The organism is Streptomyces sp. NPDC032126 (genome assembly GCF_055580085.1).
In genome coordinates this window covers 168,438-225,465 of the sequence record NZ_JBVIMA010000005.1, presented here as the reverse complement: position 1 = coordinate 225,465, position 57,028 = coordinate 168,438, and the positions used below count along the sequence as shown (strand labels likewise).

Annotated in this window: 47 protein-coding genes, 1 pseudogene and 1 riboswitch (2 of these 49 only partly in view); of the genes and pseudogenes, 21 read left to right on the top strand and 27 right to left on the bottom strand. The window is 73.1% G+C overall.

What is annotated here, in order from left to right; genetic code table 11:
- On the top strand, positions 1–580 hold the 3' portion of the coding sequence (locus tag ACZ5NW_RS20495) for a class I SAM-dependent methyltransferase (protein ID WP_468745277.1). 227 nt of this gene lie to the left of the window's left edge; only the last 580 of its 807 coding nucleotides appear in the window; its start codon lies off the left edge, out of view; it ends in the stop codon at positions 578–580.
- Here ACZ5NW_RS20495 and rfbC read toward each other — a convergent pair.
- Both rfbC and ACZ5NW_RS20485 read right to left on the bottom strand, forming a co-directional pair.
- Complete coding sequence (gene rfbC, locus ACZ5NW_RS20490) at positions 561–1,163, bottom strand: dTDP-4-dehydrorhamnose 3,5-epimerase (protein ID WP_468745276.1); 603 nt, start codon at positions 1,161–1,163, stop codon at positions 561–563. The two genes, ACZ5NW_RS20495 and rfbC, sit on opposite strands and share 20 nt — an antisense overlap.
- A 4-nt stretch (positions 1,164–1,167) precedes the next feature.
- A complete protein-coding gene (locus tag ACZ5NW_RS20485) occupies positions 1,168–3,120 on the bottom strand; it encodes a glycosyltransferase family 2 protein (protein WP_468745275.1) in 1,953 nt (650 codons plus the stop codon).
- 153 nt (positions 3,121–3,273) lie between these two features.
- Here ACZ5NW_RS20485 and ACZ5NW_RS20480 point away from each other — a divergent pair, with 153 nt between their 5' ends.
- Entirely contained in the window at positions 3,274–3,774 is a 501-nt protein-coding gene (locus ACZ5NW_RS20480) for a metallophosphoesterase family protein (RefSeq protein ID WP_468745274.1), read from the top strand.
- 39 nt (positions 3,775–3,813) lie between these two features.
- Here ACZ5NW_RS20480 and ACZ5NW_RS20475 read toward each other — a convergent pair whose 3' ends face one another.
- A complete protein-coding gene (locus ACZ5NW_RS20475; RefSeq protein WP_468745273.1) occupies positions 3,814–4,911 on the bottom strand; it encodes an XdhC family protein in 1,098 nt (365 codons plus the stop codon).
- 189 nt (positions 4,912–5,100) lie between these two features.
- Here ACZ5NW_RS20475 and ACZ5NW_RS20470 point away from each other — a divergent pair, with 189 nt between their 5' ends.
- Both ACZ5NW_RS20470 and ACZ5NW_RS20465 read left to right on the top strand, forming a co-directional pair.
- Positions 5,101–6,957, top strand: coding sequence for a cellulase family glycosylhydrolase (locus tag ACZ5NW_RS20470; RefSeq protein ID WP_468745272.1), 1,857 nt, complete (start codon positions 5,101–5,103; stop codon positions 6,955–6,957).
- Between the two features lie 53 nt (positions 6,958–7,010).
- A complete protein-coding gene (locus ACZ5NW_RS20465; protein WP_468745635.1) occupies positions 7,011–7,394 on the top strand; it encodes a hypothetical protein in 384 nt (127 codons plus the stop codon).
- Here the strand turns inward: ACZ5NW_RS20465 and ACZ5NW_RS20460 are convergent.
- Entirely contained in the window at positions 7,380–8,630 is a 1,251-nt protein-coding gene (locus ACZ5NW_RS20460) for a YncE family protein (RefSeq protein WP_468745271.1), read from the bottom strand. The two genes, ACZ5NW_RS20465 and ACZ5NW_RS20460, sit on opposite strands and share 15 nt — an antisense overlap.
- A gap of 165 nt (positions 8,631–8,795) precedes the next feature.
- Between ACZ5NW_RS20460 and ACZ5NW_RS20455 the strand changes: the two genes are divergently transcribed.
- The gene (locus ACZ5NW_RS20455) at positions 8,796–9,455 is read left to right on the top strand and encodes a TetR/AcrR family transcriptional regulator (protein ID WP_468745270.1); all 660 of its coding nucleotides are present in this window, start codon (positions 8,796–8,798) and stop codon (positions 9,453–9,455) included.
- Between the two features lie 83 nt (positions 9,456–9,538).
- Here ACZ5NW_RS20455 and ACZ5NW_RS20450 read toward each other — a convergent pair whose 3' ends face one another.
- The 3 genes from ACZ5NW_RS20450 to ACZ5NW_RS20440 all read right to left on the bottom strand — a co-directional run bounded on the left by ACZ5NW_RS20450 (position 9,539) and on the right by ACZ5NW_RS20440 (position 12,265).
- Positions 9,539–10,756 carry a glycosyltransferase gene (locus ACZ5NW_RS20450; protein ID WP_468745634.1) on the bottom strand — a complete coding sequence of 406 codons (1,218 nt, stop codon included), beginning with the start codon at positions 10,754–10,756 and terminating at the stop codon, positions 9,539–9,541.
- A gap of 123 nt (positions 10,757–10,879) precedes the next feature.
- Positions 10,880–11,728 carry a bifunctional 5,10-methylenetetrahydrofolate dehydrogenase/5,10-methenyltetrahydrofolate cyclohydrolase gene (locus ACZ5NW_RS20445; protein WP_468745269.1) on the bottom strand — a complete coding sequence of 283 codons (849 nt, stop codon included), beginning with the start codon at positions 11,726–11,728 and terminating at the stop codon, positions 10,880–10,882.
- A gap of 23 nt (positions 11,729–11,751) precedes the next feature.
- Positions 11,752–11,837, bottom strand: a riboswitch (ZMP/ZTP riboswitch).
- 68 nt (positions 11,838–11,905) lie between these two features.
- A complete protein-coding gene (locus ACZ5NW_RS20440; protein WP_468745268.1) occupies positions 11,906–12,265 on the bottom strand; it encodes a nuclear transport factor 2 family protein in 360 nt (119 codons plus the stop codon).
- Between the two features lie 172 nt (positions 12,266–12,437).
- Between ACZ5NW_RS20440 and ACZ5NW_RS20435 the strand changes: the two genes are divergently transcribed.
- A complete protein-coding gene (locus tag ACZ5NW_RS20435) occupies positions 12,438–12,737 on the top strand; it encodes a hypothetical protein (protein ID WP_468745267.1) in 300 nt (99 codons plus the stop codon).
- Between the two features lie 120 nt (positions 12,738–12,857).
- On the opposite strand, the gene ACZ5NW_RS20430 is transcribed toward ACZ5NW_RS20435, so the two are convergent.
- From ACZ5NW_RS20430 to ACZ5NW_RS20385, 10 genes and pseudogenes are all read right to left on the bottom strand, one after another.
- On the bottom strand, positions 12,858–14,033 hold the full coding sequence (locus ACZ5NW_RS20430) for a type III PLP-dependent enzyme (protein ID WP_468745266.1): 1,176 nt from the start codon (positions 14,031–14,033) through the stop codon (positions 12,858–12,860).
- Positions 14,030–15,754 (bottom strand): IucA/IucC family protein, encoded by a 1,725-nt coding sequence (locus ACZ5NW_RS20425; protein ID WP_468745265.1) that lies wholly within the window; start codon positions 15,752–15,754, stop codon positions 14,030–14,032. Before ACZ5NW_RS20425 ends, ACZ5NW_RS20430 begins: the two co-directional genes overlap by 4 nt.
- Positions 15,754–16,947, bottom strand: a complete 1,194-nt coding sequence (locus tag ACZ5NW_RS20420) for an MFS transporter (protein ID WP_468745264.1) — start codon at positions 16,945–16,947, stop codon at positions 15,754–15,756. Before ACZ5NW_RS20420 ends, ACZ5NW_RS20425 begins: the two co-directional genes overlap by 1 nt.
- Positions 16,944–18,596: an IucA/IucC family protein gene (locus tag ACZ5NW_RS20415; protein ID WP_468745263.1), complete on the bottom strand. Its 1,653-nt coding sequence runs from the start codon at positions 18,594–18,596 to the stop codon at positions 16,944–16,946. Before ACZ5NW_RS20415 ends, ACZ5NW_RS20420 begins: the two co-directional genes overlap by 4 nt.
- Positions 18,593–19,765 (bottom strand): ATP-grasp domain-containing protein, encoded by a 1,173-nt coding sequence (locus ACZ5NW_RS20410; protein ID WP_468745262.1) that lies wholly within the window; start codon positions 19,763–19,765, stop codon positions 18,593–18,595. Before ACZ5NW_RS20410 ends, ACZ5NW_RS20415 begins: the two co-directional genes overlap by 4 nt.
- Positions 19,766–19,878: 113 nt before the next feature.
- Positions 19,879–20,889, bottom strand: coding sequence for an ABC transporter substrate-binding protein (locus ACZ5NW_RS20405; protein ID WP_468745261.1), 1,011 nt, complete (start codon positions 20,887–20,889; stop codon positions 19,879–19,881).
- A gap of 45 nt (positions 20,890–20,934) precedes the next feature.
- Positions 20,935–21,750, bottom strand: a complete 816-nt coding sequence (locus ACZ5NW_RS20400; protein ID WP_468745260.1) for an ABC transporter ATP-binding protein — start codon at positions 21,748–21,750, stop codon at positions 20,935–20,937.
- 38 nt (positions 21,751–21,788) lie between these two features.
- Positions 21,789–22,838 carry a FecCD family ABC transporter permease gene (locus tag ACZ5NW_RS20395; RefSeq protein WP_468745259.1) on the bottom strand — a complete coding sequence of 350 codons (1,050 nt, stop codon included), beginning with the start codon at positions 22,836–22,838 and terminating at the stop codon, positions 21,789–21,791.
- Positions 22,835–23,827: a FecCD family ABC transporter permease gene (locus tag ACZ5NW_RS20390; protein WP_468745633.1), complete on the bottom strand. Its 993-nt coding sequence runs from the start codon at positions 23,825–23,827 to the stop codon at positions 22,835–22,837. The genes ACZ5NW_RS20395 and ACZ5NW_RS20390 overlap by 4 nt, the downstream gene beginning before the upstream one ends.
- A 126-nt stretch (positions 23,828–23,953) precedes the next feature.
- A pseudogene (locus ACZ5NW_RS20385) lies at positions 23,954–25,671 on the bottom strand (ABC transporter ATP-binding protein).
- 198 nt (positions 25,672–25,869) lie between these two features.
- Between ACZ5NW_RS20385 and ACZ5NW_RS20380 the strand changes: the two are divergent.
- The 7 genes from ACZ5NW_RS20380 (at position 25,870) to ACZ5NW_RS20350 (ending at position 34,825) form a co-directional block, all read left to right on the top strand.
- On the top strand, positions 25,870–26,193 hold the full coding sequence (locus ACZ5NW_RS20380; RefSeq protein WP_468745258.1) for a trypco2 family protein: 324 nt from the start codon (positions 25,870–25,872) through the stop codon (positions 26,191–26,193).
- Between the two features lie 24 nt (positions 26,194–26,217).
- Positions 26,218–30,780, top strand: a complete 4,563-nt coding sequence (locus tag ACZ5NW_RS20375; protein ID WP_468745257.1) for a trypsin-like peptidase domain-containing protein — start codon at positions 26,218–26,220, stop codon at positions 30,778–30,780.
- A gap of 150 nt (positions 30,781–30,930) precedes the next feature.
- Complete coding sequence (locus ACZ5NW_RS20370; RefSeq protein ID WP_468745256.1) at positions 30,931–32,016, top strand: S-(hydroxymethyl)mycothiol dehydrogenase; 1,086 nt, start codon at positions 30,931–30,933, stop codon at positions 32,014–32,016.
- The gene (locus ACZ5NW_RS20365) at positions 32,016–32,645 is read left to right on the top strand and encodes an MBL fold metallo-hydrolase (protein WP_468745255.1); all 630 of its coding nucleotides are present in this window, start codon (positions 32,016–32,018) and stop codon (positions 32,643–32,645) included. Before ACZ5NW_RS20370 ends, ACZ5NW_RS20365 begins: the two co-directional genes overlap by 1 nt.
- Positions 32,646–32,735: 90 nt before the next feature.
- Positions 32,736–33,650 carry an SDR family oxidoreductase gene (locus ACZ5NW_RS20360; RefSeq protein WP_468745254.1) on the top strand — a complete coding sequence of 305 codons (915 nt, stop codon included), beginning with the start codon at positions 32,736–32,738 and terminating at the stop codon, positions 33,648–33,650.
- A 150-nt stretch (positions 33,651–33,800) separates the two neighbouring features.
- Positions 33,801–34,496 carry a L,D-transpeptidase family protein gene (locus tag ACZ5NW_RS20355; protein ID WP_468745632.1) on the top strand — a complete coding sequence of 232 codons (696 nt, stop codon included), beginning with the start codon at positions 33,801–33,803 and terminating at the stop codon, positions 34,494–34,496.
- A 161-nt stretch (positions 34,497–34,657) separates the two neighbouring features.
- On the top strand, positions 34,658–34,825 hold the full coding sequence (locus tag ACZ5NW_RS20350) for a hypothetical protein (RefSeq protein WP_468745253.1): 168 nt from the start codon (positions 34,658–34,660) through the stop codon (positions 34,823–34,825).
- A 49-nt stretch (positions 34,826–34,874) separates the two neighbouring features.
- Here the strand turns inward: ACZ5NW_RS20350 and ACZ5NW_RS20345 are convergent, their stop codons facing one another.
- Positions 34,875–36,263 carry a S1 family peptidase gene (locus ACZ5NW_RS20345; protein ID WP_468745252.1) on the bottom strand — a complete coding sequence of 463 codons (1,389 nt, stop codon included), beginning with the start codon at positions 36,261–36,263 and terminating at the stop codon, positions 34,875–34,877.
- A 184-nt stretch (positions 36,264–36,447) separates the two neighbouring features.
- Between ACZ5NW_RS20345 and ACZ5NW_RS20340 the strand changes: the two genes are divergently transcribed.
- Entirely contained in the window at positions 36,448–36,828 is a 381-nt protein-coding gene (locus ACZ5NW_RS20340) for a PPOX class F420-dependent oxidoreductase (RefSeq protein ID WP_468745251.1), read from the top strand.
- 104 nt (positions 36,829–36,932) lie between these two features.
- On the opposite strand, the gene ACZ5NW_RS20335 is transcribed toward ACZ5NW_RS20340, so the two are convergent.
- The 3 genes from ACZ5NW_RS20335 to ACZ5NW_RS20325 all read right to left on the bottom strand — a co-directional run bounded on the left by ACZ5NW_RS20335 (position 36,933) and on the right by ACZ5NW_RS20325 (position 41,136).
- Complete coding sequence (locus ACZ5NW_RS20335) at positions 36,933–39,713, bottom strand: alpha/beta hydrolase family protein (RefSeq protein WP_468745250.1); 2,781 nt, start codon at positions 39,711–39,713, stop codon at positions 36,933–36,935.
- Positions 39,714–39,898: 185 nt separating this feature from the next.
- On the bottom strand, positions 39,899–40,309 hold the full coding sequence (locus ACZ5NW_RS20330; RefSeq protein WP_468745249.1) for a Zn-ribbon domain-containing OB-fold protein: 411 nt from the start codon (positions 40,307–40,309) through the stop codon (positions 39,899–39,901).
- A 137-nt stretch (positions 40,310–40,446) separates the two neighbouring features.
- A complete protein-coding gene (locus tag ACZ5NW_RS20325) occupies positions 40,447–41,136 on the bottom strand; it encodes a TetR family transcriptional regulator (RefSeq protein WP_468745631.1) in 690 nt (229 codons plus the stop codon).
- 190 nt (positions 41,137–41,326) lie between these two features.
- On the opposite strand from ACZ5NW_RS20325, the gene ACZ5NW_RS20320 reads away from it, so the two are divergent.
- From ACZ5NW_RS20320 to ACZ5NW_RS20310, 3 genes are read left to right on the top strand one after another with little or no spacing between them, the layout of a single operon-like run.
- A complete protein-coding gene (locus ACZ5NW_RS20320; protein WP_468745248.1) occupies positions 41,327–42,154 on the top strand; it encodes an ATP-grasp domain-containing protein in 828 nt (275 codons plus the stop codon).
- Between the two features lie 47 nt (positions 42,155–42,201).
- Positions 42,202–43,134, top strand: coding sequence for a peptidoglycan-binding domain-containing protein (locus tag ACZ5NW_RS20315; RefSeq protein ID WP_468745247.1), 933 nt, complete (start codon positions 42,202–42,204; stop codon positions 43,132–43,134).
- Positions 43,131–43,343 (top strand): hypothetical protein, encoded by a 213-nt coding sequence (locus ACZ5NW_RS20310; RefSeq protein ID WP_468745246.1) that lies wholly within the window; start codon positions 43,131–43,133, stop codon positions 43,341–43,343. Before ACZ5NW_RS20315 ends, ACZ5NW_RS20310 begins: the two co-directional genes overlap by 4 nt.
- Before the next feature lie 14 nt (positions 43,344–43,357).
- Here ACZ5NW_RS20310 and ACZ5NW_RS20305 read toward each other — a convergent pair whose 3' ends face one another.
- The 6 genes from ACZ5NW_RS20305 to ACZ5NW_RS20280 form a co-directional block, all read right to left on the bottom strand.
- Positions 43,358–45,688, bottom strand: coding sequence for a SpoIIE family protein phosphatase (locus ACZ5NW_RS20305; RefSeq protein WP_468745630.1), 2,331 nt, complete (start codon positions 45,686–45,688; stop codon positions 43,358–43,360).
- Between the two features lie 115 nt (positions 45,689–45,803).
- Positions 45,804–46,184: a hypothetical protein gene (locus tag ACZ5NW_RS20300; RefSeq protein WP_468745245.1), complete on the bottom strand. Its 381-nt coding sequence runs from the start codon at positions 46,182–46,184 to the stop codon at positions 45,804–45,806.
- Between the two features lie 312 nt (positions 46,185–46,496).
- Positions 46,497–47,420, bottom strand: a complete 924-nt coding sequence (locus tag ACZ5NW_RS20295) for a MurR/RpiR family transcriptional regulator (protein WP_468745244.1) — start codon at positions 47,418–47,420, stop codon at positions 46,497–46,499.
- A 101-nt stretch (positions 47,421–47,521) separates the two neighbouring features.
- A complete protein-coding gene (locus ACZ5NW_RS20290; RefSeq protein WP_468745243.1) occupies positions 47,522–49,174 on the bottom strand; it encodes an ArnT family glycosyltransferase in 1,653 nt (550 codons plus the stop codon).
- A gap of 92 nt (positions 49,175–49,266) precedes the next feature.
- The gene (locus ACZ5NW_RS20285) at positions 49,267–51,183 is read right to left on the bottom strand and encodes a phosphatase PAP2 family protein (RefSeq protein WP_468745242.1); all 1,917 of its coding nucleotides are present in this window, start codon (positions 51,181–51,183) and stop codon (positions 49,267–49,269) included.
- Positions 51,184–51,320: 137 nt separating this feature from the next.
- Positions 51,321–52,229 carry an N-acetylglucosamine kinase gene (locus tag ACZ5NW_RS20280; RefSeq protein WP_468745241.1) on the bottom strand — a complete coding sequence of 303 codons (909 nt, stop codon included), beginning with the start codon at positions 52,227–52,229 and terminating at the stop codon, positions 51,321–51,323.
- A 316-nt stretch (positions 52,230–52,545) separates the two neighbouring features.
- Here ACZ5NW_RS20280 and ACZ5NW_RS20275 point away from each other — a divergent pair, with 316 nt between their 5' ends.
- From ACZ5NW_RS20275 to ACZ5NW_RS20260, 4 genes are all read left to right on the top strand, one after another.
- Positions 52,546–53,679, top strand: coding sequence for an ROK family protein (locus ACZ5NW_RS20275; protein WP_468745240.1), 1,134 nt, complete (start codon positions 52,546–52,548; stop codon positions 53,677–53,679).
- Positions 53,680–53,953: 274 nt separating this feature from the next.
- A complete protein-coding gene (locus ACZ5NW_RS20270; RefSeq protein ID WP_468745239.1) occupies positions 53,954–55,285 on the top strand; it encodes an ABC transporter substrate-binding protein in 1,332 nt (443 codons plus the stop codon).
- A 43-nt stretch (positions 55,286–55,328) separates the two neighbouring features.
- Positions 55,329–56,306 (top strand): carbohydrate ABC transporter permease, encoded by a 978-nt coding sequence (locus tag ACZ5NW_RS20265; RefSeq protein WP_468745238.1) that lies wholly within the window; start codon positions 55,329–55,331, stop codon positions 56,304–56,306.
- Between the two features lie 19 nt (positions 56,307–56,325).
- Positions 56,326–57,028, top strand: the 5' portion of a protein-coding gene (locus ACZ5NW_RS20260) for a carbohydrate ABC transporter permease (protein ID WP_468745237.1). Its footprint extends 176 nt past the window's final position; the window shows 703 of its 879 coding nt (coding positions 1–703); the start codon lies at positions 56,326–56,328; its stop codon lies beyond the right edge, outside the window.

Here is a 57,028-nt window from a genome sequence, read left to right as displayed (position 1 = left end):
CGGCCGCCACCCGCTGCGCAATCTGCGCCGGGGCCGCCACCCCCTGGGCCACTGGCGGCGCACCACCCTCGACCTGTCCTTCATCGACGGCCTGCACCTCTTCGAGTACGCGCTGCGCGACTTCATGAACGTCGAGCGCCACTCCGACTGGGCGAGCGTGATCGTCCTCGACGACGTGCTGCCCCGCAACGCCGACGAGGCGGCCCGCGACCGGCACACCACCGCCTGGGCCGGCGACGTCTACAAGGTCGCCGAGATCCTCGCCGTCCACCGCCCCGACCTGGTCACCGTCCTCGTCGACACCCGGCCCACCGGCCAGCTCGTGGTCTTCGGCGCCGACCCGCGCAACACGGTCCTGCGCGACCGCTACGACGCGATCGTCGCCGAGTACGACGTGCCCGACCCGCAGAAGGTGCCCGAGGCCGTGCTCGACCGCGTCCACGCCGTCGACCCGCGGACCCTGCTCGGCGCGGGCTTCTGGCGCCCGCTCCGGCACGCCCGGGACCTGGGCCTCGCCCGGTCCCGTGGCTGGGAGCCGCTGCGCGCCGCACTGCGCCGGGTCAGCCCCGAGGGGCGCTGAGCTCCCGGTAGCGGGCCCGGCACACGTCGTACGACGGCAGCAGCCCCGCCTCCCTGGCCCGGGCGAGCGTCGGTGCCCCGGCGTCCCGGTCCGACAGCACCGGGGGCACGTCCTCGGGCCAGCGGATGCCCAGCTCCGGATCGAGCGGATGCACCCCGTGCTCCCGCTCGGGCGCGTACCCGGCCGAGCACAGGTAGACCACGGTGGCGTCGTCGGTCAGCGCCAGGAAGGCGTGCCCGAGCCCTTCGGCGAGGAACAGCGCGCGCCGCGCCACGTCGTCCAGCCGTACCGCCTCCCACCGCCCGAAGCCCGGCGAGCCCACCCGCAGATCGACCGCCACGTCCAGCACGGCACCCCGCACACACGTCACGTACTTGGCCTGCCCGGGCGGTACGTCGGCGTAGTGCACCCCGCGCAGCACCCCCCGCCGGGACACCGAGCAGTTGGCCTGCGCGAGGGCCAGGGCACGGCCGGTGCCGTCCCGGAACTCCGGCGCCCGGAACCACTCGTGGAAGCTGCCCCGGCCGTCCCGGAAGACCCGGGGCTCCAGCACCCAGGCGCCGTCGATCCCCAGTGCCCGCACGCTGTCACTCCCTCCGCGCCAGGGCCCCCCGGAACCGCGCCACGGCCCGCCCGGCCCGGCGCCGCGCCCGCCGCGCCACCCGCACCAACCGCCGTACGACACCCGGGCCGGGCGCCTCCACCACGCGCACGCCCGGGGCGCCGACGCGCAGCGCGAAGGACAGCGGGTGGAAACGCGGCTCGGGCGCGTCGGGGGCCAGACAGAGCGAGGTCCGCCAGGTCCGGCCGACCAGGGCGGCGGTGGGCAGCACGGCCTCCAGCACCGCGCCCGTCCCGGTGGGGGCGGGGGAGAGCACCGCGGGCACGTCATGGGCGGCGGACAGCCGCAGCAGCACCCCGGCCTGGGCGGGCACGTACAGGGGCAGCGGTACGCGGATCCGGTCGCCGTCGACCGTGACGTCCCCGGCGGCGATCCGGCCGAGCCCGAGCCGCCCGCCCGCGCGGCCCACGTCCAGGGCGAGGCTCGCGTGCCGGTCCGTCCAGTACGGCAGCACCACGCGCCCCGCGACGACCCCCGCGTACGGCGCGGGACGGCGCTGCCGGGGCACCGGGCCCACCCGGGTGTCCCGGGACCAGCCGCCGAGCCCCACCCGCACATACGCGTCCCACTGCCCCTCGGACAGCGGGCCGCCGCCGACCGTGCGCGCCGGGTCGATCGTGGCCGTCGCCCGCACCACCAGCCGCACGTTCCGCCCGTCGCCCGCCGGCACGGTCTCGTGGACGACGTCCACGGGCTGGAAGTACTGGGCGGAACTGGCGCGTTCGCGCAGCAGCAGGTCCGCGCCCGACCGGCCGAACCGGCCCACCGTGTCCGCGGCCAGCCACCGCAACGCCTCGTCCAGGTCCTTCGGGGGCCACCCGGGCGAGCTGCCGGGGGCGGCCGGGAACGTCAGCGGTTCACCGCCGCGCGCGTACTCGGCCGCGAAGACGACCCGCAGCACCCCGTCCCGCCACTCCAGGCCCTCCGGCTCCACCGTCAGCGCGACCCCGGACTCCCAGTCGGCGAACGCGACGACATCGTCGTAGCGGCCCGCGGCGGCCAGCTCGGCGACGACGCGCTGCGCGGGCTGGAGCCCCGCCGCCACACCGGGCCCGAACCGCTCCCCGACGACCCCGTGGATCTCGTGGAACAGCTGGCGCCGGTAGTCGTCGGGCAGCGCCAGGAACCGCCGGCCGCGCAGCCGCTCCACCATCTCCACGCGCAGCCAGCGCCGGTGGAGCCGGTCCCGCAGCGGACCGGGTGATGTGTACCGCTCGACGACGTCGAGGGCCTCGCGCAGATTCTTGAAGTAGCCCACCGGGTCGAAGCGCCTGAAGCCCGCGTTGCCGGCGTCCTCGCGGCGCACGTGGTAGTAGCAGACGTAGCTGCTCAGCACGGCCACGTTCGAGGCGCGCAGATAGGCCTCGGTGACGAAGACGTGGTCCTCCAGGCGGCGCCGGCCCTCGGGGAAGCGCAGGCCGGTGCGGTCGAGGAACGCCTTGCGGAACATCTTGTGCGGGGTGAGGCTGTCGATCAGCGGCGCGTTCTCCACGTTCGCGCGCGGCCGGTCGACCCGGAACAGCTCCACGGGCACGCCCCGCCCCCGCCCGGCCATCTTGCCCACGACCACGTCGGCGTCCTGGGCCACCCCGTAGGCGTACATGCGTTCCAGGGCCTCGTCGCCGAGGTGGTCGTCGTTGTCGACGAACATCACGTACTCGCCGCGGGCCGCGTCGATGCCGACGTTGCGGGGCTTGCCCGACCAGCCGGAGTTCTCCTGGTGCACCACCGTGACCCGCGCGTCCCGCGCGGCGAGCTCGTCGAGGCGGCCCGGGGTGTCGTCGGTGGACCCGTCGTCGACGAAGATCACCTCGTACTCGTCCGGGGGCAGCGACTGCCGAAGCAGGGAGGCCACGCAGTCGTCGATGTAGGGACCCGGGTTGAACACCGGGACGATGACGCTGACCTTGACCGGCATCGGGCTCCTGGCCCCCTCTGGTCGCATGCCGTGCGGCGGCGGGCGGCGCGTGCGCTTCAGCGATGCTAACGCCGCCGCGCGAGCCCTTCACCTCGGCCCCACGGCGCGTGGCGTCTCCCGGGGACGGCACAGGGGGCCGCGTAGGGTGGCGGCGTGCGCCTGCTGCTGATGTCCGACACCCATCTGCCCCGGCGCGCCAGGGAGCTGCCCGCGCCCCTGCTGGCCGAGCTGCCGGACGCGGATGTGGTGTTCCACGCCGGGGACTGGGTCGACACCGCCACCCTCGACCTGCTGGAGAGTCGCAGCCGGCGGCTGGTCGCCGTGTACGGCAACAACGACGGACCCGCGCTGCGCGCCCGCCTGCCCGAGGTGGCCTACGCCGAGCTGGGCGGACTGCGCTTCGGCGTCGTCCACGAGACCGGACCCGCCCAGGGCCGCGAGGCCCGCTGCGCCGCCCGCTTCCCCGACCTCGACGTGCTGGTCTTCGGCCACAGCCACATTCCCTGGGACACCACCGCCCCGTCCGGGCTGCGGCTGCTCAACCCCGGATCACCGACGGACCGGCGGCGCCAGCCGCACTGCACCTACCTGACCGCCACCGCGGCGGACGGCCGTCTCACGGACGTCGTCCTGCACCGACTGCCCCCACGCTGACAACACGGCCGTCTCCGGCGCCCTCGCGCCTCCCCGGGCTCACCGCGGATGGATGGCCCCGGCGGTCCGGGTCAGCGGCGCCCCGCTGCCGCCCCAGCGCAGCGCGACGATCTCGGCGGCCACGGACACGGCCACCTCCTCGGGCGTACGGGCCCCCAGGTCGAGGCCCACCGGCGAGCGCAGCCGGGACAGCTCACGGTCCGTCAGCCCGGCCTCCACGAGCCGCTTCAGCCGGTCGTCGTGGGTGCGCCGGCTGCCCATCGCCCCGATGTACGCGGCCGGCCGGCGCAGCGCCTCCTCCAGCAGCGGCACGTCGAACTTCGGGTCATGGGTCAGCACGCAGATCACCGTGCGCGCATCGGTGTCCGTGCCGCGCAGATAGCGGTGCGGCCAGTCCACGACCACCTCCACGCCCGGCGGGAAGCGCTTCGGTGTCGCGAACACCGGGCGGGCGTCGCACACCGTCACCCGGTAGCCCAGGAAGTCACCGACGCGGGCCACGGCGGCCGCGTAGTCGATCGCCCCGAACACCAGCATCCGCGGGGGCGGCGCGAAGGAGTGCAGGAACACCGACACCGCGTCCTCACGCCGCTGGCCGCGCGGACCGTAGTGCCGTACGCCCGTCACACCGAGGGCGAGTTCGCCGCGCGCGTCGGCGGTGACGGCGGCGTCCAGGCCGTCGGCGCCCAGCGTGCCCGAGACGCGGTCCGGCCAGACGGCGAGCGCGGCGCCGCGCGGGGCGGGTCCGTCGGTCACCGTGGCCACGGTCACCGGTTCCCCCGCGGCGACCGACCCGGCGACGGCGCCGAAGGAGGGGTCCAGCTCGGGAGTGACCGGGCGCACCAGGAGCGTGATCTCCCCGCCGCAGGTCAGGCCCACCGCGAAGGCGTCCTCGTCGCTGTAGCCGAAGGTCTCCAGCCGGGCCCGGCCGCTCGCCACGACCTCCTGGGCCAGCTCGAACACCGCGCCCTCCACGCACCCCCCGGACACACTGCCCACGACCTCGTCGTCCGGCCCGACCGCCATGGCCGCCCCCGGATCGCGCGGCGCACTCCGGCTGACCCCGACGACGGTCGCGAGCCCGAAGGGCACTCCGGCCGCGTACCAGCCGCTCAGCACCGGGAGGATGTCACGCATACGCGGCTCCGGGATGTCACTCGACGTAGGTCACTCTATGACCGCTCCGAGGGGGCGGCGAGTGCTGCGGCGCGCGCTGAACGTGACCGGGCGGGTGGACCACTGAGGACCGTGTGCTGACTGATGGTCAACTTACTCTGGGGTCAGAAGGTATTGACGTTGTCCGGACATCCCCGGACTGTAGGGGACATGCCGAATATTCGGGCACGTCTGCTCGCCGCGCTGGTCGTCCTCAGCGGATTCCTGGCGGTGGCGGGCTCCCCGTCCGCCACCGCCGCCCCCCTCCCCGACTCCCTCTGGTTCGACGGCACGGCGCTCACCGTGTCGAACGGCCGCTTCGTCGACGCCACCGGCCGCGAGGTCGTGCTGCGCGGCTACAACGTCTCCGGCGAGACCAAAATGGAGGAGAACGGCGGCCTGCCCTTCGCCTCGGTCGCCGACGCCGCGAAGTCGGCGAAGGCCCTGCGCGCCCTCGGCGGCGGCAACGCCGTCCGCTTCCTGCTCTCCTGGGCCCACGCCGAACCGGCCCGCGGCCAGGTCGACACCGCCTATCTGGCCGCCGCCACCGACCAGATGCGCGCCTTCCTCGACGCCGGCATCCGCGTCTTCCCCGACTTCCACCAGGACCTCTACTCCCGGTACCTGTTCGACGCCGACAGCTGGTACACCGGCGACGGCGCCCCCCAGTGGGCCGTGGATCTGGGCGGTTACCCCGACGAGTCCTGCGGCATCTGCCTGTTCTGGGGCCAGAACATCACCCAGAACGGCGCGGTCACCGCCGCCCAGCACGACTTCTGGCACAACGCCCACGGCCTCCAGGACGCCTTCCTGGCCACGGCCCAGACGACCATGACGTACCTCCGACAGCACCTGAGCGCCGAGGAGTTCGCGGGGGTGGTCGGCATCGACCCCTTCAACGAGCCGTACGCCGGGACCTACGACTCCGGTCAGAACAGCAGGACATGGGAGCGCGATCTGCTCTGGCCGTTCTATGCGAGGTTCCGCGCCAGGATGGACGCGGCCGGCTGGCAGGACAAGCCCGCGCTGGTCGAGCCGAACCTCTTCTGGAACTCCAACATCTCCAGCCAGAAGCAGGAGGGCGGACTCCTCGACGCGGGCACCCTCGGCTCCCGCTACGCCCTCAACACCCACTTCTACGACCAGAAGGCCATCTCCGGGATCCTGATGTGGGGCAACGCGGGGGACGGCCAGTACGTCGGCGACTTCGGCGCCGTGCGCGACCGGGCCGCGGCGGCCGGGACGGCGGCTCTGGTCAGCGAGTTCGGGCACCCGCTGGCGGGCACGGTCGCCGGCAAGGCGCCCACCGTCCTGAAGGCGATGTACCAGGCCCTCGACTCCCGCGTGAAGGGCGCGAACTGGTGGTCGCAGGCGGCGGGCAGCGGGCCCGTTCTCTCGGGCACGCAGTGGCAGTGGGACCTCTACAACGGCCGTCACCACGAGAAGATGAACGGCAACCCCGGCAAGGTCCTCACCTCCGGCGACGCCTGGAACGACGAGGACCTGTCCGCCGTACGCCTCGACGACTCCGGCACGGTGACACTCCGTCAGGACGCCCGGCTCCTGGACCGCCTCTACCCGAGCGGCACGTCCGGGACGACGCTCGCCTTCACCTACGAGGACCGCTCCCGCGACGGTTCCACGACCCTGACCTGGAACCCGGTGCCCGGCTCCCTGCCCAACGTGGCGCAGCTGGTCGGCTCCGGCCAGTACGGGCTGCTCGTCTGGCGCTCGGGCGCCGCCACGGCACCCACCGAGCTCCATCTCCCCGCGTCCTTCGCCGGCTCGGGGACGACGGTGGTCTCCGACCTCGGCACGGCGTACGCGCCGCCGTCGTACACCGCCGCCACCCCGATCGGCGTCGCCCCCGAACCCGGCGGCACGGGCAGCCGCAGGCTGCTGCTCACCGACACGGACACCGGCGTCACGCACTACGCGCTGGTGACGAACGGGGCGACGGCTCCCTCGGCGGCCCTGCTCGCCGCGGCCCGCGCCGAACTGGCGTCCTGGACGGCGGGACGGTTCTGAGGGGCGCGCCGTAGGATCGGCCGCCGGTGACCGACAGCCTGGGGGAGACGACCGTGGAACGACCCGACGACCGCCGCGCATCCGTCCTGCGCTTCAGCACGGAACTCGTCGCGTGGGTGGCCACGCCCTGGGCGCTCGCCGGGCACTCATGGGTGCTCGCCGTGCTGTCGGTGGTCGTCCTGATCGGGTTGCCGACCGTCTTCTCCACCCCCGGGGACAAGGCCCAGGTGATCGTGGCGGTCCCGGGGGCGGTGACGATCCTGCTCGTGCTGCTCCAGCTCGTCGCGGCCGTGGTCTCCTCGTGGGTGGCCTGGCCCGCGTTGGCGGCGGTCGCGGTGTCCCTGCTGGCCGCCGCCACGCTCGTCACGGAACGTGGGCGGTGGCGGTGGCTGCTCTCGCGCCACCGGTCCACCGCCCGTGCGTCACTGGGCGGGTGACGTCCAGTCCGTCGCGACGTGCCCGAGCCGGACGCGCTGGGGATGGTCGCCCACCGGGACCGAGACGACCTTCTTGCCGGTGGCGAAGTCGATGGCCGTGACCTGGTCGGCACCGCTCTCGGAGATCACACAGTCCTTGCCGTCGCCGCTGACCGTGGCCCAGTACGGCTTGGAGGCGGTGACCAGCGGGCCCTCCTGGAGCGTGGCGCGGTCGACGATCGTCGCGTAGTCGTCCATGGTGCCGGCGACGCACAGCTTGCTGCCGTCCGGCTTCATCGACAGGCCGTGGTGGCGCGAGTCGTTGACCATGGTGGTGCGGTCGTCGTTGGTCGCCGGATTCTTCGGCAGCGTCTTGGTGCGGATGATCGTGTCGGTGGCGAGGTCGTACTCGAAGAAGCCGTTGAAGAACGACACCTGGAAGTACAGCTTGGACTCGTCCGGCGAGAAGACGGCCGGGCGCACCGCGTCCGAGTAGTCCTTGAGGCCGATGGCGTCCAGCTTGGGACGCATGTCGATGGTCCTGACCTGCTGGAAGGTGGACGCGTCGACGACGGTGATGTGCCGGTCGCCCTTGGTCCAGTCGAGCCAGGGGGCGTCCAGAGCGGTGTTCACGTCACCGATCGCCATGTTGTAGATGTACTTGCCGTCCCTGGTGAAGATGTTCTCGTGCGGCTTGTCGCCGGTGCTGAACTTGCCGAGCTGCTTGCCGGTGGTGATGTCCAGGACGTGCACGGTGTTCGCGGTCGACGCGGAGACGGCGACCTTGGTCCCGTCCGGTGAGACGGCCATGTGGTCGGAGCGGTAACCCGCCACGGGGAAGCGCCAGTTGATCTTCCCGGTGGCGAGGTCGAGGGAGACCACGTCGGCGAAGCTCGGCCGGGAGACCACCACGGACGAGCCGTCGGGGGTGGAGTACATGTCGTCGGCGAACTGGTCGTGGCCCTCGCCGACGCCGTTGCGGATCGCCGTGAAGTAGATCCACTTGATCGGGTCGGCGTTGATCTCCGCCATCCGCGCGTCCTTGTCCGGGATCACGTTGATACGGCCGATCTTCGCGAAGTCCCCGGTCGACTTGATGACGTCCGCGGTGCCGTCCCAGTTGTTGCCGACGAACAGCACCTCGCGCAGGGCGGTGGCGTCGGGGGCGGCGGTGGCGGTGGTCGCCGCGGGGACGACGGCGGTCAGGACGAGGGCGGCGGCAACGGAGCAGAGGTGCCGGCGTCTGAAGGCAGCCATGATGCTCCCTCCTCTGGGAGTGGTGGCGGGTGCGGGTGTCGAAATCTGAACACGGCCGCGTTCAGAGTTACTTACTGGAAAGTAAGGAAGGGGTGGCCTTCGCCACAAGACTGCGGACACGACAAAATCGAGCCAGGGGGCGACGAGTGGGACGAGGGAGGGCGCGTGGCGGGCAGGCTCAGGGGGCCGACCGGCCGTTACGCCGGGAAGTCCGCCGAGGAGCGACAGGCCGAACGGCGCCGGAGATTCCTGGACGCGGCACTCCGGTTGTTCGGCGACGACCCCGGCTACCGCTCCACGACGGTCGCGGCGCTCAGCGAGGCGGCGGGCCTGTCGACGCGTCAGTTCTACGAGGAGTTCCGCACCCTTGAGGACGTCCTGGCCGCGCTCCACCTCCAGGTCAACGACTGGGCTGAGGAGGCCGTCCTGAACGCCTTCGCCGCCGCCCGGCACCTTCCGCTCGCCGAGCGCGTCACCGCGATCTTCCGCGCCTACGCCGGGAACGTCACCGCGGACCCGCGGCGCATCCGCATCACCTTCGTGGAGATCATCGGCGTCAGCGCCCGCCTGGAGGAGCAGCGCCTGGCCCGCCGCGCCCGCTGGGTCGACCTGATCTGCGCCGAGGCCGACGCGGCCGCCGCCCGAGGCGAGGCCGCCCCGCGCGACTACCGGCTGGCGGCGACGGCGTTCATCGGCAGCGTGAACGGACTGCTGCACGACTGGAGCGCCGGATGGGTCGACGCGACCCTCGACGAGGCGGTGGACGAACTCGTCCGCCAACTCCTGGGAATCCTGCGACCGGAGGGGTGGAGGCGGGGAGGCTGAGGGGCTGAGAGGGGGGTGGCGGGAGGCTGATTGAGGGGGGCGGGGCGGTCGACGCGGGGTGTCGGGGGCCGGCCGGCGTTCGTTCAGCCGCGTCCGTGGGCCACGTCCGCCACCGCCCGTACCACTGGTGCCACCCCGTCCTCCGCCCGCACCCGCGCCCCGAGTTCCCGTGCGCGCCTACCGAACTCCGGCTCGCCGGTGGCGCGTACGAGGGCCTCAGCCAGGGTGTCGGCCGTCAGTCGGCGCAGCGGGAGCGTGCAGGGGGCCACGCCCAGGGAGACCAGGCGGCCCGCCCAGAAGCCCTCGTCGAACTGGATCGGCACCGGCACCGCCGGAACCCCGGCCCGCAGCCCCGCCGCCGTGGTGCCCGCCCCGCAGTGGTGGACCACGGCCGCCATCCGAGGGAAGAGCAGCGCGTGCGGAATCTCGTCCACGGTCAGCAGATCGTCGCCGTCCGCCGCGAGCCCGGCCCAGCCGCGCTGGATCACCCCGCGCAGCCCGACCTTGCGTAGTGCCCGGACGATCTCCCCGCTCAGCCGCTCCGGCTCGGGCACGGTCGCGCTGCCCAGCCCCACGAACACCGGCGGCGGCCCGGCGTCCAGGAAGTCCCGCAGCTCGGCGGGTAGTTGGGCGGGGCCGTCGTACGGCCACCAGTAGCCGGTGATCCGCAGTCCCGCGGGCCAGTCGCGGGGGCGGGGGACGACCAAGGGGCTGAAACCGTTGAGCACCGGCGCCTCCCCGCCCCGGGGCCGCCCTCGCCCCCGCCCGACCCGGGCCCGCACTTCCGGCACGGCGGGTGCGAAGACCCGCTCCACCGCCCACTGCACGCTCCGCCCCGCGAGCCGGTTGGCGAGGGCGCCGTAGGAGCCGCCGCCGAGCATCGGCGGGGCGAACTCCCTGGTGGGAGCGATGGGTTGAAGGTGCAGTTCGAGGCTCGGCAGGTCCAGTCCCGCGGCGACGGCGTGGCCGAGGGGCGCCAGGGAGGCGGACAGCAGCAGCAGGTCGCTGGCGCGGGCGGCGGTCACCAGGTCGTCGGTCATCCGCCCGACCAGCTCCCGGGCCATCGCGACCACCCGCACCATCTTGCCCGCGCCGGACCCGCTGCGGTGCAGTGCGCGACCGCGCGGGCCTTCCAGCTCCGCTCGTGGATCGACCGGCAGGGGATGGAAGGCCACGCCCGAGCCGGCCACCAGGGGTTCGAAGCGGCCGTGGGTCACCAGGGTGACCTCGTGGCCCGCGCTGACCAGGCCATGGCCCAGCCCGGTGAAGGGGGCCACATCGCCCCGGGATCCGGCCGTCATGATCGCGACTCGCACAGCGCACATTATGGTCGCGCGGCACCGGGTTCCGGGTGGCACCCCGATGGTGCTGTGGACGTGCAACGCCCAGGCCAACCAGAAATGGACCGTCGCGTGAGCCGGTTTCTAGACGCCCAGCTGGCGGGCGGCGGCGGTCACGGTCTGTTCCAGCAGCGTGGCGATGGTCATCGGGCCGACGCCGCCCGGCACCGGTGTGATGAGGGAGGCCCGCTCGACCGCCGAGTCGAAGTCGACATCACCGACGTTGCCCGCGTTGTAGCCGGCGTCGATCACGACCGCGCCCGGCTTGATGTCCTGCCCCTTGATCAGCCGGGGCCGGCCGACCGCGGCGACCACGATGTCCGCCTCCCGCACCGCCGCCGACAGATCGCTCGTACGCGAGTGGCAGTACGTCACCGTGGCGTCCCGGGCGAGCAGCAGCATGCCGGCCGGCTTGCCCAGGATGGCGCTGCGGCCCACGACCACCGCGCGCTTGCCGGCCGGGTCCACGCCGTATTCGTCGAGCAGCCGCATGATGCCGCCCGGTGTACAGGAGACGAAGCCCGGCAGGCCGAAGCTCATCGTCGCGAACGACGCGAACGTGACGCCGTCGACGTCCTTCTCCGGGGCGATCGCCTCGAACGCGGCCCGCTCGTCGATGTGCGCGCCCATCGGGTGCTGGAGCAGGATGCCGTGCACGGTCGGGTCGGCGGACAGCGCGCGCAGCGTGTCGACCAGCTCCTCGGTCGTGGTGGCGGCGGGCAGCTCCACGTGCCGTGAGCCGATGCCGGCCTTGCGGCAGCGGTTCTGCTTCATCCGGACGTAGGTGACGGAGGCGGGGTCCTCACCCACCAGCACCGTCGCCAGACAGGGTGTCGTACCGGTGCGTGCGGTCAGATCGGCCGCCTTCTTCGCGGTCTCCTCGACGATGCGGCGGGCGAGCGCGGTGCCGTCCATGATCCTGGCTTGCGACATGATCCACTCCTGGGCTGATCGGTCGGTCTCGCCCAGGCGCACGGCATGTCATGTCGTCGGAACCGCTCCCCGGTGGTGCTCCACCTCAGCGCCAGTCACGGCCCGGGAACACCATAACCGCAGGCGCACGGCCCGGTGCGGCCGGGGGCCGGTCCGGGCCGTGGGGGGCCGGTGCTCCTACTCGTCCCATGCCTGGATCATGATCTGTTCGGCGATCTTGCCGTCACGTAGTGTGATCATCGACTCGGAGAGGACCCGCACGCCGTCCGCGTACTCGCAGGACTCGCTGTAGGCGGCGTTGTCGCCCTGGATGACGCACCGTTCCATCTTGTGCGTCATGTCGCGGCTGTAGACGTCGTCCAGCATCTGGGCGATCTCGGTCCGGCCGTGCAGCACCTTCGGATGGCTCGGCTGGGTGTTGTGGTCGATGATGCGGAGCTCCGCGTCATCCGTGTAGAGCGACAGAAGATTGTTGCCGGTGTTTCCCTCCAGAGCGCGGCGCAGGGTTTCGGTGTCGAAGCTTGTGGCGGTTCCCATGCTGACCTCCCGAGAGGGCCGCGGACCGCGCGGAGAGGGGAGCCGCGAGACCCTCACTTAGAGGCTCCCCCGCACCGCCCCGGTCGGCAAGCGCAGCCGGACGGATCCGCCTGTCGGGTGAGCGCGGGCCATCAGCCGTGTCCAGGGACCCTCCCGCGGCGTTGCGCCAGGCATGATCTCCACTCGACGCCTCCTCGCCGCCGCCTGTCTCGCCGCCGGGGTCACCGGCCTCGCCGCACCGATGGCGAGCGCGACCGACGCACAGGACGCGGGACAGCTCAACCCGATGACCACGCTCGACTCGCTCGCCACGAGCGACATCCCCGCCGAGCAGCAGGCCGGCATGCCGAAGGTCTCCCGCCAGCTGGCCGAGCTGAACAAGGTGAGCGAGCTGAACAAGCTCAACGAGCTGCACCAGGTCACCGACCTCGTCGCCCCCGTCACCGGCCTGCTCCCCGCCGTCCAGGGCTGATGCCGCACCCTCCGTCAGGGGCCGCCCGCACCGATCGGGCGGCCCCTCGCGCTGTCCGTCGCCGTGGAGGAAACGATCAGCCGCCGTGGAGGAAACCGTCAGCCGCCGTCGAGGCAGCTTTCACTCGCCGTCGAGGAAGTGGAAGCCCGGTCGCGGGTGCATCAGGAACGCGTGATGGGAGATGTTCCACGCGTACGCCCCGGCCAGCCGGAACGCCACCCGGTCCCCGGCCCGCAGCCCGCGCGCGGGCACCCGGCGCGCCAATACGTCCTTCGGGGTGCACAGCTGGCCGGCCAGCGTGACCCGGTCACCCTCCGTGACCGGCCTCGGCCACGGATGCGGCCAGGACTCCACGGGAAGCACCTCGCAGGGCTGGTCGTGCCCCTTGGCCGCCGGTGTCCGCAGATGGTGGGTGCCGCCCCGGACGACGGCGAACTCCTCACCGTGCCCGCGCTTCACGTCCAGCACCTCCGTGACGTACCAGCCGCAGTACGCCGTCAGCGCCCGCCCCGGCTCGATGCGCAGGGTCAGCCCCGGGTGCCCCTCGGTGAGGCGGGCCAGCCCCTTGCCGTACGCGGCCCAGTCGAAGCGCTCCTCGGGGTGCCCGTAGTCGACGGCCATGCCGCCGCCCACCGTGACCTCCGCGAGCGGCACGCCGAGAGCCGTGGCCCACTCCACGATCCGCTCCGCGACGGCCAGTTGGTCGGCCGCCTGGAGTCCGCTCGCCAGGTGGGCGTGGACCCCGTGGAGTTCGAGAGCCGGGTACGCCCCGTCGGCGAGCGCCCGGATCAGCGGCTCGGCCTGGGAGGGATCCATGCCGAACGGCGTCGGACGCCCGCCCATCGTCAAGTGGCTGCCCGTCAACAGCTGCTCGGGCAGCGGGAGGTTGACCCTCGGCAGCACCTTGATCCGCCGCCGTGGGCCCGCCGAAGCGGCCAGCATCCGTGCCTCGTGCGCGCTCTCGACGTGGAAGCGCTCGACCCCCAGCTCCAGCGCCGCCGCCAGCTCGTCCGGGGTCTTGCCGGGTCCCCCGAACGCCAGCGGTCGGCCCGGCATCAGCCGTGCCACATGGGCGAGTTCGCCTCCCGAGGCGACCTCGTAGCCATCGACGTAGGGGCCGAGCGCGGCCAGGATCTCCGGCTCCGGGTTGGCCTTGGCCGCGTAGTACAGCTCGACCCGCTCCGGCAGGGCGGCCCGCACGGCGGCGGCGTGCGCCCGCAGGTCGGCCATGTCGTAGACGTAGGCGGGGAGTTCGGTGCTCGGCAGGGAGCGGGCGAGTGCGTGGACCGGGTTCATCGGGCGCTCTCCGTCGTGTCGCGCAGGATGCCCGCGGCGAGCGGGGAGGGCAGGCGGACGTAGTCCGCGTCCCGGTCCGCCCTGCGTTCCCAGCGGGTGAGCAGATTCGCCTTGGCCGGCAGCGGGACCCCGGCGAGCAGGGCCGCGAGGCGGGGCGGACAGCCGTGCCGGTCGGCGTACGAGGACACCTCGTCCCGCACCCGGGCCCACAGGGCGGCCTCCAGGCCCGGGCGCAGATCGGCGAGGACGGCGAGCAGTTCGGCGACGTGGTTGACGAGCAGGCAGTACACGACCCGGTCCCAGCCGCGCTGTGCGTCGTAGGTCATCGGGCCGGACACCTCCGGCGGCAGCGCCGCCAGCGTACGGGTGTGGCGCTCCGGCAGGAGCTTGGTGCCCTCCAGGTCGCGGAAGAGCACCTGGGCGGGCCGGCCGCCGTCGTCCACGCAGATCAGCACGTTCTGCAGATGCGGCTCCAGGACCACGCCGTGGTCGAAGTAGGCGGCCAGCACCGGGGGCACGAGCAGGGCCAGGTAGGCCGACCACCAGTCGAGGAGCGTGTCCCGGTCCGTGCCGGGGAGCAGGCGGGTGAGGTGGGCGGGGCCGGAGGGGAACTCGTCGGCGACCGCGGCGGCCAGCAGGGGAGTGGTCCCGGGCGCGAGGCGCCGCGGCAGGCCCTCGCGGACGATGACGCCGAAGCCCTCCAGCAGGGACCGGTCCGCGGTGCCGTCGGGGCCGGGCAGGGCGAGCGTCCGATAGGCGGGCTCGCGCAGGACCGCGGCACCGGGGAAGCGCGCGGCCAGGTCGGCGAGGGCCCCGGACAGCGCCCGGGTCAGCGCGACCGCGCCGGTCAGCTCGTAACTGGCGTTCTTGCGCACGCAGTTGGTGATGCGCACGTTCAGGGAGAACTTCAGGAAGGTCTGCCCGTCGTAGAGCGTGCGCACCGACGCCGTGGCCGCGAAGGGGTGTCCGCCCGGGCCGAGGTCGACGATCTCGCCGCGCTCCAGGGCCGCGCGCAGCAGCGGGTGCTCGCGCAGCGCCGCGTACTGCCAGGGGTGGACGGGCAGCAGGCGGAACCCGGCGGGGACGTCCGGGCGCAGCCCGTCCAGCGCGGCTGTCGCCCACGGGTCCGCGCACTCCTCGGCGATCAGACGCGGACGGACCGCGAGATGCCGCAGCGGGAACGACGCCCCCGTCTCCGGCGCGTACCGGGCCCAGTCGCGCGGGTCGCCGGTGCGGGCCTTGGGCGTGGGATGGAAGCGGTGACCGAACAGCAGCGACCGCTCGGAGGCGAGATAGGCGTCCCGGGGCCCGGCGTCCCGCTCCACGGCACCAAGCGCGGCGGCCACGGCGTCGTGGCTGGAGGCCACCTGCTCCAGGAACTCCTCGTTGCGTACGCCGGTCCGCAGGGTCAGCTCGTCGTGGACGTACTCGGCGAGGCGCCGCCAGTCCAGCGCGGACCAGCCGTCCTCGCGTCGCTCGCTCACCGGGCCGGTGAAGCGGTGGGCCCCCAGGAGCGACGTGCGGCGCAGGGCGACGCGGAGCAGGACCCCGCGGCGCGGCAGGCGCAGCAGCAGATGGCGGTCGGCGACGACGGTCTGGTGCTCGGGCCCGGACACCTCGCGCAGCAGACAGTTCAGCAGGGTGTGGGCCACCGCGTCGGCGGCGGTGGGCAGGCCGGCCCGGGTGGCGGTGCTCCCGGACTCGGAGGTCAGCGACGGCATCAGCGGCTCCAGCGGGTGCGCGGTGAGGTCAGAAGGGTCGTGAGGGCGGCGACGGCGGCGGCCGCGCCGCCGGTCAGCACGGGGGCGGCCGGCCCGAAGCGGGCGCTGCCCGCGGCCGCGGCCAGGCCGGCGGCGACCGCGCCGGCCTTGGAGAAGAACTCCAGCGAGCCGAACAGCCCGCCGGGCTCCCGGCCCCGGGCGCAGTCGGCGGCCAGCACCGACAGGCACACCAGGCCGAGCGTGAGTCCGGCGCCGAGCAGCAGCCGCATCCCGATCAGCACGGGCAGGGAGGCGGCCACGCCGTGCCCGGCCAGGCCGAGGGCGATACAGACGAAGCCCAGCACGAGCCCCGTGCGCGGCCGGTCGTGGAAGGCGGAGTGCACGGCGAGCGCCGACACCAGATAGCACAGGTGTGGCAGCGCGAACAGCACGCCGGACAGCGTCGGCGAGGTTCCCGGCAACCGGTCGTCGACGAGGGCGATCAGATAGGGGAAGGAGATGACGGTGGAGAACACGAAGGCGAACTCCAGGGCGTACAGGGCCCGGAGGGGAACGGCCGGCGGGGTGGCCGCGAGCCGCGCCGCCGGTGCTCCGGCGTCCTGGGCCCGGCGCGGCGGCTCCGGCAGGGCGGCCAGCAGCAGGGCCGCCGTGAGCGGGAGCACGGCGAGCAGGGCGTACTGGCGGTGCGGCGAGAGCACGCCCGACAGCGTGCCGACCACGATCGGCGCCGCGACGAGCGCCGCCCGCGCGCTGCCCTGCATCAGGGTGAGCGCCCGCGACAGCGCCGGACCCTCCAGGGCGGCGCCCAGATAGCCGTTGGACGCGGCGAACGTGCCGCCCAGGACACCCTGCAGCACCAGGGCCAGCGTGAAGGTGGCCAGCGAGTCCGCCCAGCCCGCCAGCAGGAAGGACAGGGTGAGGCCCAACTGGGCGCGCAGCAGCAGCCGTTTGCGTCCGAAGCGGTCGGCGAGCCGCCCCCACAACGGGGCGCCCAGTGCGCCGAACACGGTCGGCACGACGTACAGCACCCCCGCCCAGCGGGCGCCGCGGTCCCCCAGCTCCGGCAGGATCTCGGTGAGATAGGGCGGTAGCCCCAGCGCCGCGAAGGAGGCCACGAAGTAGCAGCCCGCCACGGCGTGGACCTGGGACCGGCCCAGGGCCGGACGTGGCACGGGCAGCGCCCCGGCGCTCATGAGCGGCTCCGCAGATAGTTCGGTCCGGTGGTGTAGTGCTTGTTGACGTCGGCGGCGCCCGAGCGCTCCTTCGACAGCAGGGTCCCGGCGGTGACCATCGCCTTCACCGGCAGGCGCGGTGCGTCGAGCACCCGGGCCCGCAGGACGGCCCCCGCCTCGCCGCCCAGCCGCTCGACGGCCTCGGTCAGCCGGTCCCGCACGAGGTCCAGTGCCGCCCGGCGAAGGGGCCGGGGCAGACCGAACGCGAAGGCGCCGGCGCACAGATGGACGGTGATGGTGGCGAACACGTCGGCGACCGGCCCGTCGCCGTCGGTGAACGTCCGCGTGTCGTCGAAGCCCCAGGGCGCTCCGGGCAGCACGGCGGAGAGTCGCTCGGGGTTGACGCGCGGCCCGTCGTTGTCCTTGAACAGCAGCCGCGTCCGGCCGCCGGGGCTCAGCACCAGCGACACGTTCTGCTGATGCGACTCCAGCGCGACGCCGTACCCGAACAGGGTGGTCTGCCAGTCGAGGAGCGGGGTCAGGAAGGCGTCCAGGAGGGCGAGCGGGTCCCCGCCGTGGAAGCGGTCGGCGAGATGGTCCAGCACGGTGCGTCCGCCCGGCGCCTCGGCGAGGAGCGCGGCGAGCGGCACCACGACGCTGTCGTCGAGGCCGGCCGGGTAGCGGCGGCAGAGCACCGCGAGCCGTTCGTCGCCGGCGTGGGCGTACGTCGTCTCGTCCGCGAGCAGGACGGTGTCCCGGAAGCGGGGCTCACGGGCGACGACGGCCTCGATCAGCCGCTGTCCGGCCGCGCCGTCGACGAGCGTGCCCGGCTTGATGGACCGCTTGTTGCGCAGGCCCAACGTCGAGGTGGGCAGCGGGAGTTTCAGATGCAGAGCGGGCTCGTCGACCACGGCCACGGTGCGCATGGAGAGGGTCGGGACGACGTCCGCACGGGCGTCGTCGACGAGCACTCCCTCGCCGGTCAGCGGGTGGACGGGGAGGGCGAGGTGGCTGTGCTCCAGGCCGGGCAGGCCCAGCGCGGCGGGCGTCGGCCAGAAGTCCGGAAGCGGCCCGGTGACGGTGACCTCCTCCCGGGGCAGCGCCAGCCAGCGCAGCGTGAAGCGGGGATGGAACTCGGGGGCGTAGGAACGCAGTTGGTCCTCGGTGAGCCCCGAGCGGCCGCGCGCCGTCGGGTAGACGGGGTGGTCGCGGCGTGCCGCGAGCGCGTCGAAGGCCAGGGCGGCGCCGAGGCCGGTCCAGTGCGCCGGGTCGGGGCCGTACCGGTCCGCCAGGCCGCCCAGGACGTCGGTCCGTGTCCCGGCGTGCAGCCGCATCGTCGCCAGCGTCTGCCGGCACTCCTCGGCGAACGCGTCGAAGCCGCCCCGGTCCTCGGGCTCCGCGAGGTCCCGCAGGGCGCCGAGGATCGCCGTGTACGACGTCAGCTCGACGCCGTCGGTCCGGCGCAGCAGCGGGAGCCGTGCGGCGTGCTCGCACTGGAAGCCTTCCGGCCGGACGGGCAGGAGCAGCGGGGGCAGGCGCAGCCAGGGGCCGTCCGGCAGGTCGACGCGTTCGCTGCGGCTGCGCAGCCCGGCCACGTCCTCGCGCAGCAGGGCGCTCAGCACCCGCAGCACCAGCTCCGCCTCGCAGGTGTCGGTGGTGGCGGTCGTCACGGCCGGATCTCCCAGCGCAGCCCGGCCAGGTACGCGGCGGACACCCGGTCGACCGTCGCCTGATCGGTGCCGGTGGCGCGCAGGACGCCCAGATAGTCGCGGTTGGTGCGGTACAGCCCGTGCCGCTCGCCCGGGGAACGCAGCGGACGGTACGTCAGATGCACGCCGTCGACGGTGAGTTCCGCGGCCTCGGGGGCGCGGGTGAGCGTCCCGGCCCGGTCGGCGCACGGATAGTCCAGGCGTGCCGCGCCGCCGCGGCGGGCGGCCAGCTCCGCCGGGAGCGGCTCACCCAGGTGGACGCGGAGGATGTGCTCGAAGAGCGGGAGGTCCAGCAGACGGGCGAGCAGCAGGTCGCACTGGTCTCCGATGGCCCGGTAGTTGACCTCGATGATCCTGGCGCGCCCCTTGTGCACCACGAACTCCGTGTGACAGGCGCCGAATCCGACGCCGAGCGCGTCGAGCTGGGCCAGCACCTGGGCGACGACCGGCTCCGGGTGCGCGGGGACGAAGGTGAGACGCTCCTCGATGAAGTACGGGGGCGGCGACAGCTCGGTGTGGAAGCCGCCCAGGACGTGCCGGAGGCGGCCGTCGCCGAGGGTCTCCAGGGTGTACAGCTCGCCGGGCAGGTACTCCTCGACGACGAGGGCGGCTCCGGGGCGCCGGTCCAGGATCTCCTTGGACCGGGTCACCAGTTCCTCGGGCCCGTCGACGAGGACGACGTCCTCGCTGGCCACGCCCTCGCGCGGCTTGAGGACACAGGGGTAGGGGGCGTCCAGCGGCGCGGGTTCGGTGAGTTCGGCGGACCAGACGGTGTCCGCGCCGGAGGCGGCGAGCCGGCGGCGCATCTCGGCCTTGTCCTTGCACCGCAGAGCCGCCCGCCAGTCCTTGCGGGGCAGCCCGAAGTAGGCGGCGGCCAGCGCGGCCTGGGTCTGGAGGTGATCGCTGTTGGTGAAGACGGCGTCGGGCCGGTGATGCGCCGAGATCACACCGACGACGGCCCGGAAGTCCCGGACGTCGCACTCCAGCACCTCGACGCCGGCCTGGATGTCCCGATGGGCGTCGGCCCGATCGGTGAGCAGGGTGACCTCCAGCCCGAGCCGCAGGGCGGCGGGCAGAAAGCCTTCGGTGACGGAGTCGGTGGGGTTCAGGGCAAGCAGATAGAGCCGCATGGGTGGGGGGTCACCTTCCGCTAGCGGTGGAGAGGAGAGCGGGCCCGCGCCCCGAAAGGGGCGCGGGGAACTGCGCGACAAGCCCCAACGGACCCGCAGACGCAAGACGACAGCTACTTCACCGGAGCAACACCCATGGCCTCGGCCACGTCCTTGAGCATCTGCTCAGCCGCCTGCACCCCGATCCCGGACATCCACGTCTCGTCCGGCACGTTGAACACCTTGCCGCTCTTCACGGCGGGCAGGTCCTTCCAGACCGGGTTGGTGGTGACCTGCTTCTGCTGGGTCTTGTCCGGCGTATCGGCCGTCGTGACGAAGATCAGATCCGCGTCGGCCTGATCGATCTGCTCCGGGCTGACGTCCCTCATCGTCACCTTGGGATCGGTGGAGACCTGCGAGGCGGGCCGCTTGAGCCCGATGTCGTTCAGGACGACACCGCTGTAGGAGTTGGACTGGTACAGCCGGGTCGGGCCGGCGACGAAGCGGACCACGGACACCGTGGGCAGGGTGCCGTTCTTCTTCTTGATGGCCGCCCCGAGCGCGGCCGCCTGCCCCTCGAACTCCTTGAGCTTGGCCGCGGCCTCGCTCTCCAGCCCGAGGGCCTGCGCGTGGACCTTCAGGTTGTCCTTCCAGACCCCGCCGGTGGTCTCGGTGAACACCGTGGGCGCGATCGCGCTGAGCTTGTCGTAGATCTTCTCGTGCCGGACCTTGGAGGACAGGATCAGGTCGGGCTTGAGCGAGGCGATCTTCTCCAGATTGGGCTCCAGGAGCGGCCCGACGTCCTCGGTCCCGCTCAACTCGCCCTTCAGGTACGTCGGGAAACCGCCCTCGGTCTTGAAGTGCGGGGCGACCGCGCCGACCGGGTCGATGCCGAGCAGGGTGACGTCGTCGAGCTCGCCGGTGTCGAGGACGACGACCCGCTGGGGCCGTGCGGGGATCTTCACGTCGCCCATGGCGGTCCGCACGGTGCGCGGGAAGCCGGCCGACGCGGCGGCGGGCTGCGCGGCGGAGGAGTCGTCGGAGGCGGAGCCGCCGCAGCCGGCCAGCACGGTCGTGCCGAGGACGACGGCGAGCGGTACGGCCAGGATCCGGCCGAATCCGCGCAGGGGAGAGCGCTTGAACATGGGGGGTGGTCTTTCTGTTCGGGCCCGTGGGGTACGGGTGGGTGGTCAGGCGCGGGTGGCGGAGTGCCGTACCGCGCTGCTTCGCGGAACGACCAGCGGGGTGCCGGTCTCCGGGTCGGGGACGACCCGGCAGTCCACGTCGAACACGGACTTGACCAGCTCCGCGTCGAGGACGTCGGCGGGGGCGCCGGCGGCGGCGAGGCGGCCGTCCTTGAGGACCACCATGTGGTCCGCGTAGCGGGCGGCCTGTCCGAGGTCGTGCAGCACCATCACGACGGTGCGGCCCGCCTCGGCGTGCAGGGCGGCGACCAGGTCGAGCACATCGAGCTGGTGGCGCAGGTCCAGGAAGGTGGTCGGCTCGTCGAGCAGCAGCAGGTCGGTGTCCTGGGCCAACGCCAAGGCGATCCAGGCCCGTTGGCGCTGGCCGCCGGAGAGCCGGTCCACGGGCTGGTCGCGCAGCGCCGCGGTGCCGGTGCGCCGCAGGGCGTCCTCCACCGCGCGCTGGTCGTCGGCCGACCAGGGGCTCAGCAGCCGCTGATGCGGGTAGCGGCCGAGCCGGACCAGCGCCTCGACGGTGATGGCCTCGGGGGTGACGGGCTGTTGCGGCAGCAGGCCCAGACGACGGGCGAGCGTCCGGGCGGGCATCCGGTGGATGTCGACGCCGTCGAGGGTGACCGCGCCCGCCGCCGGGGTGAGCAGTCGACTCAGACCGCGCAGCAGGGTCGACTTCCCGCAGGCGTTGGGGCCGACGATCGCGGTGACGGCGCCGCCCGGCAGGGTGAGGTCCAGCCCGTCGACGACGAGCCGGTCGCCGTAGCGCAGATCGAGTCCCTGGGCGGTCAGTCGGTTGGCGGGGCTCATGTGCGGCGGCTCCTGGGCGGGTACGGGAGGCGGAGTGGTCATGCGGGGCCCTGCCGCACGGGCGAGGTGTGACGCAGCATCAGCATCAGCAGCCAGGGCGCGCCGAGGGTGGCGGTGACCGCTCCGACGGGCAGGCCCTCCACCGGCAGCAGGTGTTGCACCACCAGGTCGGAGGCGAGCAGCAGCACCGCCCCGGTGAGGCCGGCGAGCGCCACGGAGGCGGCGGTGGGCGGTCCGGTGAGCAGCCGTACGAGGTGCGGCACGGCGAGTGCCACGAAGGTGACCGGGCCGGCGAGGGCGGCGGCCAGCGAGGCCAGCACGACGGCGATGACGAGGAGATGGAGGCGGGCCCGGGCGGTGTGCAGGCCCAGGGCGCCCGCCGACTCGTCCCCGAGGTCGAGCACGGCCAGCCGCCGGTGCAGGGCGAGCGCGACGGCCAGCGCGAGCACCATGGCGCCGCTCGCTCCCCACACCTCCGTCCACGTCCGCCCGTAGACCGAACCGGTGGTCCACTGCAGGGCGGAGCCGGCGAGTTCGGCCGGGAAGCGCACGATCATCAGGTTCACGGCGGCGGCGAGTCCGGCCTGAACGGCGAGTCCGGTGAGGACCAGCCGGGTGACGCTCGCGCCGGACCCCTGGCCGAACACGCCGAGCAGCAGCGCGGCGAGCAGGCCGCCGCCCAGCGCGCCGAGTGGGATGAGCGTCTGTGCGGCACCGGCGGCGATCAGCGCGACGGCGCCCAGCGACGCCCCGCCTGTCACGCCCATGACATCCGGAGAGGCCAGGGGGTTGCGGAACAGCCGCTGGAGCACCCCGCCCGCCGCGCCGAGACCCGCCCCGGCGACGATCGCCGCCACGGCGCGGGGTGCCCGGAACTGCTGGACGACCAGGACGTTCCCGGAGTCCCCGAGGCCCACCAGCGCGCGCAGCGCGGTCGTCGCCGACATCGGTATCTCACCCGTCGTCAGGGACACGGTGAGCAGGGCGAGGAGGGCGGCCGAACCGGTCGCCGCGAACAGCAGGACGCGGCGGCGCGACCGGCTGCGGGACGGGGCGGTCGTAGCGGCGGAGAGGGTGAGGCCGGTCATCGGGCCACCTTCCGGGCCAGCAGGGCCAGCAGGGGGGCGCCCAGGAAGGCGGTCACGATGCCCACCTCCAGCTCGGACGGCCGGATCACGACCCGGCCGAGCACATCGGCCGAGAGCAGCAGCAGCGGGCCCGCGATCAGACAGCCCGGGACCAGCAGGCGGTGGTCGCCGCCGAGCAGGGGCCGTACGAGATGGGGCGCGGCGAGTCCGATGAAGGCGACCGGCCCGGCGACCGCCACCGCGGAACCGGCGAGCAGCACCACCGCGATGCCGCCCGCCAGCCGGATCCCGTTCACCGGCACGCCGAGCGCCTGGGCCGCGTCGTCGCCCAGGGCAAGGGTGTTGAGGGCGGGGGAGACGGCGAGGGCGAGGACGAGGCCGAGCAGCAGGGCGGGCAGCACCGGATACAGCGTGTCCAGGGGGCGTTCCGCGAGGGATCCGGCGAGCCAGAAGCGGGCCTCGTCCAGGGTGCGCTGGTCGAGCAGCATCACGGCCCAGGTCCAGGACAGCAGCACGAGTTGCAGGACCGTGCCGCCGAGTCCCAGCCGTACCGGGTCGAGGTCCCCGGCGCGCCGGGCGAGGGCCAGGGCGAACAGTGCCGCACCGGCCGCTCCGGCGAAGGCGAACCAGACGTACTCGCCGGGGCTGTCGAGCTTCAGCGCGTAGATCGCGACGACCACCGCGAACCCCGCGCCCGCGTTGACGCCGAGCGTGGTGGGGGAGGCGAGCGGGTTGCGGGTGACGCCCTGGGCGATCGCACCCGCGACGCCGAGCGCTGCGCCGACCGCCAGGCCGATGACCGTGCGTGGCAGGCGCAGCCCGGTCACCACGAGGGCCTCGCGGCCGTGGGCGTGGCCGAACAGGGCGTCGGCCACTGTGGACAGGGGTACGGAGCGGGCGCCGAGCGCGAGGCTCGACGCGGTGCAGAGCAGCAGTGCTCCGAGGCCGAGGACGAACAAGGACGTGTGCCGAAGGGCACGGGAGGGCACACCTGTGGGGAGTGCGCCCCGTTGGGTCGCAGTCACGAGGTGTGAGCTTAGGTTAGCCTTGCTTTACTTTTCAACCGCCTGTGTGAACTCCGTGACGATCACCCTTCGCCCTGTGCGGAAGCGAACTCAGTCCACCTCCGCCAGGAACTGCGTCGCGGCCAGCTCCGCGTACAGCGGGTCGGCGGCGACCAGTTCGCGATGCGTGCCCACCGCCCGGACCCGGCCCGCGTCCATGACGACGATCCGGTCCGCGGTCGTCACCGTCGACAGCCGGTGCGCCACGACCAGCACCGTGGTCGAACGCGCAGCGCCGCCTCGTTCACCGCGTCCAGCTGCGAGGTCGCCTCGTCCAGCAGGAGCAGACGCGGGCGGCGCAACAGGGCGCGGGCGATCGCCACCCGCTGCCGCTCACCCCCGGACAGCTTGGTCCCGCGATGCCCGACCAGCGTGTCCAAGCCCCGGGGCAGCCGGTCCGCCAGCCCGTCCAGGCGGGTCGTCTTCAGCACCCGCCGCACGGTGTCCTCGTCGGCCTCCGGGTTGCCCAGGAGCACATTGTCGCGCAGCGAGCCCGACAGCACCGGCGCGTCCTGCTCCACATACCCGATGGCGGACCGCAGCCGGGGCAGCTCCCACTCCGTCAGGTCGCGTCCGTCCAGGGCGATCACGCCGGACTCCGGGTCGTAGAACCGCTCGATGAGCGAGAACACCGTCGTCTTGCCCGCGCCCGACGGGCCGACGAACGCGGTCATGCCCCGCGGCGGCACCGAGAACGTCACCCCGTGGTGCACATACGGCAGATCCTCGGCGTACCGGAACCGCACGTCGGTGAAGGAGAGCGAAGCCGGCTCGGCCTCCGCCGACGGCAACGGGGCGGGCCGCGCCGCCGGTTCGGCCGGCAGCCGCAGCGCCTCCTGGATCCGGGTCAGGGCGGCCGCACCCGTCTGGTACTGCGTGATCGCGCCGACGACCTGCTGGATCGGCGACATCAGATAGAAGACGTAGAGCAGGAACGCCACCAGGGTGCCGATGTCGATCGCGTCCGTCGCCACCCGCGCCCCGCCCACCGCGAGCACCGTGATGAAGGCGCACTGCATCGCCAGCCCCGCCGTATTGCCCGCGGCCGCCGACCACTTGGCCGCACTCACGCTCTGCCGCCACGACTCCTCGGCCGCCGCGTGCAGAGTGGCCTCCTCCCGGTGCTCCGCCCCCGACGCCTTCACCGTGCGCAGCGCCCCCAACACCCGCTCCAGCGCGGCCCCCATGACACCGACCGCGTCCTGCGCCCGCCGGCTCGCCCGGTTGATGCGCGGCACGATCACCCCGAGCACGGTCCCCGCGCCCACCACCACGGCCAGCGTCACCCCCAGCAGCACGGCGTCCACCAGGCCCATCATCACCAGCGTCGCGACCAGCGTGAGCCCGCCCGTGCCCAGGCCCACCAGCGAGTCGACGGTGACCTCCCGCAGCAGCGTCGTGTCGGAGGTGATCCGGGCCATCAGATCGCCCGGCTCGCTGCGGTCCACGGCCGCGATCCGCAGCCGCAGCAGATACGACGACAGCGAACGCCGCGCCCCCAGGACCACGGACTCCGCGGTGCGCCGCAGCACGTACGAACCCAGCGCCCCCAGCGCCGCGTTGGTCACCACCAGCGCCGACATGCCCAGCAGCGCCCCGGTGATCGCCCGGTCGTGCGACAGGTCGTCGATCAGGCCCTTGGCCACCAGCGGCAGCAGCAGCGCGGTCGCCCCGGTGACCAGGGACAGCAGCGCGCCCAGCGCCAGCGCCCCGCGGTGCGGACGGATGTAGTCCAGCAGCAGCCGCCACGGGGCCGCATCGCTCTCCACCTCTTCGAAACCGCTCACGGGGCTCCTCGCGTGTCGTCCGGAGCCCCAGGCTACGTCGGCGCCACCGGCCGCCCACCGATGGGGAGTTGGCGCACACGGGAGACGCGCGCACCCGAAAGGGGCCGCTTCGCACAACCGGGTGCGCCGTTGTTCCGCAGGGCGCACAATAGCGACGAAGCCGACATCCAGAGGAGTCCGATGAAGGAGCTCGGCCCGGTCGGGCTGTCCGACGCGATCGAGGCGCTGCGCGCCGAACTGGAGAACGCCGGACGAGCCGGCGAGGGCCGCCCCGTCCGCTTCGACGTGGCCGAGGTGACCGTGACGCTGGAGGCGGTCGCCGGCCGGGACCGCGACGCCTCGGGGCGCGTCCAGTGGTGGGTGCTCAACGCCGGCGGCGGCACCCGCTCCACCCGCACCAGAACCCAGACCCTCACCCTCCGGCTGGTGCCGCGGAGCGAGGGCCGGGACGGCACCACCGGCCCCCTCCGGGTGACCGGCGTCCAGAGCGAACCGGGCGACTAGCCCACCAGGGCCTACGGGGGCACGATGGGATCACTGTGGGACGACCGGCTGGCGGAGGTCTGGGGGCCGCCCGGACGGTCCGGATCCGGCGTGGTGTTCGGCACCCGGGGCGTCCTCACCGCCCGCCATGTCGTGACCGGACCCCACGGCGGCGTCCTGGCACGGGTCGTGCGGCGCGCCCAGCGGCGGGTCGGCCCCTGGGTGCCGATGCGGATCGTCTGGGAGGACGAGGCATGGGACCTGGCCCTGCTGACCGTCCAGGACGGCGACGGCAGCGAACGCAACTGGCTCGTGCCCTCCTCCGACCCTCCGGTGGTCGTCCGCCTCGGCGGCCGCGCCGAACCCGGCTGCGAGGCCCTGGGCTTCCCGGACCAGGAGACGCACCGCGTCACGGACGGCGGATCCGAACGCGTCGTACGGCAGACCGAACAGGTCAGCGGGACCCTGCTGCCCGGCGGCCAGGCCAAGGCACCCGTGGCACAGGGGCGGACCCTGCCCCGCGCATGGCTGCCGCTCGACGCCGACAGCTCCACCGCCGCCGCACCGGAGGGCTGGGGAGGCATGTCCGGCGCCGGAGTCGTCCTGGCCGACGGCCGGCTCGCCGCGGTCGTCGTCGCCGCGGACCGCGCCCACCAGCAGCGGCGGCTGTACTGCGTGCCGCTCGCCGAGGTCCTCGACGCCGAACCCGCCCTGCGCACCGCACTGCGGCGGGTCGCCGGCGCCCCCGTGCACGCCACCGCACGGCACGCGGCCGCCCTGCGCCGGGCCCTGTCCACCGCCTGCCTCGGACCCGACGGGATGCCCCTGCGCCTCGGCGAGGACATCGACCTCGGCGCGTTCGGCGTGAAGAGCGTCGACCTGCCCGGCGAACCGCCGTACCTGCGCTACGTCTCCCGGGACGGCGACGCCGAACTGCGCACGGCGCTGGCCGACGCCGCGCGCACCCACCGCATGCTGCTGCTGGTCGGCAAGTCCGGTGCGGGCAAGAGCCGTTCCGCGGCCGAGGCGGCCCGCGGCCGCTTCCCGACCCACCGGCTGCTGCGCCCCGTCGAGGGACGGCTGGCCGAGACCACCGAACTGCCCCTCGACGACATCGGGCCCTCCCTCGTCTGGCTGGACGACGTCGAGCGCTACCAGATCGGCGGGCTGCGCGAGATGCTGCGCCGCCTCCTCGCCGCCGGCGCCGTCGTGGTCGGCACCATCCGCTCCGACGAACTCGCCGCGCTCACCGAGTCCAACAACCCGGTGGGCGAGGCCCTCACCGACCGGGCCCTGGTCCGCCAGCTCGTCTGGCGGCGCGAGTGGTCCGACCCCGAACGGCGCCGCGTGCCGCAGCGGGTGGCCCACCCCGCCCTGCGGCAGGCCGTCGCCCTGCGGGTCGCCCTGGGCGTCTGGTGCGTGGCCGGACCCCAGCTGATCCAGCGCTCCCTCCAGACCGAGCCCGACGACTACCCCTGCCGGGGGCACCTGCTGCGCGTCGTGCTCGACTGGTACCGCACCGGCCTGACCACGCCCATCCCGCGCGCCGTCGCCCACGACCTCGTCCAACGGGCCTATCTGGACAGGCCCGCCGAGGACGACGAACTCGACGAGGCGCTGACCTGGGCGCTCACCCCCGTCGCCGTCGGCGGCCGACGCAGCGCGCACAGCCTGCTGATGGCGGACCCCGAGGCCGACACGCTCACCGTCAACGACTACGTACAGGACTTCGACACCCGCAACGCGCCGCCCCCGGTGCCCGGCCCGACCTGGACGGCGGCCCTCGAAGCGGCGGCGGACGACCACGACCTGCTGTCGGCGATCGGGTGGCGCGCCGCCGCCCTCGGGGAACGGGACGTGGTCCGCCGGGCCTTCGAGACCCCGGCCCACGCGGGGGACGCCGAGAGCATGGGGCTGTACGGCCTCTTCGCCGACGACCCCGAGGAGACCATGCGGTGGATGCGGCGGGCCGCGGACACCGGCGACTCCTACGCGCTGCGCAACTACGGCGCGTTCCTCGCGTCGGACGATCCCGCCGAGGCGCGCGTCTGGTTCGAGCGCGCCGTCGAGGCCGGCAACGACGGGGCGATGCTCGACCTGGCCCGGCTTCTGGAGGACGACGACCCCGAGGCGTCCCATGCGTGGTACCGCCGCGCGGCCGAGGCCGGCGACGACGAGGCCAGGACCGGACTCGGGGCCCGGCTGTACGAGCAGGAGCCCGAGGAGGCCACCGAGCTGTTCCGGCAGGCCGCCGCCGCGGGGAACCTCGCGGCCATGAACAACCTCGGCCTCATGCTCGCCGACCGGGACCCGGCGGAGGCCGAGCGCTGGTTCCGCAGGGCGTCGGAAGCGGGCTACGAGGAGGCGATGCGCAACCTGGGCGCCGTCCTGGCGGACCGGGGCGAGCACGAGGAGGCCGTGGAGTGGCTGCAGAGCGCCGCCGACGCGGGACAGACGGGGGCGATGCGTTCCCTCGGCATCGAGCTGTCCGAACAGGGGCTGACGCACGGCGCCCGCTACTGGTGGCTGCGCGCCGTCGAGGCGGGGAACACCGATGCCCTGCTGAACCTGGCGATCCTCGCCCACCAGGGCGGCGACATGGACGGCTACCAGTACTGGCTCGAACGAGGAGTCGAGGCAGGGGAGGCCATCTGCGCGTTCACCCTGGGCCATCTGCACAGCCGGCGCGGTGACCCGGAAGCCGCGCGTCCGCTGCTCGAACAAGCGGCTCGCGCCGGATTGGCCGAGGCCATGACGGAGCTGGGCCTGCTGGCCGAGGACGCCACCGAGGCCCGTACCTGGTGGTGCCGTGCCGCCGACGCGGGCGACGAGGACGCGATGTACGAACTGGGGTGCCGCAGCGCCGCCGACGGCGACCCGGCGGCGGCCCGCGCGTGGTGGAGCCGGGCCGTCGAGGCCGGCCACAGCAAGGCGCGGGGCGCGCTCGGAGCGGCCCTCGCGGAGGAGGACCGGGACGCCGCCGAACAGCTGCTGCGGGCCGCCTCGGAGGCGGGCGACCCGGAGGCCATGGCGGCCCTGGCCGGTCTGCCGGGAGTCGACCCGGCCGAGGCGCAGGAGTGGCGGCGACGGGCGGACCTCTACACGGCCACCATGATCGGACTGATGGAAAGGGACGCCGACCCGGATCCCGTGCGGCAGGCCCTTCTCGCGGCGGTCCGTGACTGGGCGCGGACCGGCATGACCCGGGGCGTGCCCGACACCGTGGCCTTCGACCTGGTGAACCGCGCCTACCTGCCGGACCCCGTCCCCACCGGGCGGCTGGAGGAGGCGCTCGCCTGGGCGCTGACGCCGATGCGGGTCGAGGGCCGCCCGACGCGGGCCTCCCTGGTGCACGTCGACGAGGACGACGGCGGGCTGAAGGCCGTCGTCATCGACGACGGCCGCACCCCGGACCCCGTCCCGGCCCCGGTGTGGGAAGCCGTCCTGACGGCGCTCGCCGACGACGCCGAGAACCGTTCGTCCGTCGGCTGGCAGGCCATGGAGGACGCCCAGTACGACATCGCGCGGCGGGCGCTCGAACCCCTGGCGCACGCCGGGGAACCGGAGGCCATGGGACTGTACGGCCTGCTCATCGGCACGCTCAAGGAGCCGGGGGACCCCGAGGCGCCGGACATGTGGTTCGAACGGGCCGCCCGGACCCGGGACGTCTACGGCATGCTGAACCACGGGATACGGCTCGCCCAGCTGGGCCGCGATCCGGACGGCGCCCGGTACTGGCTGCGGGAGGCCGCCGAGGCGGGCAACGCCGTGGCCATGAGCAGCCTGGGCTCCCTGCTCATGGAGGACGCTCCGGACGAGGCCCGGCGATGGCTGCGCGCGGCTGCCGACGCGGGCGACACCGACGCGATGAACACCCTGGGGCTGCTGGCGGACGAGGAGGACCCGGAAGCGGCCCGCGCCTGGTACCGCCGGGCCGCCTACGCCGGCCACGACGCCGCGATGAACAACTTCGCCCTGATGCTCCACGACCAGGACCCGGAGGGCGCCCGGATCTGGTTCCGGATGTCCGCCGAGGCCGGCTGGAGCGAGGGGATGCGCAATCTCGCGATCACCCTGCTGGAGGAGGATCCCGTCGAGGCCCGGAACTGGCTGGAGCGCGCCGCGTCCCAGGGCAACGCGACGGCCCTCTACAACCTCGGCGTGTTCGTCATGGACGACGACCCGGAGGCCGCCGCCGGATACTGGCGGCGGGCCGCGGAACTCGGCGACCCGGACGCGATGAACAACCTCGCGATCCAGCTGGAGGCCGAGGGGGACGACGACGCGGCGCGGGACCTCCTGGAGCGCGCCGCGTCGACCGGGAACCCCAACGCCATGAACACACTCGGCGTGCTCCTCGGCCGGCTCGGCCACGACGAGGAGGCCCGCCGGTGGTGGGAGGAGGCGGCGGAACGGGGCGAGGCCAACGCGATGTACAACCTCGGTCACCTGCTCTACGAACAGGAGGACGCCGACGGCGCCCGGGCCTGGTGGGAGCAGGCGGCCGCGGAGGGGAGCACCGAGGCGATGACGGGCCTGGCGGTCCTGCTGGAGACGGACGAGCCGGAGACCGCCCGGGCCTGGCAGGAGAAGGCCGAGCAGGGCTGACGACCCTCACGGGCGACCGGAGAGACGGCTCTCACGGGCGACCGGGAACACGCACACCCCGCATGCCCCGTGGCGTGATCCGCGCCCCTACCGATCAGTTGCGTCTAGGGTCGGAGCGGGACAGCGACCTGCGATGAAAGGGGCAACACCATGGCGCAGGAAGTGCGAGGCGTGATCGCACCGGGCAAGGGCGAGCCGGTGCGGGTGGAGACCGTCGTCGTGCCGGACCCCGGGCCGGGGGAGGCCGTGGTGCGGGTGCAGGCCTGCGGGGTGTGCCACACCGACCTGCACTACCAGCAGGGCGGGATCAACGACGACTTCCCGTTCCTGCTCGGTCATGAGGCGGCCGGCGTGGTCGAGTCGGTCGGCGAGGGGGTCACGGACGTGGCGCCCGGTGACTTCGTGATCCTCAACTGGCGTGCCGTGTGCGGGAATTGCCGGGCCTGTCTGCGCGGCCGGCCCTGGTACTGCTTCAACACGCACAACGCCCGGCAGAAGATGACCCTCACCGACGGCACCGAGCTGTCCCCGGCCCTCGGCATCGGCGCCTTCGCCGAAAAGACTTTGGTGGCGGCCGGCCAGTGCACCAAGGTCGACCCGGCCGTCTCCCCGGCGGTGGCCGGCCTGCTCGGCTGCGGCGTCATGGCGGGCATCGGCGCCGCGATCAACACCGGCAACGTCGGCCGGGGCGACTCCGTCGCCGTGATCGGCTGCGGCGGCGTCGGTGACGCGGCCGTGGCGGGGGCGAACCTGGCCGGCGCCGCGCGGATCATCGCCGTGGACATCGACGACCGCAAACTGGAGAAGGCCCGCACACTGGGCGCCACCCACACCGTCAACTCCCGGGAGACGGACGCGGTCGAGGCGATCCGCGAGCTCACCGGCGGCTTCGGCGCCGACGTCGTCATCGAGGCGGTCGGCCGGCCCGAGACGTACACCCAGGCCTTCTACGCCCGCGACCTCGCCGGCACGGTCGTCCTCGTCGGCGTCCCCACCCCGGAGATGAAGCTGGAGCTGCCGCTGCTGGACGTCTTCGGGCGCGGCGGCGCGCTGAAGTCCTCCTGGTACGGGGACTGTCTGCCCTCCCGCGACTTCCCGATGCTGATCGACCTGCACCTCCAAGGGCGCCTGCCGCTGGACGCGTTCGTCTCGGAGACCATCCGACTCGACGAGGTGGAGAAGGCGTTCGAGCGGATGCACCACGGCGACGTGCTGCGCTCGGTGGTGGTGCTGTGATGACCGCGCGCATCGAACGCCTCGTCACCTCCGGGCAGTTCACGCTCGACGGCGGCACCTGGGACGTCGACAACAACGTCTGGATCGTCGGCGACGACCACGAGGCGATCGTCATCGACGCCGCCCACGACGCCCGGGCCATCGCCGAGGCCGTCGGCGGGCGCCGCCTCACCGCGATCGTGTGCACCCACGCCCACAACGACCATGTGAACGCCGCGCCCGCCCTCGCGGACCTGACCGGCGCCACCATCTGGCTGCACCCCGACGACCTGCCGCTGTGGAAGCTCACCCACCCCGACCGCGAGCCCGACGCGCATCTGCTCGACGGCCAGGTCATCGAGGCCGCGGGCGCCGACCTGACCGTCCTCCACACTCCCGGGCACGCGCCCGGCGCGGTCTGCCTGTACGACCCCGGCCTCGGCACGCTCTTCACCGGCGACACCCTCTTCCAGGGCGGCCCGGGCGCGACCGGCCGCTCCTACTCCCACTTCCCGACGATCGTCGCCTCGATCCGCGATCGGCTCCTGACCCTGCCGGCGGACACGAAGGTCCTCACCGGCCACGGCGACTCGACGACGATCGGCGCGGAGGCACCTCACCTGGACGAGTGGATCGCCCGGGGCCACTGAGCACAACGGCGGGAAAAGACGACAGAGGATGTCCGGCTTCCACGCGACCCTCGATGACGACATCGACGGAACACGCGCAGGAGGTCGGACATGCCGGGCCCACTGGAAGGCAAGGTCGCACTCGTCGCCGGAGCGACACGAGGTGCCGGACGCGGCATCGCCGTGGAACTGGGGGCGGCCGGGGCCACCGTCTATGTGACGGGACGCACCACCCGCGCCCATCGCTCGGAGTACGACCGCCCCGAGACGATCGAGGACACCGCCGACCTGGTCACCGAGGCGGGCGGTGAGGGCATCGCCGTCCCCACCGACCACCTCGTACCGGAACAGGTCCGCGCGCTCGTCGAGCGGATCGCCGGTGAGCAGGGCCGCCTCGACGTCCTCGTCAACGACGTCTGGGGCGGCGACCGGCTCTTCGAGTGGGACACCACCGTCTGGGAGCACGATCTGGACAACGGGCTGCGGATGCTGCGCCTGGGTGTGGAGACCCACGCGATCACCAGCCATTACGCGCTGCCCCTGCTGCTGCGCCACCCCGGTGGCCTGGTCGTGGAGATGACCGACGGAACCGCCGAGTACAACCGGGACACCTACCGCGTGAACTTCTTCTACGACCTCGTCAAGACGTCCGTCGTACGCATGGCCTTCTGCCTCGGCCATGAACTCGGCCCGCGCGGGGCCACCGCCGTCGCGCTCAGCCCCGGCTGGTTGCGCTCGGAGCTGATGCTGGACCTGTTCGGCGTGCGCGAGGGCAACTGGCGCGACGCGCTGGAGAAGCAGCCGCACTTCGCCATCTCCGAGTCACCGCGCTTCGTCGGCCGGGCCGTCGCCGCCCTCGCCGCCGACCCGGACGTGTCCCGCTGGAACGGGCAGTCCCTGTCCAGCGGCGGCCTCGCCCGGGAGTACGGCTTCACCGACCTCGACGGCAGCCGCCCGGACGCCTGGCGGTACGTCGTCGAGGTGCAGGACAAGGACCGCCCGGCGGACACCACCGGCTACCGCTGAGGCGTCACGCGCCCGGCCGTCCGGCCGGCCGGGCACCGGGGAAGTTCACTGTTTCGTCACAGCTCACATCCGCCTACAACCCCAACGCCCCCTTCGGCTGTCTAGGTGAGCGAGATCGTCGGAGAACAGGGTGAGGGAGAGGGCTGGGTCATGGGGGACATACGCAGACGAGGAGTGGTCGCGCTCGGAGTGACGGGGCTGGTGGCGCCGCTCACGCTGGCCGTCGGGGCCGCGCCGGCCCAGGCCGCGAGCTGCTCCACGCAGGCGGGGCCGTACCAGAAGCAGGTGGAGAAGTTCCTCGGCCGGCCGGTCGACGGCCGGCAGTCCACGGCCGACTGCAGGGCCATCCAGGCCTTCCAGAACAAGCACGGCATCACGCCGAACATCGGCTACGCGGGATCCGTCACGTGGGGCGTGATGGATCTCATGAACAAGCAGAAGGCGGTGGGCTCCCACCCGAACCGGGACGGCAAGTGCCCCACCAACAAGGGCCGTATCGCCTGTGTGAACCTCACGCTCCAGATCAGCTGGATCCAGGACGGCAACAGGCTCGTCTACGGGCCCGTCCCGGTGCGCACCGGCCGAAACGGGTACGAGACCCGCACCGGGCTGAAGAAGATCTACTGGAAGCACAAGAACCACGTCTCGAACATCTACAACGTGCCCATGCCGTACAGCCAGTTCTTCGACGGCGGCCAGGCGTTCCACTCGGTGAACCTCAGCATGTGGAACCCGCCGGGCTCGCACGGCTGCGTCAACATGACGAGCGCCACAGCCAAGAAGTACTGGTCGCTGCTGAAGACCGGCGACGACGTCTTCATCTACGGCCGCAAGCCCGGCACCTGACCGTACCGAGCCGGGCGGACGACGCGTTCGGGCAGTTCAGCGCGGTGAACTGCCCGACGGGTCGGGACAGATGGACGTGATCAGCAACACGGTCCGGAATGTCCGGAATATCACGTATTAACTCACGTGGCCTTCACCTCCGACCCCGTAAGATTCACACCATGTCCACCACTGTTGAACCCCTCTCCGAGCGATCGGCCGCGGAGGTCAACGAGGAGATCCGGGCCCTGTGGCTCCGGTCGGGCGGGACACTGACCGTCGAGCAGCGCGAGGAATATCAGCGGCTCGTCATGGAGTGGGCCGCCGTGGCCCCGCAGCGGGCGGCCTGACCGCCGCCGCACCGCGGGGCCGGCCGTCGCCGCAGCCCCGGATCCCTTGTCACCCCCACGTCGCCGAGTAATACCGCTGATAGGCCTTGCGATCCTGCTCCGCACGGATGTAGCGGGTCGCGACCAGCGCGACCAGACTGCCCGCGATCACCAGCAGCCCGGGACCGATGTTCCGCGGGTCGGTGAGCCGGGCCGCCAGCGTCTGTCCGGCCGCACCCGTCACCGGAGTCCGGGACCCCGGCGAGACCGACCCCGGCGCGATCGCCGCCTCGGTGGCCGAGGAGGACGGCGCGGGCGCACCCGAGGCCGCCCCCGCGGCGTTCTGCCCGCCGGCCGCCGGCGCGGACACGATCAGCTTCACCTTCAACTGGGTCAGCGCCGCCGTCAGCGGCTGGAAGAAGGTCGTACCCCCCGACGTGCAGTCGCCGCTGCCGCCCGACGTCACCCCGAGCGCGATCCCCTCGGAGAACAACGGGCCGCCGCTGTCCCCGGGTTCGGCGCACACATCCGTCTCGATCAGCCCGGTGACCGTCCCCTCGGGGTAGTTCACCGTCGCGTTGAGCGCGGTCACCTTGCCGTCGTGCAGCCCGCTCGTGCTGCCGCTGCGGAACACCCGCTGGCCGACGGACGCGTCACCCAGGCCGGTGATCCGCACCCCGTTGCCGTTGCCGATGGCGACCACGTCGGCACCGGCCCCCGCCGAGCCGCTGTCGTACGGGATCAGCGAGAAGTCCGCGCCGGGGAAGTTGGAGGTGGTCGTGCGGCCCAGCTGCTGACTGCCCTGGTTGTCGGCGAACCACAGCGAACCGGCCGGCCCGCAGTGCCCGGCCGTCAGGATGTAGTCGCGCTGCCCGTCGGTCACATTGAACCCGGCCGAACAGCGACCGCCGGTCGACAGGATCGGCTGGGCCCCGTTGAGCCTCGGCGTGAAGGTGCCCGAGGTGCGCTCCATCCGCACGAAACTGCCGAGGTGGCCCGCCACTTGGGTCAGCCGCGCCCAGTCGGACGCGGACACGGTGCTGTCGCCGCGCACCACGATCCGGTTGTTCGGATAGTCCATGGCCCAGGAGGTGCCGGCCACCCGGGGAGCCGAACGCAGGGCCTCGGTGGCCGACTTGAGCTCGTTCATGCTGTGACCGACCACTCTCGGCTCGGCACCCGCCCCGCGGACCTCGGCGGCGGCCTTCTCGTCGGTGACGGCGACCACCGTCCGCCCGTCGGCCCCGATCCAGCTGCCCGCCGTACGGGCCGAACCCAGCCGGGTCACCAGATCCGCGCCCGTCTCGGCGAACGTCCGCGCCGCTCCCCGGCGCACCGACGCGTCCGGCGGCTCATTCGCCATGGCCGCCTGCGTGACCATGGCTCCTCCCAGGAGGAGTCCGCCGACGGCCGCCAGTCGTGTCACCCGGCGAACTGTCCGTCGTCGTACGTGCCTCATGCATGGCTCCCGAACCCCGAACGCGCGGCCTCGACACCGCGGGGCGCTCCGGTCGTCGAGCACCCGTAGTCCATACGTACCGAGGCGGGCCGGCGTTCACCGGATCCACCAGGAAAGCGATCATCCCGTGACGCCCGGGAACGCCGGGGTTTCTGGTATGGGCAGCACATCTAGACTGCCGGGCATGGACGAGACGTCGCTGGAACGGCTGGGCGCGGGCAAGTATCTGCTGGTGACCAGCTATCGCAAGAACGGCACCGGGGTCGCGACCCCGGTCTGGGTGGTGCGCGACGGGGACGCCCTGGGTGTCTGGACCGCCGCCGACTCCTGGAAGGTCAGACGCATCCGGGCCCGCGGCGAGGTCCTCGTCGGCCCCTGCGACCTGCGCGGCCGCCCGACGGGCGAGCAGGTCCCGGCCAAGGCCGAGATCGTGGACGCGGCGACCGCGGGCCGCTACCGGCAGCTGATCGCCCGCAAGTACGGCATCACCGGCCGGCTCTCCCTGCTGGGCAGCAGACTGCGCCGGGGGCCGGACGGCACGGTGGGCATCCGTGTGACGCTCTGAGCCGACAAGGGGGCCCGGACCGTGTGGTCCGGGCCCCTTCTTGCTCTGTGCGGGATCCGCGGCTCGGCCGTCCGCGTGAGCTACGGCCTCGCCGTGCCCGGGATCTACGGTGTGTCCGTCACCGTGCCCGTGAGCGTGATGCCGCCCGGCACCGGCCGGGAGTCGAAGTCGCTCTGCACCAGACGCAGCGACTCGGCCGGCTCGGCCACCTGGTCGGCGACCGTCGGCACGCTCACGTCGAGCGTGGTGGTCCCCGCCGGGAAGGTGAGCCACATCCAGGCCTGCGTCTGCGACAGCGGCCGCTCCGGGTCGGCCTCCGCGCCGGTCCACTCCTGCAGCCACCGCGGGTCGACGTCCTTGGTGGACAGCTCCGTCCCCTCGGTGACCGGCGAGATCAGGAACGGCAGCCAGATGTCCACGTCGGCCGCCTCGGCCAGCGACATCCGCCAGGCCAGGGCCTTCCCCTCGGTCACCTTGTCCGCGACCGGCGTCACCGTGATCGCGGGCATCGGGTCGTCGTTCTCGACGGTGATCCCGCCCCGGTGCGACCCGATCACGGCGTTGTGGACGGCCTTGACGGCGATGTCGTGCTGGACGTCGTCCCCGAACCGCGTGTCGCCCTTCACCTCGACGCTCACGTCGATGTCGTGGCCGCCGGGGTGCACCGTCACCAGCTTGTCCTTCGCCTCACCGGTGACCGGATCGATGACGTAGACACGGACCTGGCCGCTGCCGTGCCCGGAGACGCGGACCGGCACCTGGTAGGTGCGCACGCCCGAGTCGCCCTCCTTGACCTTCGTGCGGCCGACGTCGACGCGCGGCAGCGCCGCCGCCCGCACCGCCGGGGTGCCGGGGCGCCAGCCCCAGGCGTCCATCAGCCAGGCCCGCCCCGCCGTCGAACGCGGCGTCAGGTCAAGGGACTTGATGTGCTTGAGGTCGACTCCGGCACGGGTCGCGGCGGTCAGCGGGACGCGCACCTCGCGCGCCCAGTAGGAGGCGGTGCGCTCGCTGCCGGGCAGCCCGTCGACCGTGACCCGGCCCAGTGCGGCCCGGTGGCCGGCGGAGTCCGTGACGGCCACGTCGAGCCGGGTACCGCTGGTGTTCGGCGGTACGAAGACACGCAGCGCGAGGCTCTGGGAGCCGGCCAGCGACAGCGCGGCGGACGGCTGGACGTGGGTCGTCGTGCCCGGCGCGGACCAGTTCAGCGCCACCGCGCGGCGGTCGGTCTCCCGCTGGGTCTCCCAGGTCGCGAAGTGCGGGGACGACCCCTTGGTCTCCGGGCCGAGGCAGGCCGCGGCCGGGGCGGGATCGACCGCCGAGCACAGCTTGCCGCCGCCGCTCACCCGGACCGCGCCGTCCGGCAGGAACCCTGCGCCCCGCCCCGCTCCGACCGCGTGGGTCAGGACCCGGGCCGGGTCGGCGGACGGCGCGCGCAGGCCGGTGCCGTCCAGGAGCGGGCGGGCCCGGTCGTCACCGGCGACGAACAGCCGGGCGGCGGTGGCGATGTAGGTGGCGCCCGCCTTGTGCTGCTGGTCGGCGGTCAGCCGGGTGCGGGTGCCCGGCGTGCACACGGGGTCGCGCTGGTCCGGGTCGTCGAAGAAGTCGTCCTCGGCGGGCGCGTGGGCCTGGCCCGGGGTCCACTCGCTGTTGAAGAAGTTGTGGTTGGCGCCGACCACGTAGACCGCGCTGTGCAGGGCCGCGCCCTTGCTGACGCCGCGGGTGCCGTCGACGTAGACCTCGCCCTGAAGGTCGGACACATCGCCGTCGCAGCCCGGCAGGATCGTCACGGACGGCACGTCGGCGACGGGATTCTGGCCGAAGATCGTCGGTCCGATGAGCACGGTGCCGCGCACCTTCCAGCGCACCGGCCCCCGGTAGCCGTCCTGGTCGGCGGGCGGCGGGTAGAGGCTGTCCAGGGCGGCGCGGTTGACGCCCTCGCCGCCGCGCGAGTGGCCCACGAGCAGGACTCGCGACAGATCGGCCTTCGCCAGGTCGCGTACGGCCGCGGGGGCGTGCGCCGGGTGGGCGGCCCAGTCGGCCCAGCGCGCGAGGTGCTGGCGGACCAGCGAGGAACGGGCCTGCGCTCCGCCGTCGTCGGCCTGGTAGTCCTGGCCGTTGATGCCGTTCGCGGAGATCGACACCGTCACATAGCCCTGGGAGGCGAGGAGTTGCTGGTCGCGCAGATAACCCAGGTGGCTGGGGATCGGCTTGGTTCCGGCCGGGCAGGGCCAGTCCCCGCTGACGTCGTCGCCGCCGGGCTTGTAGCAGGTGGAGTGGCGGCCGTGCAGGAACAGGGCGAGGGGGCGCTTGCCGGTGGCGCCCTTGGGCGCGACGACCTCGGCCCGCATCTCGACCGGCGCGGGGAAGCCGGGAAGCTTGACCGGGTCCAGGTCGTACGCGCCGCTGACCGTGCGGTACGAGCCGGGCTTGCCGGGGTCCACCGCACCGGCCGCCGCGAGGGCCGGAGGCTGCTGGGCGGCGAGCGCGCTCCGCCCGCCGGGAGCGGGGGAAGGCGTGGGCGCGTCCAGCCGGCGTCCACCGGCGGTCACCTGGAGGTCGTCCAGGTCCGTCGCGTGGGTGTTGTCGAGGGCCAGCCGGAAGGTCCGGCCGTCCTTGTCGGCGAGCGGAACGCCGAGCAGCCGGTCCGCGGTGCGGAACTCCACGCGCGCGTCACCCATGGCCAGCGGCCGGGGCGCGCTCCACATCAGCTCGCGTTCGGCGCCCTGCCCGGAGATCCGCCAGCCCGGCGGAAGCTCACTGTTCGTCGTGGAAGCGGTCGACGGTCTTGCGCCGGACGGCTGTTGGGCCTGCGCCAGCCCGGGTGACCCCGCCAGTGCGGCGAGCGCCGCGATGGCGGTGACCCCTATGCGCCGGGCACGGATCAATGGATCCTCCTCTTGCTCGGAGCGCGGGCGCCCCGTCTCCTCCGGGGGCCTCACGCGCCCCGGAAGATGCGGAAGAGGATCTATGGGTTTCCTGTGACAACGGAACCTGCCCGGCGACCGCAAAGATCCGGACACCGGATCCGAGGGCGCCGCCGACCGCGCGGGTCACGTCATGTGACGGACCGTCAGGTCCAGGCTCGGTACGGCTCGTCGAGCAACTGGAAGACCGGCTCGCCCCGCACGGGGTCCTCGGCGGTGGACAGCCGGACGCGGTCGCCGCTGTGGACGCCGATGGGCGGGCCCATGACCCGGCCCCGTACGACGAAGCCCTCGGCCATCTCGATCAGCGACACATTGCGCGCGGCGGGCGTGTTGCGGTGCACCACCGTCGAGTGGCGGACCGTGCCCACGCCCTCGCTGCGCTCCGTGCTGAGCTCACTGCCCCGGCACACCGGACAGAGCACCCGGTGGTACATCGCGGTGCCGCACCAGGTGCAGCGCTGGAAGAGGATCGCCTCGTCCCTCGCGCCCGCGCGGTCGAGGACGCCCGCCGTGCCGGCCGCCTGTGCGGCGGCGCCTGCCGAGTAGTGGTACACGCTGCTCAACTCCCTGCGCTCGCCCGGAATCCCGTGCGCGCGGCGGGGCCGCGCACACGTGTGCGCGGTTCACCGTGCCACCGTGCACGGCCTCAGCGTATGGCACTGAGTGCCACGCGTAAAGGCACTGCGTACCCCTAAAAATCCCGGCCGCCGAGCGTGGTCTCGATCTCCTGCACCACCCGCCACAGCGGCGCCCCGCGCCGGGACACCACCACGACCACGTCCTCGGGTCGCTCCCCGGCGGGCGCCACGGTCACGGGTGCCGCGGCGGGCGCGCCGAACGCCGACTGCACGTACGCCAGCGCGTGATCGACCGTGGCGGCGGCGTCGCCCCGCCCGTCCGAACGCAGCCAGGAGCGCAGCGCGTTGTTGTGCGCGGCGACCACCGCCGCCGCGATGACATCGGCCTGGAGGGTCCCGTCGCGGCGCCCGGCGAAGCGCCCGCGCAGATACTCCGCGAGGGCGCGCTCGTAGCGCCACACCACACTCAGCTCGTACGCCCGCAGGCCGGGCACCTGCTTCGTGAGCCGGTAGCGCTGCACCGAGAACGACGGGTTCTCGGCGTACATCCGCAGCACCAGCCGGGCCGCGTCGCACACCCGCCGCACCGGCTCGTGCTCCTCCCCGCTGTCCGCGAGGAAGGCGGTCATGTCGGTCAGGCACCGCTCGTGGTCGGGGAAGACCACGTCCTCCTTGGACGGGAAGTAGCGGAAGAAGGAGCGCCGACCGACCCCGGCGAGGGCGACGATGTCGTCGACCGTCGTCTGCTCGTACCCCCGCTCCAGGAACAGCCGGAAGGCCGCCGCGACGAGGGCGTCCCGCATGGGCGGCTTCGCCTCCGCCTTGTCACCGGTGCTGGTGTCGCTGGAGCTCATGGAGGGGAACGTAGCACCCGGACGGCGATCATGGCACTCAGTACCCTTCATCAGGGAACTGAGTTCCTTTTCCCAGGTCACGCCGTGCGGCCGCTAACCTGTTCGGGTCCGCCCGCGCCGTCGCACCAGGAGCGTCCGCATGACCGCCGCCCGCCCCCGCGTCCTCTATGTCACCGACCTGGCCTACCCGGCCCGCGGGCGCCGCTACTGCGACGAGGACATCTTCCTGACCTCCCGCCTGCGCGAGGACTTCGAACTGGCCCTGTGCCATCCGCTGGACGCGGCGGCGCTGATGGACGGCTTCGACGCGGTCGTCGTGCGCAACAGCGGCCCCGTCCTGGCGTACCAGAAGGAGTACGACGGCTTCCGCGAGCGCGCGCTGAGCCGGGGCGCGCGCGTGTACAACCCGCTCACCGGGCGGGCGGACATGGCGGGCAAGCAGTACCTCCTCGACCTCTTCGCGGCCGGCCACCCCGTCATCCCCACCGTCGACCGGCCGGACGAGCTGCACCGCCTGCCCGCCGCCGAGCGCTATGTGGTCAAGCCCAAGCTCGGCGCCGACTCCATAGGGCTGCGGATCGTCCCGCGCGAGGACCTGCCCGCGCTCGCCGACGGCACGGTCCTGGTCCAGCCGTGCGTCGACTTCGCCTACGAGGTCTCCTTCTACTTCGTCGACCACGCCTTCCAGTACGCCCTGTACGCGCCCGACCCTGACCGCCGCTGGGACCTGGCACGGTACGAACCCGACGCCGCGGACCTGGAGTTCGCCCGCCGGTTCATCGACTGGAACGGCCTGGAGCACGGCGTCCAGCGGGTCGACGCCTGCCGCGCCCCCGGCGGCGAGCTGCTCCTCGTCGAACTGGAGGACCTCAACCCCTATCTCTCCCTGGAGGCCCTCGACGACGAGCGGCGCGACGCCTTCGTGGCCGCGTTCACCGCCTCGCTGCACGACTTCGTTGCACGCTGAACCACCGCGCGGCCGCGCCCGTATGACTCCCCGGGGGAACCGCGGCCATGAAGGAGAGCAGCGTGCCGACACCGCCCGAACCGGGGGAGTCCTACGAACGTCCGATCCTCGAACCCATCAGGGTCCTACGGCCCCGCCGCACGGACGCCCTGGCGGCCCTGGTCCGCGAACTCACCGACAACCGCCCCGCCGAGGGCTACGAATCCGTCCCGCTCCCCACCCCGCCGGAGGCGGACACCCAGCAACTCCCCCCGGTGAGCCCCGGGGACGAGCGACGCGGGGGCGACCGGACCGGGCGGCCGAGGGGTGAGGAGTCCCGTCGGCCCCTGAAGGACGGGAACGCTGACCGCCGCGCCGGATATGAGCGGCCTCGCACCGAGCACCGCGGCCGCCGCACGGGACACGAGAGCGGTGGCGCGGGATACGCCGGCCGTCGTCAGGGATACGAGGGCCGGCCGGCAGGGCGCGACGATCTGCGCCCGCCGCGCGGTGACCGGCGTCCGCCGGCCGGTGACCGGCGTCCGGTGCGGGGTCGCCGGCGTTCGCCCTACGGGGACCGGCCCGGTGCCGGCGGTGGGCTGCGGTGGGCCGCGATCGGGATCGGTGTGGTCGCCGCCGCGTTGCTCGGGTTCGGTGGGGCGCTGCTCCTGCCCGGCAAGGGCGGTGAGGCCGCCGCCGCACAGACGCCCCCGGCCGCCGCGCCCACCCCCACGCCCACGCCCACCGCGTCCACGCCCGCGACCGACCCCGACGGCGCCGGCACGCTCCGCGAGGGCGACAGCGGGCCCCAGGTGACCGACCTCCAGCAGCGCCTGACTCGCATCCCCAACGTGTACGACCGGGGCGCCACCGACGGCCGCTACGACACCGTCCTCACCGAGGCCGTCGCCCGGTTCCAGCTCTGGTACGGCATCCGTGGCGACGAGACCGGCGTGTACGGCGACGACACGCGCCGCGCGTTGGAGTCGCGCACCCGGTGACCACGGCGCGGGGCCGCGTCGCGTCCGGGCCGGTGATGTGGCGCGTGTCACCATGGACGGTGGGCCGACGGGCGTTCGGCACCTCGGCCCACCGAGCCGAAAGCCGCCGTATGGACGTCTCCCGCATCCCCGGTCTGGTGCTGCCCGTCGTGTTCCTCACGGCCTTGCTCATCGGAGTGCTCTGGTACTGGCGGCATCGCGACGACTGAGCCGGCCGGAGCCGTCAGCCGGCCGGCTCCTCCCTGGGCAGCGGCACCCGCACATCCAGCACACACACGTCGTCCCGCTGCTCAGCCTCCAGCAGGCCCGTCAACAGCCGCGCCAGCGAGGCCGGTCCACGGCGGGCCTGGGCCGTGACGGCGGCCGCGAGCCGGTCGAGCCCCCGGTCGATGATCTCCCCGGGCCGTTCGACCAGCCCGTCGGTGTACAGCAGGAAGCGGTCCCCGGGTTCGAGACGGACCTCCGCCTCCTCGTACCGGGGGTCGTCACAGGCGCCGAGCAGGATGCCGTGCGGCCGGTCGAGGTAGCGCGCCTGCCCGGCCCGCAGCAGCAGCGGCGGGGGATGCCCGGCCTGTGCCCACACCAGTCGCCGTTCGGCACGGTGGTAGTGGGCCAGCACCATGGTGGCCGTGCCGTGGGGGTCGCGCGAGTGCAGCAGCAGGGTGTTGAGCCGGGCCAGCGCGCCCGTGAGGGACGAGCCGGTGATGACCATGCCCTTGGCGGTGAACCGCAGTTGGGCCATCGTGGCGACCGCGTCCATGCCGTGTCCGGCGACGTCGCCCACCACGAACAGGGCGTCCCCGTCGGGCAGATCGATCGCGCTGAACCAGTCCCCGCCGACGCTGAGCCCCGCCTGCGAGGGCAGATAGGCGACCTCCACCCGCAGCCCCGCCAGCAGCACGGGCCGGTCGGGCACCGGCAGCAGCGCGTCCTGCAGCCGGGCCGCCACCCGGCGCTCGTCCCGCAGCACGTCGTGCTGGGTGAGGAGGGTGCGTTCGCTGGCGACCAGGGCGAGTTCGGCGCTGCGCTGTGCGGTGAGGTCCTGGACGAATCCATGGACGTGCACCGGTGTGCCGTCCGGGTCGGTCACGGCCTCGATGACGGCCCGCAGATAACGGATCCCGTCGCGGGTGGCGATCCGGAACGACACGTCGACGGCCCGCCCGTGACGCGTGAGCTCGCCGACGGCCTGGTCGAGCAGGGGCGCGTCCTCGGGCAGCGCGAGCTCGGGCAGCTTGCTCAGCGCGACCGAGCCGAGGGCGGGATCCCGGTCGAAGATGGTGAAGACCTGCGAGGACCAGGTGACTTCGTGGGTCACCAGGTTCCAGTCCGCCCAGCCGAGATTGCCGAGCCGCTGGACGTCCGTCAGTCGCTGCTCCTGGCGGTCGGAGAGGTCCTGCCGCAGCCAGCTGACGATCAGCCCGTCGCCGAGGCGCACCGCCCGGGCCACGAAGGTCGACAGCTCGGCGCCCCCGGCCACGATCCGATGGCGTACGAAAGGATCGCTCTCGTAGGGCCGTCCGCTGGCGAGCGTGGTGAGGCAGCCCCGCCACAGCGGCTCCTCCGCCATGCTGGGCCAGCAGTCCAGCAGGCGCAGCCCGATCAGTTCCCGGCCGGCGCGGCCCACGCTGTCGACGGCCTCGGCGGTGGCCGCGTCGATCCGGAAGTCCTCGACGAGTCCGGACGCGTCGTACAGCGGGGTCAACAGGACCGCCGCCAGGGGAAGTTGCTCGATCGCGTCCTGGAGGGGGCCCGCCGCCGGGCCGAGCGCGGGCTCCGGTCGGGCGCCGAACATGCGCAGCGGGCCCGCGCACAGCCGGGCGACGGCCTCCAGGTGCTGCCGTTGCCGGGCGGTGAAGGTACCGGCCGGGCGCCGCAGCACCCCGAAGACGTGGTCGGCCGGGACTGCGGCCGCCACCGGCAGCCAGGCCCGCGAACCCCACCGCTGCGGGGGGTCGCCGATCAGCAGATGCCCATGGTCCGCCGAGACGTCCTCCAGCCAGTACGGCCGGCCGTGGTCCAGCGCGTCGTACGGGGGGAGTCCGGCCAGCGGGGGCACCTGGTGCCACTGCCGGGCCAGTGTGTCGTCGATGCCCGCGTGGCCGACGAGGAGGAGACCTCCGTCGGGCAGCCGGGCGAACAGCATGACCGCGTCGGCGCCGACGTCCGGCGCGAGCTGGTCGAGCAGGCAGCGGGCCAGGTCCTGCGGGGTGCCCACCCGCACCAGCGTCCGGGCGAGCCGGGCCAGGGCGGCGGCGAGGTCGGCCGGCTGCGCGGGCGCCGGCTCCGCCGCGAGGTCCTCCTGCGGCGTCCAGGCGACGGGGCGGGGCAGCGGGGGAAGGTTCCCGAGGAGGATCCAGCACTCCTCCAGGAGGGTGTGCTGCGCGGCCTTGGCCCGCTGGTGCAGCGCCTCGTGGGCCGCGTCGGGGGAGTAGCCGGTCTGCGCCATCACCACGCCCTTGGCCCGCTCCACCACGGCGGATATGGCCGCACCCTCCTGCAGCCGGTCGAGCTCGGCGCGTTGGCGCGCCACCACCCGTGTCAGCGCGGCCATGTCCGGCACGCCGCCCGACTCCTCCGCTGGCGTGGGCTCGTCTGTCACGCTTCGAGCATGGCACACCCGGGGGCGGTTGATCGGGTTCCTGCCGGGATCGTGACGAACCGCCTGGTCAGCGGGATGAGGTGCGCTCCACCAAGGCATCGGTGACGGCGCGCACGCTGCGCGCGATGTGCTGCAGCTGCATCACCTCGGCGGCGTAGAGCTTGATCGTGTGCTCGATGACCGACTCGGCCAGGCCCAGCCGGGGCAGGTCGGCACGGGCGGTCTGCAGGGCGGTGCGGGCGACCCGGATCTCGTGCTGGACCTGGATCTGGGCGTGCCGGGCGAGGAGCACCGGGTGACGCAGCATCGCCGGATAGCTGGCGTAGCGCGCGGGGAGCAGCTCCCGCAGCCACTTGACCGCCGAACGCTCCCAGTCGTAGCTGCCGGGGGTCTTGACCTGGCAGGGCCAGTCCGGACTGATGCGCGTCGTGGTGAGTTGCATGTTCATCGCTTCCGGGTCTACGGCGTCGGAACGGGTGGTCCGACGGATGCCGGCGGTCCCGGTCTAGGGGATGACCGGGACCGCCATGGGCGCTCGCGCTGGCGATGCCCCGAACACCCGTGTGCCGTCGTGGGTAGGGGACGGCGGCTCGGGGTGCCCGTTCAGGAGCCCTTCGCGGGCGGTGCGGCCGTGAGCAGTATTTATATATGCCGTCCGCTTTGCAAGACGTATGAAAACATTCATGCGCGCTTTGTTGTGAATGATCCCTGGGCAATGTTCCGTGACGGGGGGTGCGGCCGGAGTCCTGTGCGGCGGGGCTCAGTCCGGCAGGAAGAACTGGTGCTGCTCGGCGATCTGCTCGTACTCCTCCAGGCGCGCCTGGGTGCGCTCGGGGCCCGCGTCGGTCATGGCCTGCAGCACCGCGGCCGCCATCAGCCCGGGCGCCGCGTAGGAGTCGAAGACCAGCCGGGAGCCGGTGCCGGTGGCGAAGGTGACGTCGGCCTCGTCCGCGACCGGTCCGAGCGCCAGGTCGGTGATCAGCGCGACCTTCAGTCCGGCGCTGCGGGCCACCCGTACCGCCGTGAGGGTCTCGTGCGCGTGCCGGGGCATGGAGAAGGCCAGCACCCAGGTGCCCCCGGCCTCCCGGGACTGCAGCAGCGCGTCGTAGGCCACGCTGCCGCCGCGCGTCACCAGCCGCACGTCCGGGTGGATCCGGCGGGCCGCGTAGGCGAAGTACTCGGCGAGCGAGGCGGAGATGCGCAGCCCGAGGACGGTCAGCGGCGTCGACCGGGACAGGCTGCGGCCGATCTCGATCACCCGGTCGGGGTCGGCGAAGTCGCGGCGCAGGTTCTCCAGGTTCTCGATCTCCGCGTCGACCGCCGCCTGGAGCTCGTTGCTGCGGTTGATCTCGGCGGCCGCGGGGCCGCTCGCGAGCGTGCCGAGCGCGATCGACTGGAGCCTCTCGCGCAGCGCCGGGTAGCCGCTGAAGCCCACCGCCCCCGCGAAGCGGGTCACCGACGGCTGGCTGACACCCACCCGCTCGGCGAGGTCGGTGATCGACAGGAACGCCGCCTCGGTGATGTGCTCGATCAGATACTGCGCGATACGCCGCTGGCCCGGGGACAGATGGGGCCCGTCGAACAGCTCCCGGAGCCGGGACGTAGGGGAGGCCTCCGCCTCCGGAACGGTCTTGCCCGAAGTGATCGCTGATGCCTGCGCTCGTGCCTGCTGAGGCGAGGGCACGGGTGCGCCTCCTTTGTCTCCCACGACCACTCAACATAGCTCACGGAGCGTGCTCGCCACGGTGCGGGCGAACGTCCGGACCGGTCGGCCGGGTACGCGGCTCACCTGCGGTAGAGCGTGATCGAGTGGCCGACCTCGTCCACGGGGCGGCAGTCGCGCAGCAGCTCCGCCAGCCGCCCGCGCGCCTTCGCCGCCGCCGAGTCCGACACGATCAGCAGCCCGTGCACCTCACCGGCGGGCACCCGGCGCGGATCGGCCGCGTGTATGCCGTAGGCCGACGGCACTCCGCTGCCCTTGTACACCAGCCAGACGCGCGGCTCGTCCGGGTACCGCTCGCGCAGCCGGTCCGCGAGCCGCCCCAGGTCCTGGCCCCAGTCGACGTTGGAGTCGTGCAGCCACCGATGGGTGTCGGCGGGCCCGCCGAACGCCTCGTTGGAGTACGGCAGGTAGTACGGGAAGGCCGACAGCGAGCTGACCGCGACGAACGCCACCAGCGACACCAGCGCCCCCGTGGCCCATCGTCGGCGCACGGTGACCAGGCAGCCCGCCGCCACCGCCAGGAACATCGGCAGGAACACCACGTAGCGGGTCCCGAAGTCCCGCGAGCCGGTCATGGCCGCCGCCAGCAGCACCCCGGCCGGCACCAGCACGTAGGGCACCGCGGGCCGCAGTCGCCGTACCGCCGTCAGTGCCACGGCGCCGGCCGCCCACAAAACCAGCAGTCCGAGCGGCGTCTTCACCAGCAGCGCCGCCGGCAGGTAGTACCAGCGCGAGCCGGAGTACACATGCCCGAACAGGAAGCCCTGCCACGGCTGGTTCTCCAGCCCGAACTGCACGCGCGTCCCGTCCCGGTACGCCTCCGGGAAGGGCAGCGCCTGAACGAGGAGCCCGCGCAGCCCGTGCACCTCGGGCACGGGGGTCCCCTGCGGATCCCAGCGCAGCCGGGGATCGACCAGCAGATACGACGCCCAGACGACGGCCACGGCGACCACCGCGACCACGGCCGCCCCCAGCAGGGCCCGGCGGGCACGGCGGGGCCACAACGACCAGACGGCGAGGGCGAGCAGCACCGGGACGGCGGGCAGCGCGCTCATCCGCGTGGCGAGCGCCGCCCCCAGAGCGGCTCCGGCGAGCGGCACGTACCGGCGCGCCCCGCCGGTGCGGGCCCGCCACAGCAGCCACGCCGAGGTCAGCAGGAAGCCCGCCGCCGGTACGTCCAGGGTGGCCAGCGAGCCGTGCGCGAGGACGTCGGGGGAGAAGGCGTAGAGGGCGAGCGCGACCAGTCCGGCGGCCCGGCCGGCGAGGTCGCGGGCGAAGGCGAAAACCACCAGCCCGAACAGCAGGGTCAGCGCGATCACCGGCAGCCGCGCCCACAGCATCAGCCGCCACGGGTCGTTGCCCGAGCCGTAGAGCAGCCGCCGGCCCACTTCGCCCTGGTCGACGGCGGGCGACGGGTCGTAGCGCGGGTCGGCGAGCGCCACGCCCGCCGCGATCACCAGCTTGCCGAGCGGCGGGTGTTCGGGGTTGTAGCGCACCCGGTGCTCGTGCAGATAGTCGGCGGCCGTGCCGACGTACACCGGTTCGTCGATGGTCGGCGTCTGCTGCGCGGCCGCGGTGACCATGGCCACCGTCATCTGGGCGAGCAGCACGGCGACCAGCAGCGGAACGACCCACCGGCGGTGCGGGCGCGGTGCGGCGGGCACGCGCGCGAGGGGACGGGACACCTGGTCCGAGGGGAGTGCGCGCGCCATCATCCGCCCCGCGGTGACACCGCCGGCGCGGCGGCGGGAGCGATCCCGGGCAGGCCCATGGGCCTACTCTGCACCGCTTCCCGCCGCCTGCCGTGTCACCGCTTCACGATTCGTACCGACAGACCTTCCGCCGTGTAGACAGGTACGGCCCGCAGCGTGTCGGAGTTCAGCTCGATCCGGTCGAACTGGCCGCGCAACCGCGCCGCGCGGAGCACCGGCACGGTCGTCCCGACGCGCGGCGGCCGCAGCGCGTCGAGCCGCAGCGCGAGCACGCTCCCCCGGTCGAGGTGGGCCCGGCCGGAGACGGTGAGGACGGCGCAGTGGTCCTTGCGCAGCGTCAGCTCCAGCGCGGCGCCGGACTGCTGCGCCCACGTGCCGCGCACCCGCACCGGCAGTTCCGCGCGGAGCGTGCCGCCGCGCAGGGTGACATCGCCCTGGCCGAGCGCGTCGGCGTGCCCGGCGACCAGCGTGCCCGCCTCGACGACGGTGCCGCCGTGGTAGCGGTTGTGGCCGGTCAGGGTGAGCGTGCCGGAGCCGCGCTTGGTCAGCCCGCCCTCGCCCTCGATGTCGTTGCGCCAGCTGTCGGCCGCGTGGAAGCCGCCCTTCGCCGCGTCCAGCGTGACCGTGACGGCGGAGTCGAAGGAGCCGTAACCGTCCGCCGCCGCGAACAGGTTGAGCCGGCCCCACTGCTCGAACCCGTCCAGCAGGACGTATCCGGACGGCAGCGCGGTGGTGCGCAGCACCTCCCGGCGCTGGGCCGCGTCCAGGTAGGGCAGCCGGGTCTCCAGCAGCACCTCGGCGCCCTTCGGCACGGTCAGCGGCGTCCTGCGGCCCTCGCGGGTGAGCACGTAGGTCAGCCGGGGCGTGAGCGCGCGGGCGTTGGCCTCCCGGTCGGCGTAGGCGTCCGCCGCGTCGGAGTGCGCGTACGCGAACAGGGTGTCGGCGCTCGTGCCCGTCGCCTGCGTGAAGTAGGCGAGGGCCTGGGCCCGCGCCGCCGCCTTCAGGTCGGCGTTGGCCGGGTCGGCGAGGGTGGCCGCGGCGAGGGCGGTCGCCATGATCCGGCCGCCGATCACGTCCACGGGGGAGTGCATGCCGGCCATGATCCGGGTGTGGCTCAGCTCGAAGGCGCGGGCCACGAGCTCCTGGAAGCGCTCCGGTATCGCGTACGCGTACGCCAGGCCCGCCAGGTGGAAGGCGTTGGTGTGACCGCTGGGGAAACCGCCGTCCTCCTCGGGCTTGGTGTTGCGCTGCCGCAGCAGCTGCGGCGCCACGATCACGCCGGACTCGTAGACGGGGTAGCCGAGCGCGTCGGTCCGGCCGGTGTCGACGACCTCGCTGTCCTCGTTCATCCGCCAGGGGCGCGGGTACTGGTAGGCGGCCTTGGACGGGTTGCCCGAGGCGTAGGGTCCGCGCACGGTGTCGACGAGCTTGGCGACCAGGCCGAGGTCGGAGGCGTAGGAGCCCGCGCCGAGCGCCGAGCCGGCCGGGGCGTCGGCCGGGACCGCGTCGCTGACCGTGGTGGCGGGCGTGGTGTCCGGGGCGGTGGTGATCGAGGTGACCGCCTTGGCGCCGGCGCGGTACAGGCCGGCCAGCGGGCCCAGGCCGCCGATCATGGCGTAGCTCTGGTGCTGGCGGTCGTAGAGGAAGGCGTCCTTCGCCTGCTGCTCGGTGCGGGCGGCGGTGACGCGGGCGCAGTAGCGCATGTTGGCGCGCAGCACCTCGGGCCGCAGTGCCGTGCCGGTGTTCCAGGCCGAGCCGGTCTTCCACACCTCGGCCATGCCGCCGAGGGCGCGCACGACGGCGTTCGTCTCGGGCGTGAGGTTCGTCGGGACGTTCGTCCTGTAGTCGTCGACGAAGGCCGCGAACGCGGTGGCGGCCTTGGCGTCGGCGGCCGCGAGCCAGGAGACGAGCGTCGGGGCGGCGACCAGCGCGGCCGAACCGCCCACGGTGGCCTTCAGAAAGCGCCTTCTGTTCACGGTCGCGGCGCGGTGGTGCCCGGCAGGGGACGGCATGCGTGTGCCTCTCTCGGCTTTTGATGGCTTGTGAGTCGTCGTGGTGCCTACGAGCGAAGATCTACGGCCGGGTCGTGTCCCGCCCGGGATGCTCCGGCGACCGCCGGATGTCCCCTGGGTGAACGGGACTTCGCGGCTCACAGGATCGAACGGGCCAGCGCCACCGCGCCCTCGACCGGCGCCGCCGTCAGCGGCCGGGGCCGTGCCGAGGGCACCGCCCTCGCGAGAGCGGCCGTGAAGGCGTCGTACAGCGCGGGCTGGGCGAGCACGGTGCCGCCCGCCACCACCACCTCGTCCACGGCCGCCCCGCGTTCGGCGAGCCGGGCGACGAGCGCGGCCAGTGCCCGGCCGGCCTCGGCGATCACGGTCCGGGCGAGCGCGGAACCGGCGTCGGCGGCGGCGAAGACGACCGGAGCGTGCCGGCCCCACTCGGCGGAGACGTCGGCGGCGCCCTCCAGGGCCGCGCCGAGCGCGGGGACCTCCGGTACGCCGAACGCGGCGAGCAGGCCGAGGGCGAGCGGGTCGGGTGCCTCACCGCGGTCGTGCGCGGCCCAGGCGACGCGGGCCGCCTCCCGGACGAGGCCGGCGGCGCCGCCCTCGTCGCCGAGGACCGCGCCCCAGCCGCCCACCTGGACGGACGTGCCGTCGGGCAGCCGGCCCACCGCGACGGACCCGGTGCCGGCCACCAGGCCGACGCCCTGGTCCGCCCCGGCGGCGGGCACCAGGAGTTCGGCGTCGCCGACGACCAGCGCGGGCACGCCGAGGAGTTCTTGGACAGCGGTACGGATCTCCGCGCACTGGCGGGGCGTCTCGCAGGCGTGCGCCCCGACCGCCAGGGCGGAGGGGCGGGCGCCGGTGGGCAGCGCCTCGTGGAGGAGGGCGGCCAGCCAGCGTCCGGCGGCGGCCGGGTCGTGCGGCCGCCAGCCGGTGCTGGCGCGGCGGTGGTCGGCCACGACGTCCTCGCCCGCGAGCGCGCGGAGATGCGTCTTGGTACCGCCCACGTCGACGCCGACCACGAGGGGGTGCGAAGGGGGAGAGTCCTGCACGGATCCTCTTTCGTCGTTGCGCTGGGCTGCGACGGCGGGCGAACCGTGACCGGGCACTGCGAGGGGAACTAGGGAAGCCCCGGGACGGGCCTCTGGCGAAGCACGGCAGGCGAGTACCGTGAAGTTCGTTAGGAAGTTAACTAACGAAGTACAGTGCGTCAAGAGGAATTCGCGCACTCGACCACCGGCACGTCCGCACGGGCCACCGCGGGGCGGGGACGCGCGACGTCGGTTGCATCCCATCGCCGCAGCCCGCCGAGCCGATCGGTCGCGGGCGCGGCCCGGTACCCGTGTGGGGGAAACTGTGGAACTCGACGTGGCGGAAGCCCCCCGCCTGACCGACAGCGCGAGCGCGGTGTTCGCCGTGCTGGCCCAGGCGGGCCGCGCGACCCGGCCGCAGCTGGCGACCCTGGCGGGGCTGTCCAAGCCCACCGTGTCCGCCGCCGTGGCGGAACTGGAGAGCGTCCGGCTCGCCGCGCACTCCGGCACCGCCTCCAGCGGCACCGGCCGCACCGCCGCCGTCTACCGGCTGGGGCCGGCCGCGGGCGCCGTGCTCGCCGTCGATCTCGGCCCGGACCTCACCAGGGTCCGGGGCTGCGCCCTGGACGGCACCCTGCTCGCCGAGGCCACCGCCTCCCGCGAGGACGCCGCCGACGCCGTACGCGACGCCCTCGACGCGCTGCCCGGCGGTCTGCCGCTGCGCACCATCGTCGTCGCCGTCGGTGACGTCACCGCCCCGGACCGGCGGGGCAGCGGCATGCGCCCGGCGACCGCCAAGGCCGGGCCGGTCTTCGACGCCGTGGCCGTCGCGCTGCCCCCGGGCGTTCCCGTCCACCTGGAGAACAACGTCAACTGCGCCGCGCTCGCGGAACTGCACGAGGGCGCCGCCCGCGGCCGCCACACCTTCGGCTATCTGCGGATCGGCGTGGGCATCGGCCTCGGCATCGTCGTGGGCGGCCAGGTGCTCAGCGGCTCGAACGGCGCCGCGGGCGAGGTGGCCCGGCTGCCCTACCCCTGGGACGACGGCCGTGAGCCGCGCCGGGAGGCCCTGGAGGAGTACATCGGGGCCCGTTCGCTGCTGCGTCGCACCGCCGAGGCGTGGCCGGCCGCCGACGGCCCCTGCCCCCGCACCACCGAGCGGCTCTTCGCGCTCGCCGGAGAGGGCCGGGCCGCGGCCCGTGCCGTCGTGGACCGGCACGCCGCCGACGTGGGCCGGCTGGCCGCCGCCGTGACCGCCGTCCTGGACCCGGGGCTGATCGTGCTGGGCGGCAGCACCGGCGCGGATCCGCAGCTCCTGCCCGGTGTGCGGGCCGAGCTGGCGCGGCTGAGCTGGCCGACCGAGGTGGTCAGCAGCACGGTCGGTGAGTCCGGTACCGTCGCGGGTGCCGCACGGCTCGCGGTCGCGCGGGGAGTCCAAACCGTGACCGAGGCCGCGCGGCCCAAGGATTGACGGCCTCCGACTTGGTCTGCCAATGTCCGGACAAGCGCTTTCTAAGCCGGTCGGGAACACCGGCTCAGGGTGAGCGTCCCGCCCGTACCGACGAGGTACGGCAGCCCCGCGAGGGCGTGCTCGCGAGGCCACGGCCGGGAAGGCCGGGGAACGCACCCGACAAGGCGGCGCGGCCGGGCGAGGCCGCACCCCGGAAGGCGCCCTTCCACAGCTCCATGCACCCGTGCCGGAGCGACCGGCCCGGAAATCCGTCACGCACATCAGGGAGGACCCGGTGGGTCACGAGATCTCACGCAGAACCCTCTTCCGCTCCGCCAGCGGTCTCGCCGTCGCCGGCGCGCTGGGCGGCACGCTCAGCGCCTGCGCCGGCGGCACCGGCGCGGGCAGCAGCAGCGACAAGCTGACGATGACCTGGTGGGGCAGCGACGAGCGCCACGCGGCCTACAAGAAAGCGCTTGCCACCTTCCAGCAGAAGAACCCGAAGATCAAGATCCAGGAGACCTACTCCGGCTACGACGGGTACTTCGACAAGTTCAACACCAACATCGCCGGCGGCAGCGCCCCCGACCTCCTGCAGATGGACACCGCGCTGGTCGCCCAGTACGCCCGCAAGGGTGTCCTCGCCCCGCTCGACTCCTACGTCGGCAAGAGCCTGGACCTGACCGGCTTCTCCAAGACGCTCCTCGCCGCCGGCACCGTCGACGGCAAGCTCTACGGCGTCCCCTCCGGCATCGGCGTCAACCAGCTCACCGTCAACCGCAGCGGCCTGGAGAAGCTCGGCCTGAAGCTGCCCGAACGCGAGTGGACCTGGACCGACCTCAAGCAGATCGCCGCCGACGTCTACAAGAAGAGCGGCGGCAAGATCTACGGCGTCGACGACGGCGGCGGCTCCACCCTCCAGTGCTTCGAGATCTTCGCCCGCGAGAAGGGCCAGCAGTTCTTCTCCGACGACGGCAAGAAGCTCGGCTTCACCTCCGACACCCTCCAGGAGTGGTGGGAGTACTGGGCCGAGATGCGCAAGCTCAACGCCTGCGGCCCGGCCGCCATCACCTCCGCCGCGCACAACGACCTCACCAAGAACGCGGTCGTCATCGGCAAGGCCCTGTTCACCTTCGACTCCGGCGTCTACGGCGCGGGCGGCTCCATCACCGACGCCCAGCTGGACTTCCTGCCCACCCCGCAGGGCGACTGGTCCGGCGCCCGCGAGGGCAACTACGTCAACGGCGGTGTGCTGCTCAGCGCCACCAAGAAGAGCAAGAAGATCGACGACTCCGCCAAGATCATGTCGTTCTTCGCCCAGGACGAGACCGCCATCAAGGACATGCAGCTGCTGCGCGGCATCCCGCCGACGGACAAGGCCCGCAACCTGATCGCCTCCGGCCTGGCCGAGACGGACAAGCTGAACATGGCCAACGCCGACTACATCTCCCAGCGCGTCTCCAAGGCGACCAACGCCCTGCCCGCGCCGGTGCCCCCGCCGCAGGGCGCCGACCAGATCTGGGACCTGCTGTTCCAGTCGAACCTCGCCATCGCCTTCGGCAAGAAGTCGATCAAGGCCCAGCTCGGCGAGTTCTTCGACCAGGCGGCAGGGATCCTGGCCAAGTAGGCGCGAGGACGATCGAACACCGGGAGAGGCCAGGGAGATGAGTATGACCACCGCGCAGACCGACGCGGTCACCAAGCAGCCCGCTGCTCCGGCGACCCCGTCCGACCAGCGGGAACGTGACCGCATGCGCCGCCGCCTCGCGAGACGGCGGGGTGGCGGATGGTGGCCGTACCTCTTCCTGGCCCCCTGGTTCGTCGGCCTGTTCGGGCTGACGATCTACCCGATGCTCGACTCGCTGTACCTGTCCTTCACGGACTTCGACCTGCTCACACCCGCGAAGTGGGTCGGCGCGGACAACTACACGCACATGTTCAACGACGACCCGGTCTTCTGGGACTCGGTGCACGCCACGCTCCTGTACGTGGTGGTGTCCGTGCCGCTCAAGCTCGCCCTCGCGCTCGGCGTGGCGATGCTGCTCAACCGGGACCTCAAGGGCATCGGCCTGTACCGGGCCGCCTTCTATCTGCCCTCGCTGCTCGGCGGCGCGGTCGCCATCGCGATCGTCTGGCGCCAGGTCTTCGGCGGGGACGGCCTGTTCAACGACTTCCTGAGCTGGTTCGGCATCGAGGGCCAGGACTGGATCTCCAGCCCCGACACCGCGCTCTACACGCTGATCCTGCTGGCCGTCTGGCAGTTCGGCACCCCGATGGTCATCTTCCTCGCCGGCCTCAAGCAGCTGCCGAAGGACGTCTACGAGGCCGCCGAGATCGACGGCGCCGGCCCCGTCACCCGCTTCTTCAAGATCACCCTGCCGCTGCTGACCCCGATCGTCTTCTTCAACGTCGTCCTGCAGATCATCGACGCCTTCAAGACGTTCACCCCCGCCTTCGTCATCAGCAACGGCTCCGGCGGACCCCTCAACTCGACCATGCTGTACTCCCTCTACCTGTACAAGAAGGGCTTCACCGACCTTCAGATGGGGTACGCCTCCGCGCTGGCCTGGGTGCTGTTCCTGGTCATCGCGGCGTTCACGGCGGTCAACTTCATCGCCAGCCGCTACTGGGTCCACTACGACGACTGAGCGAGGAGTCAGCCCCACCATGTCCGCCCTCACCCCGAACGCGTCGCCGCTGCAGAAACTGCGCTCGCTCACCGGCCCCCGCCGCATCCTCATCCACACCCTGCTGATCGGCGTGGCGATCGTCATGCTGTACCCGCTGCTGTGGATGCTCAGCAGCTCCCTCAAGCCCGACACCGACATCTTCACCCACCCCGGGCTCATCCCCGGCAAGATCCGCCCGGAGAACTACTCCGAGGGCTGGAGCGGCTCCGGCAACTCCTTCTCCCTGTACATCACCAACTCGCTGATCGTCACGATCGGCGCGGTCATCGGCAACGTCGTCTCCTGCTCGCTGGCCGCCTACGCCTTCGCGCGCTTCGAGTTCCGCGGCAAGAAGATCTGGTTCGGCCTCATGCTCGGCACGCTGATGCTGCCCACCCAGGCCGTCCTGATCCCGCAGTACACGATCTTCTACAACCTGACCTGGATCAACACGTTCCTGCCGCTGATCGTGCCCAAGTTCCTCGCGGTGGACGCCTTCTTCATCTTCCTGATGGTCCAGTTCATCCGCTCCATCCCGCGCGAACTCGACCACGCGGCCATGATGGACGGCGCCAACCCCTTCCAGATCTACTGGAAGATCATCCTGCCGCTGATGAAGCCGGCCCTGGTCACCACCACGATCTTCACCTTCATCTGGACGTACGACGACTTCCTCCACCAGCTCGTCTACCTCCAGCAGA

What these genes read in the sequence shown, in the direction of transcription:
- ACZ5NW_RS20375 (WP_468745257.1), top strand. Translation starts at nt 26,218, where the DNA reads ATGGGATCACTGTGGGACGACCGGCTGGCGGAGGTCTGGGGGCCGCCC.
- ACZ5NW_RS20475 (WP_468745273.1), bottom strand. Translation starts at nt 4,911, where the DNA reads ATGCGTGACATCCTCCCGGTGCTGAGCGGCTGGTACGCGGCCGGAGTG.
- ACZ5NW_RS20425 (WP_468745265.1), bottom strand. Translation starts at nt 15,754, where the DNA reads ATGCCGTCGCTGACCTCCGAGTCCGGGAGCACCGCCACCCGGGCCGGC.
- ACZ5NW_RS20380 (WP_468745258.1), top strand. Translation starts at nt 25,870, where the DNA reads ATGAAGGAGCTCGGCCCGGTCGGGCTGTCCGACGCGATCGAGGCGCTG.
- ACZ5NW_RS20345 (WP_468745252.1), bottom strand. Translation starts at nt 36,263, where the DNA reads ATGAGGCACGTACGACGACGGACAGTTCGCCGGGTGACACGACTGGCG.
- ACZ5NW_RS20400 (WP_468745260.1), bottom strand. Translation starts at nt 21,750, where the DNA reads ATGAGCCCCGCCAACCGACTGACCGCCCAGGGACTCGATCTGCGCTAC.
- ACZ5NW_RS20405 (WP_468745261.1), bottom strand. Translation starts at nt 20,889, where the DNA reads ATGTTCAAGCGCTCTCCCCTGCGCGGATTCGGCCGGATCCTGGCCGTA.
- ACZ5NW_RS20285 (WP_468745242.1), bottom strand. Translation starts at nt 51,183, where the DNA reads ATGCCGTCCCCTGCCGGGCACCACCGCGCCGCGACCGTGAACAGAAGG.
- ACZ5NW_RS20430 (WP_468745266.1), bottom strand. Translation starts at nt 14,033, where the DNA reads ATGAACCCGGTCCACGCACTCGCCCGCTCCCTGCCGAGCACCGAACTC.
- ACZ5NW_RS20440 (WP_468745268.1), bottom strand. Translation starts at nt 12,265, where the DNA reads ATGGGAACCGCCACAAGCTTCGACACCGAAACCCTGCGCCGCGCTCTG.
- ACZ5NW_RS20320 (WP_468745248.1), top strand. Translation starts at nt 41,327, where the DNA reads ATGACCGCCGCCCGCCCCCGCGTCCTCTATGTCACCGACCTGGCCTAC.
- ACZ5NW_RS20365 (WP_468745255.1), top strand. Translation starts at nt 32,016, where the DNA reads ATGACCGCGCGCATCGAACGCCTCGTCACCTCCGGGCAGTTCACGCTC.
- ACZ5NW_RS20410 (WP_468745262.1), bottom strand. Translation starts at nt 19,765, where the DNA reads ATGCGGCTCTATCTGCTTGCCCTGAACCCCACCGACTCCGTCACCGAA.
- ACZ5NW_RS20340 (WP_468745251.1), top strand. Translation starts at nt 36,448, where the DNA reads ATGGACGAGACGTCGCTGGAACGGCTGGGCGCGGGCAAGTATCTGCTG.
- ACZ5NW_RS20470 (WP_468745272.1), top strand. Translation starts at nt 5,101, where the DNA reads ATGCCGAATATTCGGGCACGTCTGCTCGCCGCGCTGGTCGTCCTCAGC.
- ACZ5NW_RS20360 (WP_468745254.1), top strand. Translation starts at nt 32,736, where the DNA reads ATGCCGGGCCCACTGGAAGGCAAGGTCGCACTCGTCGCCGGAGCGACA.
- ACZ5NW_RS20435 (WP_468745267.1), top strand. Translation starts at nt 12,438, where the DNA reads ATGATCTCCACTCGACGCCTCCTCGCCGCCGCCTGTCTCGCCGCCGGG.
- ACZ5NW_RS20395 (WP_468745259.1), bottom strand. Translation starts at nt 22,838, where the DNA reads ATGACCGGCCTCACCCTCTCCGCCGCTACGACCGCCCCGTCCCGCAGC.
- ACZ5NW_RS20315 (WP_468745247.1), top strand. Translation starts at nt 42,202, where the DNA reads ATGAAGGAGAGCAGCGTGCCGACACCGCCCGAACCGGGGGAGTCCTAC.
- ACZ5NW_RS20300 (WP_468745245.1), bottom strand. Translation starts at nt 46,184, where the DNA reads ATGAACATGCAACTCACCACGACGCGCATCAGTCCGGACTGGCCCTGC.
- ACZ5NW_RS20290 (WP_468745243.1), bottom strand. Translation starts at nt 49,174, where the DNA reads ATGATGGCGCGCGCACTCCCCTCGGACCAGGTGTCCCGTCCCCTCGCG.
- ACZ5NW_RS20325 (WP_468745631.1), bottom strand. Translation starts at nt 41,136, where the DNA reads ATGCGGGACGCCCTCGTCGCGGCGGCCTTCCGGCTGTTCCTGGAGCGG.
- ACZ5NW_RS20485 (WP_468745275.1), bottom strand. Translation starts at nt 3,120, where the DNA reads ATGCCGGTCAAGGTCAGCGTCATCGTCCCGGTGTTCAACCCGGGTCCC.
- ACZ5NW_RS20350 (WP_468745253.1), top strand. Translation starts at nt 34,658, where the DNA reads ATGTCCACCACTGTTGAACCCCTCTCCGAGCGATCGGCCGCGGAGGTC.
- ACZ5NW_RS20460 (WP_468745271.1), bottom strand. Translation starts at nt 8,630, where the DNA reads ATGGCTGCCTTCAGACGCCGGCACCTCTGCTCCGTTGCCGCCGCCCTC.
- ACZ5NW_RS20420 (WP_468745264.1), bottom strand. Translation starts at nt 16,947, where the DNA reads ATGAGCGCCGGGGCGCTGCCCGTGCCACGTCCGGCCCTGGGCCGGTCC.
- ACZ5NW_RS20265 (WP_468745238.1), top strand. Translation starts at nt 55,329, where the DNA reads ATGACCACCGCGCAGACCGACGCGGTCACCAAGCAGCCCGCTGCTCCG.
- ACZ5NW_RS20305 (WP_468745630.1), bottom strand. Translation starts at nt 45,688, where the DNA reads ATGGCCGCGCTGACACGGGTGGTGGCGCGCCAACGCGCCGAGCTCGAC.
- ACZ5NW_RS20445 (WP_468745269.1), bottom strand. Translation starts at nt 11,728, where the DNA reads ATGTCGCAAGCCAGGATCATGGACGGCACCGCGCTCGCCCGCCGCATC.
- ACZ5NW_RS20370 (WP_468745256.1), top strand. Translation starts at nt 30,931, where the DNA reads ATGGCGCAGGAAGTGCGAGGCGTGATCGCACCGGGCAAGGGCGAGCCG.
- ACZ5NW_RS20355 (WP_468745632.1), top strand. Translation starts at nt 33,801, where the DNA reads ATGGGGGACATACGCAGACGAGGAGTGGTCGCGCTCGGAGTGACGGGG.
- ACZ5NW_RS20450 (WP_468745634.1), bottom strand. Translation starts at nt 10,756, where the DNA reads ATGACGGCCGGATCCCGGGGCGATGTGGCCCCCTTCACCGGGCTGGGC.